Below are 52,831 nucleotides of genomic sequence, written 5' to 3'. Positions count from 1 at the left end.
ATCGACCTGGTCGACGAGGCCGCCAGCCGGCTGAAGATGGAGATCGACTCCCGGCCCGTCGAGATCGACGAGGTCGAGCGGTTGGTGCGCCGCCTCGAAATCGAGGAGATGGCACTGGCCAAGGAGGAGGATGAGGCGTCCAAGGAGCGGCTGGAAAAGCTGCGCTCGGAGCTGGCCGACAAGAAGGAGCAGCTCGCCGAGCTGACCACCCGGTGGCAGAACGAGAAGAACGCCATCGACGTGGTGCGTGAGCTCAAGGAGCAGCTGGAGATCTTGCGCGGGGAGTCTGAGCGCGCCGAGCGCGACGGTGACCTGGCCAAGGCGGCCGAGCTGCGCTACGGGCGCATCCCGGAGGTGGAGAAGAAGCTGGATGCCGCGCTGCCGCAGGCCCAAGCCCGCGAAAACGTGATGCTCAAAGAGGAGGTCGGACCCGACGACATCGCCGAGGTGGTGTCGGCGTGGACCGGCATCCCCGCCGGGCGGATGCTCGAGGGCGAGACCGCCAAGCTGCTGCGCATGGAAGAGGAGCTGGGCCGGCGCGTCATCGGTCAGCGCAGGGCCGTGCAGGCCGTGTCCGACGCCGTGCGGCGGTCCCGGGCCGGTGTTGCCGACCCGAACCGGCCGACCGGGTCGTTCATGTTCCTGGGCCCGACCGGCGTCGGCAAGACCGAGTTGGCCAAGGCGCTGGCGGAGTTCTTGTTCGACGACGAACGCGCCATGGTCCGCATCGACATGAGCGAGTACGGCGAGAAGCACTCGGTGGCGCGGCTGGTCGGTGCCCCCCCGGGCTACATCGGCTACGACCAGGGCGGTCAGCTGACCGAAGCGGTACGCCGGCGTCCGTACACGGTGATCCTGTTCGACGAGATCGAGAAGGCCCACCCGGACGTGTTCGACGTGCTGCTGCAGGTGCTCGACGAGGGGCGGTTGACGGACGGCCAGGGCCGTACGGTCGACTTCCGCAACACCATCCTCATCTTGACGTCCAACCTGGGGTCGGGCGGCGACGAGGAGATGGTGATGGCGGCGGTGCGCTCGGCGTTCAAGCCGGAGTTCATCAACCGGCTCGACGACGTCATCATCTTCGCCGGCCTCGAGCCGGGCGAGCTGGTGCAGATCGTCGACATCCAGCTGGCTCAGCTGCAGAAGCGGCTGTCTCAGCGGCGGCTCACCCTCGAGGTGTCGCTGCCGGCCAAACAGTGGCTGGCGCAGCGCGGCTTCGACCCGGTGTACGGCGCACGGCCGTTGCGCAGGCTGGTGCAGCAGGCGATCGGCGACCAGCTGGCCAAGATGTTGCTGGCCGGCGACGTGCACGACGGGGACATGGTTCCGGTCAACGTCAGCCCGGACGGCGACTCGCTGATCCTGGGCTAACCTTTGGCGCGTCGAGTGTGCGTCGATGGCTCTCACAGTGCGCTGGCGGCGGGATTTCGGGCATCCCGCCGCCCTGGGCGCACACCCGAAGCCGTCAGCGCACACTCGGCGCTTCGTCTAGGGCTGACCGCCGCCCTTTCCGCCGGTACCCGCGCTGCCGCCGCTGCCCCCGGTCGAGCCGCTGGGTAAAGTGCCGGGACCGCCAGGTCCGCCGACGGCGCCTGGCTTACCCGGTGCGCTGCCCCCATCGCCGCCGGTACCGCCACTTCCTCCGGCGCCGCCCAGACCGGTATCCGAGCTACCGCCATCGCCACCGGCACCGCCATTTCCGCCGTTGCCCGCCAGGGTGCCGGACCCGCCTACGGCGTTGGCTCCGTGGCCGCCGGTGCCGCCAGATCCTCCGGCTCCTCCGTTACCATCACCGATGCCGTGCCCGCCGGTACCCCCGTCGCCGCCCGTGCCGCCCGACGCGGTGCCGCCTAGCGCGGTTCCAGCGGCACCGCCGCCACCACCGGAACCACCGGCGCCGCCAATATCGCCGGCGCCCCCATCACCGCCGGTTCCGCCATGGCCACCAGGGCCGAGGCCGCTAGATCCGGCGGTGCCGCCGGTTCCGCCGTCGCCGCCCGCCCCGCCGCTGCTGTTACCGCCGTCCCCGCCGTCGCCTCCGGCACCGGCAGTGCCGGTAAAGGTGCCACCGCCGTGGCCGCCGTCGCCGCCGCGCCCAGCGTCACCGCCGTCACTATTGCCGCCGGTACCACCTGCGCCGCCGTCACCGGCGCTGGTCCGGCTGACGGCACCGTCGCCGCCATTGCCGCCTCGGCCGCCGTCTCCGGAGCGGCCGTCACCGCCGCCACCACCGGCTCCGCCTGTTCCGCCCTTGAAGACCGTGTCGTTTCCAGTGCCGTCGCCACCCGCTCCACCGGCTCCGCCGGTCACGCCGCTGCCACCCCTGCCGCCGGCTCCGCCGTTGCCGCCGAGGTCACTCTTGATACTCACTTCGCCGCCCTGGCCGCCGTCACCACCGCTTCCACCTGCGGCGACCGTGCCGCCATCACCGCCATTGCCGCCAGCGCCGCCTGCGCCGGCCGTTCCGCCGGTTATCGACCCATCACCACCATTGCCCCCGTGGCCACCTTGGCCAGCCGTATGCGAAATGCCGGCTGTGCCCTGTGTGCCGTCGGTGAAGCCTGTTCCGCCGGCTGCGCCCACGCCGCCCTTGCCGGAGTTGCCGCCGTCACCGCCGCGACCACCATCGCCGCCCGGCGCGCTGACGGTGCTGGCAGCACCGGTGGCCCCCCTGCCGCCATTTCCGGGCGTGCCCGCATTGCCGCCGTCGCCACCATCGCCGCCGACGCCGCGGGCAGCTTGACCGTTGATTCCAGTCCCTCCGGTGCCACCGTCGCCGCCGCGGCCGCCATCGCCACCATTGCCGGCGTTGCCGCCGTTAGTGCCGTTCGCACCGGCCGCAACTCCGTTGGTACCGGCGATGCCGTCTCCTCCGGCGCCACCGTCACCGCCCTGGCCGCCCGCCCCGCCAGCGCCCGCAGTGCCGCCCTTACTCCCACCATTTCCGCCGGTGCCGCCGGCTCCGCCAACGCCACCGTTGCCGCCGTCGGTACCGTTTCCGGTCACACCTGTGGTTCCGGCCAGGCCCGGTGCACCATTGCCGCCGATGCCGCCGACACCGCCGTTCCCGTACTGTCCGCCGTTACCGCCGGCGCCGCCGGCTGCGCCGTTGGCGCCGGGCGTGGTGCCGTCGGCTCCGGTTCCGCCGGCCCCGCCGTTGCCGCCGGCGGTCGGCGTCGTGCCCGTGGTGCCGTTCACCGCTTGGCTCGAACCGGCTCCGCCCCGGCCCCCCTGGCCCCCGACTCCTGGGTCACCGCCATGTCCGCCGATTCCGCCGACACCGTTGTGGACAGTCCAGGTTCCCGTGGCCCCAGCCCCGCCATTGCCGGGCGTGCCTCCATTGCCGCCATTGCCGCCGGCTCCGCCGGCTCCCTGGCTGGCCGCCTGGCCGAAGATATTCGTGCCGCCGGCGCCACCATTACCACCGGCGCCCCCATAGCCTCCGCCCCCGCCGTTACCGCCGTCACCACCGTCGGCGCCGCGCACCGCTCCGATAGCTCCGTCGTGACCGGCGCCGCCGGACCCGCCCGTGCCGCCGGCTCCACCCGCCCCACCGACTCCACCGGAGCCTGGCAGTAATCCGCCGGCACCGCCGGCACCGCCATTGCCGCCAGATCCGCCGGCACCACCCATACCGCCGGCCGGGCTTGCCGTGGTGCCTGCCGTGCCCTCGGCACCGGCGCCACCGATGCCGCCGGCGCCACCCATCCCCCCCGAACCGATGAGCCCGGCACGGCCACCCGCACCGCCGTCGCCGCCGGTTCCACTGGGCAAGGCGGCCGCTCCACCGGCACCGCCGCCACCGCCGTTGCCGTACAACCAGCCACCGGCCCCGCCGGTCCCGCCATTTGCGCCGGCACCTCCGGCGCCGCCCAACCCGCCGTGGCCGATAAGACCGGCAGCGCCCCCAGCGCCGCCCACCACCCCGGCGGTGGGCTGCGAATAACCGTTGCCGCCGTTGCCATACAGCAGTCCACCGGCCCCGCCATTGGGGTTGGTCGCGGTGCCGTTGGCGCCGTCGCCGATCAACGGGCGACCCAACAGCGTTTGAGTAGGTGCGTTGATCGCTCCGAGAACTTGGCGCTCAAGGACTTGTAGTGGAGAGGTGTTGGCCGCCTCGGCACTGGCGTAGGTAAAGCCGGCCGCGCTCAGATTCCGGGCGAATTGCTCGTGGAAGACGGCCGCCTGCCTGCTGAGAGCTTGGTACTCCCGGCCGTAGCTACCGAATAACGTCGCAATGGCAGCCGACACCTCATCCTCGGCGGCCGCGGCCAACTCGGTGATGGGCGCTGCGGCCGACGCGGCGGCGTCGACCAATGTCGAGTTAATTCTCGCGATTTCTCCGGCTACTCCGACCAGAGCATCAGGCACCGCCACAAATGACACGAGACCCTCCCAACCACAGCGCAACGGTCAGAAATTACCCAGGTCGCCCGCCCTTAGGTGCCGTTTTCCGCAACCCGGGCGGGATTTGCCAGCGGTCGTCCCTTCGAACTAGCTCGGTATTGGGTCCTGTAACTGGGTTGTGACCTGGTCGAATTCTTCCTTCGGTACCGACTACCGATACTCTGTTGGGGATGGTCCCGCTTTGGTTCACGCTCTCCGCACTGTGCTTCGTCGGTGCGGCGGTGTTGCTGTACATCGACATCGACAAGCGTCGTGGGCGTAGCCGGCGCCGCAAGTCGTGGGCGCGGTCGCACGGCTTCGACTACGAACGCGAATCGACCGAAATCCTGCACCGCTGGAAGCGTGGCGTGATGTCGACCGTCGGCGACGTGCCGGCCCGCAATGTCGTGCTGGGGCAGATCCGCGGCGAAGCGGTCTACATCTTCGACCTCGAGGAAGTCGCCACGGTCATCGCCCTGCACCGCAAAGTCGGCACGAACGTCGTGGTCGACCTGCGGCTCAAAGGGCTCAAGGAACCACGCGAAAGCGACATCTGGTTGCTGGGCGCGATCGGACCGCGCATGGTGTACTCCACCAACCTCGACGCCGCCCGGCGCGCCTGCGACCGGCGCATGGTCACCTTCGCCCACACCGCACCGGACAGCGCCGAGATCATGTGGAACGAGCAGAACTGGACGTTGGTCGCCATGCCGATTGCCAGCACCCGCGCGCAGTGGGACGAGGGCCTGCGCACCGTCCGCCAGTTCAACGACCTGTTGCGGGTGCTGCCGCCGCTGCCCGCCGAGACCTCGTCCGAACCGGCGGAGCTACCCGCGCCGCGTAAACCCGCGCCGACGCGCCCGCTGGCGCCGGCGGCCCGCGCCGAACTGCCACCCCGACGCGCCGAACCGGACGTGACCGGACTGCTGGGCGACGGCGGACGACGACAGCCCGAGCCGGTGCGCCGCGACGAGCCCCGCCCGGAAACCGGCCGTCGGCAGCCCCCCGGCCGTAACGGCAACCAGGCTCCCAACTTCCAGCGCTGACATCTCACTGGGGCGACGACCCCGACGGCCGCTTCGCTACGCTGTCCGACATGCCGCGCCCTGTCGCCCTGGTCACCGGGGCTACCTCCGGGATCGGCGCCGGGTACGCACGCCGGTATGCCCGCGACGGCTACGACCTGGTCCTGGTCGCCCGCGACGTCGCCCGGCTGGAACAACTAGCCGACGAACTGCGGGCCGCCGCGGGCAACATCGAAATCCTCCGGGCCGACCTCGCCGACGCCGCCGGCCGCGACCAGGTCGTCGACCGGTTGCACGCCGGGGTACGAGTCCTGGTCAACAACGCCGGCTTCGCCACGCCGGCCGAGTTCTGGAAGACCGATCCGGCTGCGCTGCAGGAGCAACTCGACGTCAACGTCACCGCGGTGATGCACCTGACCCGCGCCGCCCTGCCGCCCATGCTGACCGCCGGCTCGGGCACGGTCATCAACATCGCCAGCGTCGCCGGTCTGCTGCCCGGGCGCGGGTCGACGTACGCGGCGTCCAAGGCGTGGGTGGTCTCCTTCTCGGAGGGGCTCTTCGACGCGTTGCAAGGCACCGGAGTCGGGGTGCACGCCGTGTGCCCGGGGTACGTGCACACCGAGTTCCACAGTCGCGCCGGAATCGACGCGTCCACGGTGCCGTCGTTCCTGTGGCTCGAGGTGGACGACGTAGTGACCGAGAGCCTGGCCGACATAGCCCGCGGCAAGACGATCAGCATCCCGAGTGTCCGGTACAAAGCCCTCACGTCCACGGCACGGGTGTTACCGCGGCGGTTCGTCCGGACCGCCGGTGGACGGCTGGCGCCGCGCCGGGTGATCGGTGCGATCGGCAGACGGGTGGGTGGCCGTGACCGACTCTGAACGTAGTGAACTCGCCGAGCTGGTGCGCCGGCTCGCGGTCATCCACGGCCGTGTGACGTTGTCGTCGGGCAAGGAGGCCGACTACTACGTCGACCTGCGCCGCGCCACCCTGCAGCATCAGGCGTCGGCGCTGATCGGGCGGTTGATGCGCGAACTCACCGACGACTGGGATTACGCGGTGGTCGGTGGCCTGACGCTGGGCGCCGATCCGGTCGCCACCGCGATCATGCACGCCCCGGGCCGTCCGATCGACGCGTTCGTGGTCCGCAAGTCAGCCAAAACTCATGGCATGCAACGACTTATCGAAGGTGCGGAGGTGGCGCGTCAGCGGGCTCTGGTGGTCGAGGACACCAGCACGACGGGCAATTCCGCGTTGACGGCGGTACGGGCGGTACAGGAAGCCGGCGGCGAGGTGGTCGGCGTGGCGACCGTTGTGGACCGTGCCACCGGCGCCAAGGAGGCGATCGAAGCCGAGGGGCTGGCGTATCGCAGCCTGCTGGGCCTCGCCGATCTAGGGCTGTCCTAGGTCGCTGGCTGTGCGCGTTCTCCTGGTAATTGCCGCAGCACTGTGCTGTTTGGTGGGCTGCTCGAGTTCGAAGCCCGGACCGATCTACGGCGCGCACGCCGCCCGGGTCGGTGAATCGGCGGCGGTGCTGGGCTGGAACATGTCGGTGTCGAACCTGCGCTGGGACGGCGACTACGTATTGGTCGACGTCGATGCGGCTCCCACCGACCCGCACGCCCCGCATGCGAAGGTCGAGGACATCCGCTACGGCCTCTACGGCGCCCTGGCCCATCCGATGGAGGTCAACGGGCTGGGCAGCTGCACCGACGCGGTGGGCAAGATTCATCCGACCGGCGCGCCGCTGTCGGCGCCGCCCGACCGGCTCACCGGCACCGTCTGTCTGGGACCGCTGAAGGACCGCAGCGCGGTGCGCGGGGTGTACACCTACTCGCCGCGGGACCGGATTCACGACACCGCGGCGGCCTACCCGGCGGCATTCCCGGTCGGACTGCTGCCGACCAACCAGAACGACACCGGCCTGGTGGTGAAGACGACCAGCGTGTCGGCCTGGCGCGCCGACGGCACACCGGTGACTAAGGCCCAACTCGGTGACGCGGGGGCGTTCACCGGTAACGGCTACATGCTGCTGGGGCTGGAGGCCGACGCCCTCGCCGCCCGTTACCGCGACGACGCGGCCGCCCGCGGCGGCCCCCTGATGCTGCTCGCCGCGCCGACCCTGCCGGGGCGCGGGTTGAACCCGGCCTGTGCGGCCTACGGCTCGTCGGTGCTGATCCTGCCCGAGGCGTCACGCGATGCGGTGCAGGTGACCGCGTCGCTGTGCACGCAGGGCGAGATCAACGACGCCCTGCTGTACGCGACGGTGGCCGTCGTCGGCACCCACGCCGCGGTGTGGACCGCGAAGTGAGCGAACCGGGACCCACCGAGTGGGGCGCACCGGTCACCGGCGTCGGCCCGTGGGTCGGGGAGCCGCCCGGCGATCCCCGTTTCGACCCGATCCTGTTGCGCGACGGTGACACTCGCAACGTCGTCGACGCCTACCGGTACTGGACCCGCGAGGCGATCATCGCCGACATTGACGGACGCCGGCACGCGCTGCACGTGGCGATCGAGAACTTCGGCCACGACGCGAACATCGGCTCGGTGGTGCGCACCGCCAACGCGTTCGCCGTGGACACCGTGCACATCGTCGGGCGGCGGCGCTGGAATCGGCGCGGTGCCATGGTGACCGACCGCTACCAACGGCTGCGCCACCACGACAATGCCGCGGAATTGATGGCGTTCGCCGCCGACGCCGGGCTGACCGTGGTCGCCGTGGACAACGTTCCGGGCGCCACGCGGCTCGAGCAGACCACGCTGCCGCGGGACTGTCTGCTGGTGTTCGGTCAGGAAGGACCGGGCATCACCGACGACACCCGCGCGGGCGCGGCGCTGACCGTGTCGATCGCGCAGTTCGGCTCGACGCGCAGCATCAACGCCGGGGTGGCCGCCGGGATTGCGATGCACGCCTGGATCCGGGAGCACGCGGACCTGTCGCGCGCTTGGTGAGCGTGCATTCTGGGCGTCGAGTGGGCGCTGGCGGCGGCATTTCGGCGGTGTTTCCGACCTGAGTGCACACCGAAAGCCGTGACCGCACAGTCGGCGTGGCCTTACGTTGGGATGCGTGCGCGACGTCCTGGCCGATCTCATGTCGATCTGGCGCGCTGGTGAAACCGCGGGAGTCGGCACTGTGGTGCGCACGTTGCGCTCCGCACCCCGACCACCGGGCGCATCGATGGTGGTGGCGCCCGACGGTTCGGTCAGCGGGTCGGTGTCGGGTGGATGCGTCGAGGGCGCGGTGTACGACCTGGCCACCGAGGTAGTGCACAGCGGCTCGCCGCAACTGGAGCGCTACGGCGTCAGCGACGACGACGCTTTCGCCGTCGGCCTGACCTGCGGCGGCATCATCGATATCTTCGTCGAACCGGTGTCGCAGACGACGTTCCCGGAGCTGGGTGCGGTGGCCGACGACATCGCCGCCCATCGGCCGGTCGCCGTCGCCACCGTCATCTCGCATCCAGAGTGGGTCGGGCGCAGGCGGGTGATCTGGCCCCACACCGCCGCCGGATCACTGGGCTCGGCTCGCGCCGACGCCGCCGTTACCGACGACGCGCGTGGTCTGCTGGCGCTGGGCCGCAGCGACATCCTCGAATACGGGACCGACGGCCAGCGGCGTGGTGAAGGCATGGAGGTCTTTGTCGCCAGCTACGCGCCGCGCCCCCGGATGTTGGTGTTCGGCGCCATCGACTTCGCCGCCGCCCTGGCGCGGCAGGGATCGTTCCTGGGCTACCGCGTCACCGTCTGCGACGCCCGCGCCGTGTTCGCCACACCGGCGCGGTTCCCGACGGCCGACGAGGTGGTCGTCGAGTGGCCACACCGCTACCTGGCGGCCCGGGTCGCAGCAGGCGCGGTCGACGAGCGCACGGTGATCTGCGTGCTCACGCACGACCCGAAGTTCGACGTGCCGGTGCTGGAGGTGGCGCTGCGGTTGCCCGCGATCGGGTACGTGGGGGCGATGGGTTCGCGGCGCACCCATGACGACCGGATGGAGCGGCTGCGCGCGGCCGGGCTCACGGATGTGGAGCTGAGTCGCTTGTCGAGTCCGATCGGTTTGGACCTGGGCGCTCGCACACCGGAGGAAACCGCGGTTTCGATCGCCGCCGACATCATCGCCCGACGCTGGGGTGGCCAAGGCCGGCCGCTGGCCGAGCTCAGCGGCCGCATCCACCGAGACGTGTGATCCCGGGTTACGTCGGTGTGCCAGGCTGATTCGCGACGCAGTTGTCGAATCCGCCCGGACATGAGAGGACTTCAACGATGAAGATCGCCAACCAGTTCACCGTCAGCGCGCCGATCGAGCAGGCCTGGGACGTGCTGTGCGACCTGGAGCAGGTGATTCCGCTGATGCCCGGAGCCCAGCTGACCGGCCACGAAGGCGACAACTACCTCGGCAAGGTCAAGATCAAGGTGGGACCGGTCACCAGCGAGTTCAGCGGCAAAGTCCACTTCGTCGAACAAGACCGCGCCCAGCACCGCGCCGTCATCGACGCCAAGGGCAAGGAGTCGCGCGGCACCGGAAACGCGGCCGCCACAGTCACCGCGCAGCTGCACGAGGCGGGGGAGCACACCCAGGTCACCGTCGACACCGATCTCAAGATCGTCGGCAAACTAGCTCAATTCGGCAGCGGCATGTTGCAGCAGGTGTCGGAGAAGTTGCTGGGCCAGTTCGTCGAATCCCTGGAAGCCGAATTGAAGGCCCAGGGCGCCCAAGCGTCGCAGAGCCCGGTCAACAGCAACGGCGAGATACCGAAGAGCGCCGACGGTCCCGTCGACGCCGCGGCCACGGCGGCCTCCGCCGAGCCCGCACCCATCGACCTGTTGCAGCTCGCCGGGGGCGATCAGGTCAAGAAGTACGGCGCGGCCGGGATTGCGGTGCTCGCCGCCCTGCTGCTGATCCTGGTGGTGCGCCGACGGCGCTGAGCGCCGGCTAGTCCGGCATCGCGGCCACGAGCTGCTCTGCCGTCAACGGCAACGACCGCACCCGTACCCCAAGCGCATCGCACACCGCGTTGCCGATCGCGGCCGCCGTCGGTCCCTGCGCGCACTCACCCACGCCCAACGGCGAATTGCCCTGCCCGGCAATGAATTCCACATCCACAGCAGGCACTTCGGAGAATCGCAGGATGGGGTAGGTCTCCCAGGTGGTGCTGGTGACGTCATACCGGTCGAAGCGCACCCGCTCCTTGAGCGTCCAGCTGGTGGCCTGGATGGCACCGCCCTCGATCTGGTTGGCCGCGCCGTCGGGATTGATGACCAATCCGGCGTCCACTGCGATCGCCAGCCGCCGCACCCGCACCTCGTTGACCGCCTCCACCTCGGCCACCACCGCGCAGTACGCCGAGGAATTCTTGTAGCGGGCGTAGCCGATGCCATGGCCGACCGCTTCGTGCGCGGTCCGCTGCCTCCAGCCGGCCCGGTCGGCCGCCGCCTGCAACACCGCCCGTCCTCGCGGATCCGACAGGTGCGCCAGGCGGAACTCCACGGGGTCGCGACCTGCCGCTAGGGCCAATTCGTCCAGCATCGACTCGATGGCGAAGACGTTGAGATGGGCGCCCAGCGAACGCAGCGCCGACGTGCGCAACGGCATCTCGGTCAGCAGGTGGTTGGTCACCCGGTAAGCCGGAAAGTCGTAGCCGGGAATGCCGTTGCGGCTGGAGCCGCCGCCGAAGTCGACCGGCGGTTCGCCGCCGGCCCGGATCGGCTCGCCGCCGGCCCGGTGGCTGGCCGTCAGCAGCGCGTTGGTCGGCGTGGTTCCCGGACGGCCCATGTAGCTGCCGCTGTAGATCTCGTGTCGCCAGGCCAGCACGCTGCCGTCCTCGGCGCAGTCGGCCTCGATTTCGACGACACCCGCCGGGCCGAGCGGGCTCCACGCCAATTCCTCGGCGCGCGACCACACCACCTGGACGGGCCTTCCGGGCACCGCATGCGCCAGCAACGCGGCGTCCAGCGCGACGTCGTCGGCGCCGTTGTGGCCGTAACAGCCCGCTCCCTCGACGTGCCGCACCACCACCCGGTCGACCGCCAGGCCCAGCGCCGCGGCCAACTCGTGGCGCAGCTGGTACACCCCTTGGCTGTGCGACCACACCTCCATCCGCCCGTCAGAGTGGGCGAGTGCGGCCGCGGCCGACGGCCCGATGGCGCCATGCGCCAGATACGGCCGGTGGTAGCGCGCCGAGTGCGACCGGGCGGGTGGGGGTCCCGTCGAGCCGCCTTGGTCGGCGATCACCCGGGTCTCGGCGCGCGCGGACAACAGAAACGCGGGTAGATCGTTCTCGTCGGGCAGGGTTGGGCGCTCGTCCCAGCTGGCGTCGCCGCGCAACCGGTCGGCGGCGCGCAGCGCCACCTCCTCGCGCTCGGCCACCACCGCCAAGAACTCACCGTCGCGCACCACGGCCACCACGCCCGGCAGGGCCTCGGCGGGTCCGGTGTCGACCGTGCGCAGCCGGGCCCCGCGCGACGGCGGGCGCACCACCCGGCCGTACAGCAGGCCGTTCCAGCTCAGGTCGTGCAGGTAGCGGGGCCGCCCGGTGAGCTTGTCCGGTAGATCCAGGCGCGCCAGATCGGTCCCGACGACCGCGTACTCCGACTCCGCCTTGGGCGCCACTGCGCCGCTGGCCTCCCGATCCAGCAACGCGTCGTCGGCGAGCTCCCAATAGCTGGTGGCCACCTGCTCCGGACCGGTGATCTCCCCGTCACACACGTCCAGCTCGTCGGGTGCCACGGCGAGCTTGGCGGCGGCGACTTCGAGGTAGATGGCCCGGGCTTCGGCGCACACCTGGCGCAGCGCCGCCCCGGAATGCTGGATCGACCGGCTGCCCGCGGTGAAGCCCTCGTCGGGGCTGCGATCGGTGGCCGCCGCGATCATCCGGACCCGCGAAACGTCGACGTCGAGTTCTTCCGCGGCGATCTGGGCCAGCGCCGTCAACACGCCCTGGCCCAATTCCACCTTTCCTGAGCGCACCTCCACGATGCCGTCCGACCGGATCCCCAACCACTGACTCAGCACCGGGTTGGCGGCCAGCGACGGCGACACGTCGCTAGCGGTCATCGCCAAATCCGTTCAGCTGGGCCGCGGCGCTCAGCACCGCCCGCACCACCCGGTTGTGTGACCCACAACGACAAAGGTTGGGATCCAACGCTTTTCGCACCTCCGCCTCGGTCGGATCGGAATTCTCGGCCAGCAGGGCCGCCGCGGCCACCACGATGCCCGACATGCAGTACCCGCATTGCGCCGCTTGACCGGCGATCAGGGCACGCGCCACCGGATGCGGCTGCTCAGCGGTGCCCAACCCTTCGACGGTGCGGATCGACTTGTCGGCCACCGACCACAGAGGCGTGTCGCAGGAGTAGATGGGCCGGCCGTCGGCGAGCACGAAACAGGCGCCGCACAGGCCCACCCCACAGCCGAACCGCGTCCCCTTCAGGTTCAGGTGATTGCGCAGCACATAGAGCAGCGGTGTGTCGTCTTCGGTGTGGACCTGGTGGCGCTGGCCGTTGACGGTCAGCGACCACACCGCCGCGGTGTTGTCCTCGCCCATGGACTCCAGCATCCTCGCCAGAACCGCTTAGGGCAGGATCGGCAGGTATGGATCAGGTTTGGGCAAACCGGGCGGCGAGCTCCGAAGCCGCTGTCACACAACGGCACCTGCAACGGCTCTGGGCGCTGCCAGGCACGCAGCTAGGTGTGGTGGCCTGGCCCTCCGAGCGCAAAGACCGACTGTTCGGCACCTGGCACTACTGGTGGCAGGCGCACCTGCTGGACTGCCTGCTCGATGCCCAGCTACGCGACCCGCAACCCGACCGACACGCCCGCATCGCGCGGCAGATCCGCTCGCACCGGCTACGCAACAACCTGCGCTGGGTCAACAACTACTACGACGACATGGCGTGGCTGGCGCTGGCGCTGGAACGCGCCGCCCGGGTGGCCGGCATACAGCGCCGTCGGGCGCTGCAGAAACTCGCCGATGAGTTCGTCAACGCGTGGGCGCCCCAAGACGGCGGTGGCATCCCGTGGCGCAAGGGCGGCGAACGGTTCTTCAACGCCCCCGCCAACGGCCCGGCCGGCATCTTCCTGGCCCGCTATGAGGGCGGGGTGCGCCGGGCCGACCAAATGAGCGACTGGATCGATGGCGCGCTGATCGACCCAGAGACTCATCTGGTGTTCGACGGCATCAAGGACGGCTCACTGGTGCGCGCCCAGTACACCTATTGCCAGGGCGTGGTGCTCGGCCTGGAGACCGAATTAGCCGTGCGCACCGGCGCCGAGGCCCGCGACCGGCACCGCGCACGCGTGCACCGCCTGGTGGCGGCGGTCAACCAGGAGATGGCGCCCAACGGTGTGCTCAAGAGCGCCGGGGGCGGCGACGGGGGTCTGTTCGCCGGGATCACTGCGCGCTATCTGGCGCTGGTGGCGACCACGCTGCCCGGTGACTCCGCCGACGACGCCGTCGCCCGCGACACCGCCCGCAACATCGTGTTGGCCTCGGCCAAGTCGGCGTGGGACAACCGGCAGACCGTGGCCGGCCTGCCGGTGTTCGGGGCGTTCTGGGATCGTGACGCCGAACTGCCCATCGCCGGTGGCCAGGCGGCCCAGTCCGTCGACGGCGCGGTCAGCAGCTCTGCGATCCCCGAGCGCGACCTGTCGGTGCAGCTTTCCGGCTGGATGCTGATGGAGGCCGCGCACAGGGCCGCCGAAGGCGTCTCACTCGGGTAGGGCGGCCTCGTCGGTGGGGCTGTCCTTCTTTGCCTTCCGCGACTTGAACCCGCGCCAGGCCGCGATCATCGCCGGCAGCAGCGAGACGAACAGGATGCCCAGGATGATCTTTTCCAAGTTCTGGTGCACGAAGGGCACGGTGCCCAAGAAGTAGCCGGCCAGCGTCGCACCCGCCCCCCAGGCGATTCCGCCGACGATGTCGAACGCCAGATAGACCGGGTAGCGCATGTAGGACACGCCGGCGATCACCGGGACGAAGGTCCGGACGAACGGGGCGAACCGGGCCAGGATGATGGCCTTGGGGCCGTGTTTTTCGAAGAATGCGTGCGACTCGGTGACGTAGTGCTGCTTGAAGAAGCGGGAGTCTTCCTTCTTGAACAGCGCGGGCCCGATGCGCCGGCCGATGAAGTAGCCGGTCTGGTCGCCGAGGATCGCGACGATGGCGACCGCCGGCGCCAGTACCCAGATGCTTGCGGGCGGATTGGGGTGCGCGGCCAGCAACCCGCCGGTGAACAGCAGCGATTCGCCCGGCAGTAGCGGGAACAGCAGTCCGGTCTCGATGAAGACGATGATCAGGATGCCGGGCAGCACCGCTGACCCGAAGACGCCGTTAGCGCCCAGCCAGTACATCGGGTCGAGGATGTCGCCCAGGGCCACCACCGCGGTGCTCATGAGGCATCAACATACCGGCGTTGCAATACTGAATGGGCCCAGTCGTGGAGGAGGAACGTTCATGCCCATCGCAACGCCCGAGGTTTACGCCGAGATGCTCGGACGTGCCAAGGAAAATGCCTACGCCTTCCCGGCCATCAACTGCACCTCCTCAGAGACCGTCAACGCCGCGATCAAGGGCTTCGCCGACGCCGGCAGCGACGGCATCATCCAGTTCTCCACCGGCGGCGCGGAGTTCGGCTCCGGGCTCGGGGTCAAGGACATGGTGACCGGCGCCGTCGCCCTGGCCGAATTCGCGCACGTCATCGCCGCCAAGTACCCGATCAACGTCGCGCTGCACACCGACCACTGCCCCAAGGACAAGCTGGACAGCTACGTGCGCCCGCTGCTGGCCATCTCCGCCGAACGGGTGAGCAAGGGCGCCAACCCGCTATTCCAGTCACACATGTGGGACGGCTCGGCGGTGCCGATCGACGAGAACCTGGAAATCGCGCAGGAACTGCTGAAGCAGGCCGCGGCCGCCAAGATCATCCTGGAGATCGAGATCGGCGTGGTCGGCGGCGAAGAGGACGGCGTCGCCAACGAGATCAACGACAAGCTGTACACCACCCCGGAGGACTTCGAGAAGACCATCGAGGCGCTCGGGCACGGCGAGCACGGCCACTATCTGCTGGCCGCGACGTTCGGCAACGTGCACGGTGTCTACAAGCCGGGCAACGTCAAACTGCGCCCCGACATCCTGGCCCAGGGGCAGAAGGTGGCCGCCGCGAAACTCGGGCTGGCCGAGGACGCCAAGCCGTTCGACTTCGTCTTCCACGGCGGCTCGGGCTCGGAGAAGTCCGAGATCGAGGAGGCGCTGCGCTATGGCGTGGTGAAGATGAACGTCGACACCGACACCCAGTACGCCTTCACCCGCCCCATCGTCGCCCACATGTTCACCAACTACGACGGCGTGCTCAAAGTGGACGGCGACGTCGGCTCCAAGAAGGTCTACGACCCGCGCAGCTACTTGAAGAAGGCCGAAGCCGGCATGACCGAGCGGGTCATCGAGGCTTGCAACGACTTACATTGCGCGGGAAAGACCCTCGGCTAACCGTCCGGATTGCGCTCAGTGTGCGGCTGGCCGCACACCCGGCGCCCAGCGTGCGGCTGGCCGCACACTCGGCGAAACGTTGACCCGCCGGGCTAGCTCGCCGGTGACTGGCAGATCTTCCACTGGTCGTCGCGGAACTGCAGGTCCAGGCTGCGGGTGGAGCGCAGCTGCGGGTCGTAAGCCATGAACGTGGTCACGTTGGCCTCGGCGTGCTGGCCGTTGACGATCACCTGGTCGATGGTGGCGATCACCGGATACTGCTTGGCCGCCGAAACCCGTTGATACGTCTCAGTCCAGGAGTGTTCGTCGTAGTCGACGTAGCCGTCGCGGGTGGTGCCGCACGTGATGGTGCGCAGCGCGGTCAGGTCGCCGCGCTGCACGGCGCCGTCGAAGCTCTGGATGACCTGCCGCACCTGGTCCTCCTGTGAGGCCTTGTTGTGCTTGCTGCGGGTCAGCAGAACGGTGCCCAGGATGGCGATCGCCGTCAGGGCCAGCACGATCACGACGATCGCCAGCACCCAACCCCACTTGTTCGGTTTGAACGACGCGGCTCTGCCACCGGCGCGTCCGGGGATCGATTGCGGGCCCGAGGGTTTGGGGGCCATTGACGGGGGAGCAGGCGGAGCGGGCGGTGACGGCGGCGTGACGGCGGGCGCCTGCTGCGTCTGGATCACTTCGGTGGCGGCCTCCGGCGCGGTCGCCATCACTTGGGTTTCTTTGGCGTCGAAGCCCGGGGCGGTGAAGCGGCGCTCGGGTTGCGCTTCGGCGTTCGCGGCCTCCGGTGTCGGTTGCGGATCGCGCTTGGCGATCACCACGGTTTCGGTCTCGGCGTCGCTGGCGATCAGCGGCTTTTCCCCGGTGCCTTCCTGGCCGGCCGGTTCGCCCGCGGCTTCGGTGCCGTCGCGGTCAGGCTCGCGTTCGTCTGGCATCAGTACAGCTGTCCTCCGGCTATCGAGTGGGTAGTTGGAGCTTAGCGACCCAACCCTCGCACAATGGAACTCATGACACCGATGGGTGACCTTTTGGGACCTGATCCGATTCTGCTCCCCGGAGACAGTGAAGCCGAGGCTGAATTGGCCGCTGGGGAGAACCCGGCCATCGTCGCCGCCGCGCATCCGTCGGCGTCGGTGGCCTGGGCGACGCTGGCCGAGGAGGCGATGGCCGACGACAAGGCCGTCACGGCGTATGCCTACGCCCGCACCGGATACCACCGCGGCTTGGACCAGTTGCGCCGCAACGGGTGGAAGGGTTTCGGCCCGGTGCCCTACTCGCACGAACCCAACCGTGGCTTCCTGCGCTGTGTGGCGGCGCTGGCGCGCGCCGCGGACGCGATCGGTGAGACCGACGAACTGCTGCGCTGCCAAGATCTCCTCGACGACTGCGACCCGCAGGCCCGTCCCGCGCTCGGGCTCTAGAACGCCCCGTCGCAGTTGCCGGCGTCCTCCGGGCACTCGACCTGCACGGTGGCGTGGTCCAGCCCGCGAGCATGCAGCACCGCGCGCGCTTCGTTGAGCACCCGGGCGGAATCGGCGTTGGTGCTCAGGTGGGCGGTGACCATGTCCTTGCCCGGCGACAAGGTCCACACGTGCAGATCGTGCACCTCGGTCACTCCCTCGACCCCGGCCAGCGCCCCCCGCAACTCGTCGACGTCGATATGCGCCGGTGACGCCTCGGACAGGATCCGCAACGCCGCTCGCGCCAGCGCGATCGCCCGCGGCAGCACCCAAAGGGCGACCAGGACTGCGACGACGACGTCGGCGTACGGCCAGTGCGTGGTGATGGTGACGATCCCGGCGATCAACACCCCGATGCTGCCGACCGTGTCGGCCACCACCTCCATGTAGGCGCCCTTGACCGCCAGGCTGTCACCGGAGTGCGAGCGCAGCAGCAGCGCCACGGCGAAGTTGGCGGCCACGCCGGCCAGCGCGACTACCACCATCGGTACGCCGGGTATGACGGGCGCTTCCCGGAGCCGGTCGATCGCCTCGTAGAGGATGAACGCCGCGACTCCGATCAGCAGAACCGCGTTAGCCACCGCGGTGAACACCTCGGCGCGGTGCCAGCCGTAGGTGCGAGCCGGGGAGGTGCTGCCGCGTTGGGCCAACACCACCGCGCCCAGGCCCATGAATACCGCGACGACGTCGGTGAGCATGTGTCCGGCGTCGGCGAGCAGCGCGATGGAGTTGATCAGCAGCGAGGTGGTCAATTCGACCACGAAGAAGGTCGCCAGAATCCCCGCGGCGGTCACCATCTTCGGGATCATCCGCGAGGCGTCCGCCTCCGCGGGTGTGTGGCTGTGTCCGGCACCCATGCCGAGTAATATATGCGGATCCGCGCATGTATTGCAATGGGTGGCTAGAACCAGACGTTCCAGAAGCGGGTGAGCGTGCTGCCCGCACCGGCCAGCCAGCGCGGGATGCCGGACAAGTCGAACAACCCGTACACGACGGCGAAGAGCCACCCGTTGAGCGCCGGCGCCAGAAAAAGGAACACCAAGAACAGCGGGGCGAACTGCTTGGCCGGCGCCACCGCGCGTTGGGTTGCCGGACTGAGATGCGGTTCCAGGGCGTCGTAGCCATCCAGACCGGGTATCGGCAGCAGGTTCAGCACTACCGCGGTCAACTGCAGGAAGCCGAGAAACACCACGGCCGACCAGAGCACCCCGTGGGCGCGGTCATAGCCCAGTCGGGCGGCGGTCAGCAGCACCACCGCCAACGCCAGGTTGGCCGCGGGCCCGGCGAGGCTGACCAGGGTCCGGCGCCGGGCGCTCATGAACCAGGTCCGCAGGTACACCGCGCCGCCGGGCAAGCCGATTCCGCCCAGGGCGATGAACAGCATCGGCATGCCCAGCGACAGCATGGGGTGGGTGTAGCGACGCGGGTCCAGGGTCAGATAACCGCGCAGCGCGGCGTCGTGGTCACCGAAGCGCCACGCGGTAACGGCATGGCCGAACTCGTGCAGGCACAGCGACACCAACCAGCCGGCGATGACGAAAACGAAGACCGCGGCATAAGACAGTGGGCGCACGCTGGAACCGACCTGCCACGCCACAATTCCGCCCAGGGCAGTCAGCCCTACCAGGCCCACGAAGATCGGGCTGGGTCGCACCGGTCGAAACTACCGGACCAGCAGCCAGCCCTCGATGTGGCGGTAGAACGTCGATCGTCGCACCGCGCGCCCGCCCGCGACCCCTTCTCGTACGACGGTGGCGCCGGTGGTGCCGAGTTGCGCGGCGCGACCGGGCACCCAGCGGCGCCACATTCGGCCGTCGACGGACGCGCGCAGGCCCGGTACGGCCGCCGTCGGTTCGATGCGCACCCCGGTCACCTCGCCATCGAACAACGTCGTGTCGTCCACGACCGCCTCACCGCGGATCACCTGGTCGCCGCCGGCCGGCCGCCACTGTGCCCGCCCGACGATCACCGCTCCGGTGTCGTCGCGGATCAGCGGCACCCGGCTGGCGGGCCGGCCTCGGACGCGCCGCGCCGCGCGCCGTCCGGTGGGCAACCGGTACACGCCGGTGGCGGCGGTGCGCCGGCGCGGTACATATGCCACTTCGACGTCGAGCCGGTCGGCGCGCAGCAACCGCGTCAGCACGGTCGCCAGGTCGGCGTCGTCGCCACCGACCACCACCAGCCGTTGACAGGTGCCCACGGCCGCGTCGACGTCGGCGGTGGCGGCCACCCGGTGCAGGGGCAGGCCGGCCAGCGGGCGAGGAACGTCGGCGCCGGCGAACAGCAAAACCGCCACGCTGGAGGAGCTCTCCACCGCTTTCCCGGCGCTTTTCATCAGTTCCTCGCAACCTGCTCGGTAGGGTAGGTCACCGGCTGGACCACAATAAGCGGGCAGATAACCCGCCAGAGCAGGGAGCAAGGCATGCCGGCAATCGTCCTCATCGGCGCCCAGTGGGGCGACGAGGGCAAGGGTAAAGCCACTGATCTGCTGGGTGGGCGGGTGCAATGGGTGGTTCGCTACCAAGGCGGCAACAATGCCGGTCACACCGTCGTGTTGCCCACCGGGGAGAACTTCGCGCTGCACCTGATCCCGTCGGGTGTGCTGACGCCCGGGGTGACCAACGTCATCGGCAACGGTGTGGTGGTCGACCCCGGCGTCCTGCTCGGCGAACTAAAGAGCCTGGAAGAGCGCGGCGTGGACACCTCCAGGCTCTTGCTGTCTGCCGATGCGCACCTGTTGATGCCCTACCACGTCGCCATCGACAAGGTCACTGAGCGCTACATGGGCAGCAAGAAGATCGGCACCACGGGCCGCGGCATTGGGCCGTGCTATCAGGACAAGGTCGCTCGCATGGGGATCCGGGTCGCCGACGTGCTCGACGCGGACCGGCTGGCGCGCAAGGTGGAGGCCGCGCTCGAGTTCAAGAACCAGGTGCTGGTCAAGATCTACAACCGTAAGGCGCTGGAACCGGCGCAAGTGGTCGAGCAGGTGCTCGAACAGGCCGCCGGTTTTCGCCATCGCATCGCCGACACCCGGCGGCTGCTCAACGACGCGCTGGACGCCGGTGAAACGGTGTTGCTGGAAGGCTCGCAGGGCACCCTGCTCGACGTCGACCACGGCACGTATCCGTATGTGACGTCGTCGAATCCGACGGCGGGCGGGGCGGCGGTGGGATCGGGCATCGGTCCGACCCGGATCAACACGGTGCTGGGAATTCTCAAGGCCTACACCACCCGCGTCGGTTCGGGCCCGTTCCCCACCGAGCTGTTCGACGAATACGGCGAGTACCTGTCCAAGACCGGCGGCGAATTCGGGGTGACCACCGGCCGGCGCCGGCGCTGCGGCTGGTTCGACGCGGTCATCGCGCGCTACGCAACCCGGGTCAACGGCATCACCGACTTCTTCCTGACCAAGTTGGACGTGTTGTCCAGCCTGGAGACCGTGCCGGTGTGCGTCGGCTACCGCATCGACGGATCGATCACCCACGACATGCCGATGACCCAGAGCGATCTGTGCCGCGCCGAACCGGTGTACGAAGAGCTGCCCGGCTGGTGGGAAGACATCTCCACCGCGCGCGAGTTCGACGACCTGCCCGCCAAGGCGCGCGATTACGTGCTGCGCCTGGAAGAGCTTGCCGGAGCCCACGTTTCGTGCATCGGTGTGGGTCCGGGACGGGATCAGACCATCGTGCGTCGGGACGTGCTGCAGGCTCGCCCGTGACGCATTATTCGTCGATTCGTCCCGAAGAGGTAGACCCCGATTACGAACACCACGGCGGCTTCCCGGAGTACGGGCCGGCCAATCCCGGCGACGGATTTCGCAGGTTCGTGACGACGATGCGCCGCCTGCAGGACCTGGCGGTGTCCGCCGACCCGGGCGACGACGTGTGGGACGAGGCCGCCGAGCGGGCCGCCGCGTTGGTCGACTTGCTCGGCCCGTTCCAGGCCGCCGAAGGACAGTCACCGGCGGGGCGCACCCCGGACCTGCCCGGCATGGGCAGCCTGCTGCTGCCGCCGTGGACGCTAACCCGCTACGAACCCGAGGGCGTCGAGATGACCGGCTCGTTCAGCCGGTTCCACGTCGGGGGCAACTCGGCGGTGCACGGCGGTGTGCTGCCGCTGCTGTTCGACCACATGTTCGGCATGGTGTCGCACGCCGCCTCGCGGCCGATCAGCCGCACGGCGTTCCTGCACGTCGATTACCGCAAGATCACCCCGATCGAGGTGCCGCTGCTCATCCGCGGTCGGGTCAGCCGGATCGAGGGACGCAAGGCATTCGTGTCCGCGGAATTGGTCGACGGCGACGAGACGCTGCTGGCCGAGGGCAACGGCCTGATGGTGCAGCTGCTGCCGGGGCAACCGTAGCTATTGGTTCGGGTTCGGCGGCACCACGATGATCGTCGCCCCGGGAATCGCGGCGAGCGTCGCGGCCAGGTTCGCCACCACGCCGGGCGGCAGGCCCTGCGGCAGACCGGGGAAGTGCGCCGCAGTGGCCGCGGCCGGGACCGCCGGAGCGTTAGCGGGTCGGGTGGCCGCCGCTGCGCCTCCCGCCGAGCCGGCGGTCGTCGGGGCGGCCGCAGCGGGGGTGGGCGAGGAGCCGCCGCCTCGGGCGGCCAGACCGGCCAGGCTGGTGCCGGCCAACCCAGCTGCCGCCATCCCGGTGTAGCCGCCGTCGGAACCGCCGGTCATGAACATCGGTGTGGTACCGGGGAACATCGCGGCCACCTGCCGCACCGCCGGCGGCACGAACCAGTTCTGCGGCACGGACAGCCCGCCGATGCTGTTCGAGTAGCCGGACAGCGCCGTGATCGGTGGCCGTTGCGGCGGGGTGATGAATCGACCGGTTCCGGGGTTGGCGTCATCGGCTCGGGAACCACCGGGAATGGAGATGTTGCCGCCGCCAGCCGCTCCGCTGTCGTCGATGTCGGCGCACCGACCGGCGTCGCTCTCGGCGACCGCGTCGTGGCGGTAGACCTCGATGAGCTGCGCGCCCTGCACGGCCGTGCTGACCGTCGCAACGACGACGGCGGAGGCCACCAGAACATCCAGATCCCCGATGGGCGTGGGGATCCCGATCGGCTCGGCCGGGAGCACTCCCGCGGCGGCGGGTGCGGCGGCCGCCGCGGCCGCCGCCTCGACTCCGGGGTCCGTCCCGGTGGTGGTGCCGGGCGGGGGAGTGAACGGCGTGAGCTCCGCCGCGGCCGCCGAGGTGCCGGCATAACTGTCCATCACCACGATGTCCTGAGCCCACATATCGACGTAGTCGGCCTCGCTGGTGGCGATCGCCGGCGTGTTCTGTCCGAAGATGTTGGTCTGGACCAGCGCCATCATCGTGCTGCGGTTGACGGCGATCTCGGCCGGCGGGACGGTCGCCGCGTAGGCCGACTCATAGGCGTTGGCCGCGGCCACGGCTTGAGCGGCGGCCTGTTCGGCCTGCGCGGCGGTCGCCGACATCCACGTCACATAAGGGGCTGCCGCGGCTGCCATCGACAGCGCCGACGATCCAGTCCATTCGTCGGCGGTGAGCCTGGCGATCACTTCGGCGTACGAAGCCGCGGTCGCGTGCAGTTCTCTGGCCAACCGGTACCACGCCGCCGCAGCTTGAATCAGCGGAGCCGAGCCGGGACCCGAATACAGCCGTGCGGAATTGATTTCCGGCGGTAGTGACGCGAAATCCATCAACATGGGTTGGCTCGCGCCTCCTCACCGAGAACTACACAGCAAGCTGCCAGCAGACTGACACAAAAACTCAAGAAAAGAGCGCAGACGCGGCTATCTCATAAAGAGGCTTCGCTGCTTTCCAGTGCGCGGCCCTATCCTTGATCGGCATGCAGACGAGCGAGAGGCTGAGCTGGTGACTGAGGGCTTGACCGAAGGACAAGACGAGCCCACTGGCACGACGGAGCAGTCCGCCCCTGCCCAGGACGACCAGACGACGGTCCTCAACGTTGCGCCCGCGGTCGCACATGCGCCGTCGGACGAGCCGGTGCAGGAGCCGGCTGACGAGCCGGTCCAGCCCGAAGCCGACCTGAGGCCGCGGGTGCTGCTGCTCGGTGCCGGCGAGCTCGCCCGCGAGCTCACCGTCGCGTTGCAGCGCCTCGGTGCCGAGGTGATCGCCGTCGACGAGTCCGCCGACGCCCCCGCGCACCGCGTGGCCGACCAGGTGCTGGTCGTTCCCCTCACCGACGCCGACGAGCTGGCCGGCGTATTCGGGCGGCTGCAGCCCGATTTCGTGGTGACGCTGACCGATGCCGTCTCGGTAGCAGCGTTGGATGCGCTCACCGCCCAGGAGGCCCAACAGGCCGATTCGCCGAGCGGAATCACCGAGCTGGTCCCCAGCGCCCAGTGTGTGCGCTTGACCGCCAACCGTGAAGGCCTGCGCAAACTGGCCGCCGACCAACTCGGTCTGCCCACCGCCCCGTTCTGGTTCGTGGGGTCACTCGGCGAGCTGCAGGCCGTCGCCGCCCACGCCGGCTTCCCGTTGCTGGTCAAGCCGGCCAACGGGGCCGGGCCGGGGCACTCGGTGGTGACCGGCCCCGAGGCGGTGGAGCGCGCTTGGCAGGACGCGGTCGCCGGCTACGGCGGGCAGGCGCAACCGCGGGTGTGGGCCGAAACAGTGGTCGAGGTCGAGGTGCTGGTCACGTTGATCGTGGTGTGCACCGACGGGCCGTCCGGTCCCGTCATCGACTTCTGTTCGCCCATCGGACATGCCGGCGCGGACGGCGGCGAACTGGAAGCCTGGCAGCCGCAGCCGATCAGCACCGCCGCCCTGGATGCGGCCAAGTCGATCGCCGCGCGCATCGTCAAGGCGTTGGGCGGTCGTGGCGTTTTCAGCGTCGAGTTGATGATCAACGGCGACGAGGTGTATTTCGCCGACGTCACGGCGTGGCCGCAGGAGACGGCGTGGGCGACGCTGCGCAGTCAACGACTTTCGGTGTTCGAGCTGCAGGCCCGAGCCGTCATGGGGTTGGCGGTGGACACCATGATGGTGTCGCCGGGCGCCGCCCGCACGGTCGGGATCGGAACCCACGGGGCGGTGCCGACCGCCGACGCGCTGACCGCCGCCCTGGCCGTCCCGGAAAGCGACGTGCGAGTGTTCGGCGCGCGCAGTCCTGCCGCCGGAACCGCCCGCGGGCTGGGCGTGGCACTGGCCACCGCACCCGAGGTGGAGGCCGCCCGCGACCGCGCCCGCGACGTCGCGGTTCGGCTGAATATGCGAGACTCGGACGGATAGCTACGCACGAGCTTGCGTTGAAGTCGTTCTACGCCAACGACTTCTGTCCTCCTGCGCGACTACACCGTCGCTCACGAAATCGCGACTGAACGTATGCGGCCGTTCAATGGGCACCGGCTGGCGCGAGGCGGGACCGGGACAGATTCCAGCACAAGCCGGTCACCACGCGCGAAAGATGCCGTGGCTGCTCCAATCAAGCCGCGAGGATTGCTTTGGCCACTTCGTCGGGGTGGGTGAGCATTCCGCTGTGCGTCCCGGGAATGACGATGGGTTCGACACCGAGCCGGGCGGCAAATTCGGGCCCCGTATGCGGCATCGCCTGATCGCTGTCGCTGGTGACGTAGGCGGTAGGAATAGCGAGACTCGCGGCATCAATGTCAAGAGCGCCAAGGAAATAACCGCCGGGCTGTGAGGTCATTAGATCGGCCACCAACCGCTGCAACTCCGGGACAACACCTTGCATCAACAGCTGCTCGACGTATTCCAGGCTCGGGGCGATGGCGCCGAAAGGCGATCCGTCGATCAACCGCAGCATCAACTCGCGTGTGTCTGGTGGGGTCTCATCAACGAGGGACCTGCCGCGAACCGGCACGAATGCGTTGTAGTAAATGATCTTGGTGACCCGGTCGCCGAGGAGGTGACCGGCGCCAGTGGCGGGATAGCCGCCCCAGCTGTGCGCGACGAGGATCACGTTGTCGAGTTCACGCCGGCGCACCTCGTCGACGATGTAAGCGACCGCGTCCTTGAGCTTGTAACCAGACGGATCATCACCGTCGCCCAGACCGGGCAGGGTCAAGGTGATAGCCCGATGGCTCGCCGCGCGAAGCCGATTGGCAACCGGCCGCCAGCACCAGGCCCCATGCCAGCCGCCTGGAATCAGCACATACGTCAACGGTCGAACGTTCGGCCTTGTCCGGGTATGGCGTGACTTCACAGTCGTTACGATGGGCGCATTCTGAGCGTCCGAACGCATGACATCGCTTGTGTTCGTTCGCTCAACTTCAGGTGTCGAAACACCGCCGACCTCATGGCCCGCGCCCAGCAATAAACCCCGCATCGCTTTAGCGGGGGAAGACGCCCGTTGGTCCAATGACGTTGTCTCCGAAGTGTTCATCCACCCTCCTCATTCTGGTTGACAAGAAATGCGGACGCGCCCGCTGTCAGGACGTAGGCAGTCGTCGGGCCAGTATCGCTTCCCCCGAAATGACTGCCGTGTAGCCGAATTCAGGCACGCAAAGTTCTCCATCAGGTTCGATTTCGTCGCTAGCGATGGGTGAGGGTTACCAGACCATCGCGACGGCGGCTGCCACTAGCAAGACAGTCACGAGGCCATGGAGGACAAGTTGTCGCAGTACGGTGTTCGGGACAACCGGATCCGATCCGGTGGACTGCGAGTAATCCGGCACCACATACTGGTTACGGCTTGTGCCGACTTCTATTCTTGCGGATAGCTTTATGGTCATTCCTCGTTTACCGATCCAGTCGGTATAAAGTCGCGTCACCAAAAACTTTTCGGCAAAGGATTGACGCTCCCAGCGGCTTCACGCACATCTGCGGGTCAGAATCATCTCAGCGAGTAGCGGACCGGCAGGTGTTTAAGACCACCAACGAGTGTCGTCGCGGACAACTCGGGCTTGCCCGCGAGCTCAATCGATTCCAGCCTGGGCAGCAGTTCGCGGTAGAGACTGCTGATCTCCATCCGTGCTAATCCCGCACCTAGGCAGAAGTGCACGCCGTGCCCGAAGGCTAGGTGCTTGTTGGGATTACGGCGGATGTCGAAGTCAAACGGATCGTCGAAAACCTCCTCGTCGCGGTTTCCGGACACGTATGCCAGATAAACCGACTCTCCTTTAGCGATGTCGACCCCTCGAACCGTGGTGTCAGCGGTTGCGGTGCGCATAAATTCCTTAACCGGGGTGGTCCACCGGATCATCTCTTCGACCGCCGTGGGCATCAGCGTGAGGTCTTGCTTCAATCGCGCTAGCTCACCGGGGTTTTCGATGAGCGCGCGCAGTCCGCCGGAGATGGCGTCCTTGGTGGTGTCATGGCCGGCGCTTGCGATGATCACGTAGTAGGACGCGGTGTCCACGTCCGAGAGCGGCTCACCGTCGATGCGCCCGTTCGCGATGGCAGAGGCGATGTCGCCGGTGGGCTTTCGGCGGCGCGACCCGGTCAGTGTGGCGAAGTAGTTGAGGAAGTCCTGCATTACCGCGAGCACGGCCTGGGGTTCTTGACTTCGCTGGTATTCGGCGTCATCGCGGCCGAACATCTCCTGGGTCAGTGTCTGCATCCGAGGGAAGTCCGATTCGGGAAGGCCCAGCAAGGACAAGATGACGTACAGCGGAAAGTCGGCTGCGATGTCGGTGACGAAGTCGCACTCAGGTCCGATCTCGCGCATCTTGTCGACATAGCGCTTGGCCAGCCGGTCCACCTGCTCCTTTAGGTTGCGCATGGCCGTGGGACGGAACCAGTTCGCGCCGATCGCGCGCACCTTGCGGTGGTATAGGTCGTCCATCTGGACCAGGGTGCGCATGCCGGTCCCGGCGTCTTGCTGTGCCTTGCGCAAATCGTCGGCATCGGCGGGTGTGAGCACCGGGCGGGGCGCGCTGATGAACAGGTCGTTCTCACGCTCGATCGCCAGAATGTCTGCATGCTTGGTGATCGCCCAGAAGGGCCGATACGGCGGATGGTCCACCCACGCAACCGGATGGTGCGCCCGCAGCTGCCGAAGCCCTGTGTGCAACCGCTCGTCGTCGGCGTACGCCGATGGGTCGGCCAATACTTTAGTGGCATCATGCATTGCGGGTGCGTTCATATGAATTCCTCACTCTGGGTTGTCAACTCGATAGTTGAAGGCTGAATGGGCCGCCGGCGACGCGGCCTTCGTCGCTCCGACGCATCCTCAGAGCCCGATCGGCTCGAGGCGGCTAAGGATCTCTTCGCGCCGTGCCGCGAACTGCTCCGGCAGCTGGAATCGCTTGCCCAGCTCTTGCGGCGACTCGTCACAGTCCCAGCCGCCCTCGTTATGTGTTACGGCCAGTTCGAAGAGGGCGCCGCCGGGTGACCTGACGTAGACCGACTTGAAGTACTTGCGGTCCCGGAGTTCGGACAAATCTGTGTAGCCTGCACCTTCGATCTCTAATTTCAGCGCGCTCTGATTCTCGAGAGTGTCGGCGTTCCAGGCGAAGTGGTGGATGGTCCCGGCGCCATAGGTCCATGTGCCCGGCTCATCCGTGCGGTTGACAACAAGCTCGACCGCGCCACCGAGGCCGGCCTTGCCGGCCTTCAATGCAAACCGGTCACCTCCGGTCAAGCCCTCGTGAGCACCGAGGTGATTGGCGGCGAACTCGACGGCGGTGTCCGGCCCTGTCACGTGCACGCCCACGCCGTAAATCCCGTGAATGGCGTACTCCTCGGGCACACCGTTTCCGCTGTAACCACGACGAGGGTCGTCGACGACCTCGACCAGCTGGTACTCGATCCCGCACGGGTGCCGGAACAGCACGCGGCGGCGATCGAACACGGTCGCGTTCCGGACGTCCGCGGCGCGCTCCTGCAACCGGGAGGACCAGTAGTTCAGCGAACCCGCAGGAACGGCGAGCAATACCTCACGTGTCTGGTTGGTACCACGTCGCCCGCAGATCCCGGCCTGACCAAACGGGAACGTGGTGAGCACCGCGCTTGGGTCGCCGTGGGCGTTGCTGTAATACAGGTGATAGATCGGGATCGTCCCGTCAAACAACACCGTGCGTTTGATCAGCCGCAGCCCGAGCACCTTGACGTGAAAGTCAACGTCTTCCTGGGCTCCGTTCACCGACATGGTGATGTGGTGACTATCGATGATGTACGACATTCGATCTCTTCCTCTAACTGACGCTGGGAAGCGGAATGGCGGTGAACACCGCATCGGGGTCGTAGTGCTTCTTGGCGGCGATGAGTCGTGCCGCGAAGCCCCCATAGGCGTTTGCGATCTGCTCGTGGTCGTCAGGGCCGAGTAGATTGGCGTAGCCGCCGGGCAGCGCCTGCGGCGCAAGCGCGTCCGATAGGGTCTGTGCCCAAACACGGTGAGTGGCGCCGTCCCCGGCCTCCCAGCAGGCACCGATTTCGGCGACGAAATGTGGGCGGCGGTTCGCGAACGCGGTCTGGCCCGGGGCGACGCGAGTCGATGCACCGTGACAGTGGTGGATGGCGAAGAGGCTGCGTGGCGAGGTCAGCGTCCGCGCGGCCTCGACCAGCGCATCGATGACCTCGGGCGTGTACCCCGCGAGCGAGCGGGTGCGAAACGCCCAGCGCATTCCGCGAGCACACGCCGAGTCGAACAGACTCAGCACCTCGCGGTAGGCCATCGGCGCGACTTGTGTTGTCACTGGCGTGCCGAGCGTTGTGAGCAGATCGACGGCTGCGAGGCCGCAACCAAGATCGCCGCTCCAGGCCGGCTGAAGGTAAACCATTGGATTGCCGTCCGAGTCGGACATCAACCCGCTTTGCACGGTCAGCGCGTCAGGCGCTGTCGACAACAGCTCACCCAGCCCACGCCACACCGCCGCGGCCTGTGACGACGGAAACATGATCATCCCGCCGATCAACCAGTCCAGTGGATGCAACCGCACCCGCATCGAGGTGACCACGCCGAAGTTGCCACCGCCACCGCGCAGTGCCCAGAACAACTCGGGCTCGTTAGTCGCGTCGGTTGTCACGATTCGGCCATCCGCCAGGACAACCTCGGCGCCGAGCAGATTGTCCAAGGCAAGCCCGAACCGTCCGTTGAGCGGTCCGTAGCCCCCGCCGAGTGTCAGGCCGGTCATACCAACCCCGCCGCAGTTGCCGGTGGCGGCAACCAGGCCGTATGGAGCGACCGCGTCGATCAAGGCAGCCGCTGTGACGCCCCCACCGACTGTTGCGACCCGCGCCGTGGTATCCACTGTGACACTTCGCATTCCGGACATGTCGATCACCAGACCGCCGTCGCACACAGCGCGACCCGCCCAGTCGTGGCCGCCGCCGAGCACCGAGAGCCGCATCCCCCGGTCACGCGCCACACGGATGGCTACCTGTACATCGCGCGGTGATTCGGCCCGAATGATCAATGCGGGACGATGTTGCGCAGCCGCATTCCAGATCAATGGTGCACCGGTGGGCATACGCACCTGGCCGGCTTTAATCCGGCTCGCCAGATCGTTGGCGGCCGCGGTTATCACATCGGTTGTGCTCATCTGTCTCCTCCCGGTTGACGACGACCTCCAGCAAAAACAGCCGCACGACGCGACGCTTCGAGCGCGCCGCAAATGCCGCGCTCGGTCTTCAGCACTCGTTCACCCGTACCGCCATACGCTTCGACTTGTTTCAGATAGTCGGGCGCGGGTTGAATGACGTTGTCGACAAAGCCTTGTTCGCTGATCGCGGCGATATGTGGGTAGCGCTCCCGCTGCGGCGTGCTCAGGGCCATCGACGCGTTTTGAACCCCCAGTGATGTCGGAATCAAGGAAATCTGGGCACGACCGGTGTAGTAGCCTATTGCCGGTCTTACTGCCAAACATTCACGGCCACAACGGAAGTACCGTTGCTTCGTGCCACTGGCGCGCCACGTAAGCGCTTCCCATACCCGCGCCATCACGGGGATGGGCAACGTGAAAATGCACTCCGCCTGTTGGAATTCCAAGTGCGACAGCAATGCTTCCGCGCCATTCTTCGCAGAATTTGTGTCTGTCACGCCTATGACGTTAAGAAGCCGAGGGGCAAGCGGCCAATCTGTGCTCACTGAGTGGGTCTTCGTGCTGAGACCAAATCGCGGTGCGGTGGCGGCACAGGCGTTTTCAGTATCCAGGACAAGCGCACACGCCCGGGCACTTCGGTGATCCGATCAGACCCCGAACCGCTCGCACTGCTTCGAACGCAATGAAAGACGTTCAGATTTAACGGTATTCGATGCACACAGGCCAGCGCCGAATCGGCCAGCAGCCTCGGCGGACGAGATCCCTCGACCCCTGTGCAGGTGAAGTTCGACTGCACCGAAATCACGGCGCAGCGCCATCGCTTCGTCGCGCGGCCCACCCTCTACGGCGTCACGAGTCCCTTAGCTTCCAGAAGTAGGTCAGCCGCTCACTCACCGGTCATGATCGTGGGCGGGTTAGCGTCGCCGCTGGTAATCGCGGGCATGATCGAGGCGTCCGCGACCCGCAGACCCTCGATGCCACGCACGCGTAGGTCAGGCCCGCAACGGCATTCGGATCATAAAGAAGATGCGCGTGCTCAGGCTGGGCGTCGAAATGCACCAGGCCGTCGAGCAAGACCTGGCGGGTAGCGTCCCGAACGGCGCCCGACCGAGCAGTATCCCTTTGGCGAGATACATTGTGGTGCTTGAGATTTCAACTGCTCCGGCAGCACTTACTTCTGCGCCATTCTTCGTCGATTCGTTGGCTGCCACGCCGATGACGTTAAGAAGCCGCGGGGAGCGGCCAATCTGTGCCCACGGGGTGGGTCTTTCTCGCTGATCACCAATTCACGGCGCACGAAGGAGTCCAGAGATACGGGCACCGGTGGCCTTGGTTGCAGCGAGCAGTCCGATCGGCGGTCGCGGTCCCGCGACGATCGTCGACAAGGCTGCTACAGCGCCGTTGCCCAGCGGAATCGCTACCGCGACACAGCTCATTCCCGCTATTAGCTCGCCTGCGTCGACTATGGGTGCGGTATAGCCCCGTTCGGTTTGGGCCCTCGCAGCCGCGCATCTGGGTGGTACCGGGGACCCGGGTTGGGCGATCACTCCTAACGGAACGCGAGCGTCCACCGAATCCAGGTACACCACCTCGCCGCCGATCATTGCGGACAACTGCACTGCGGCACCGGTGGCGGAGGCCAGTTCGGCGATCGGCCGCCGGGCGGCCACCCGCAATCGACTCTCAGCGCTCACCCGCGACGCCAACCCCAACAGGCTCGCGCCGAGCCGATAGCGGGTACCTTCGCGACTGACCGCCCCGACTGCAATCAACTGCTGAAGTAGTCGACGGACCGTCTCCCGCGGGATCCCGCTCACCTTCGCCAAGTCAAGCAGTCGCACTGGTTCCAGCGCACCTACGAGATCTAGCAGCTCAAATGCGCTCTCGACGACCCCGCGACCGTCGTGGTGAAATGAGCCGCCCGCCGCGCGCGCGCGCTCACCGAGGTCCATACGATCGGTCCTGCGATCCGACTCAGACTGGCCCACCACCGACCCCTTTATGATTGCTGTCGTCCACACCAACATCACGGCGTCGCCAGCATTCAACACGCGAACACCCGCGATCTATGCCCAGCGCGAAGAAGAGATACTCCTGTTCAGGATGATGTCGACCAAACCGTCTCAGACGCAGACGGTCCGAAGGGCTGCAATGTGGCCCGGGGCGGCCCTGCGAGAGGCGCTTTGCCAGCATCCGTGATTTGGCTAGGTATCCCATTAGCGCCGGGCGGCTGAGCAGACCATGACAGTACAGGCCATCGGCGGCAGGTAATGGCGACAGCATGAGCGGCATGCCATCAGGTGCGAGCACGTCTAAGTGGCCGACCAACGGATGCATGCCCGGCCGATACGTTGGTCGTTTCCCGTTGCGTGGCTAGGTGCTCGCGGCGCTTCGTGTCAGACGGAAGCCGCTGTGTCGCATGACTTGCGACTCTGTTAAGCGGCGCGTTGGCAGCAGTCATTGTGGGAAAGGTAATACTTGCGCGCCAATCTTGGCCCGAACCTGCGCCCGTCACGCCTATGACGTTAGGAAGGCACGGGGCAAGCGGCGAACCTACGCCCACTGAGTGGGTTTTTATGCGTCCGAATTCAGGGGTGTCATGCCGCGACGACCGTCGAGGCTGACGACGAGTGACGGTGAAACGCGGTCATCGCATCGGTAGCTTGGCCGTTGTAGATTCGACTTGCTTCATGAGATGCCTTCGCCAAGGTCCGACTGGATGGCACGTCGACCTTACGCTCGTGGGTGGCTCGGATGACGAAGCGGCCGGCGCCAAGCGGTGACGACGAGAGCGACGCCCCGCGGGAAGGCCCCACCGTTCGGGAGTACTGCAATGCCTCTAGCGAATCGCCAAGCGCCTACGCACGGATATTCTGGCTCAGAACGTTGGGGAAGGACGAGGTAAATCGCGCATGAGCACAGGGCAGATACGCGCCTATGCAGGAGACATCACGCCTCTCGAGGCATGGAAGCTACTTAGCGACAACCCCCGCGCCGTGTTGGTCGACGTCCGAACGGACGCCGAATGGAGGTTTGTCGGCGTGCCCGACCTCTCCAGCCTGGGCCGCGACGTGGTGTACATCGAGTGGGTTACGACCGACGGCAGGCCCAACCAAAACTTCGCCGCCGAGCTGAAGGAGCGGGTCCCGCCGGCGCAGGCCGACGAGGAGCGGCCGGTGGTATTCCTGTGCCGGTCCGGAAACCGCTCGATCGGTGCCGCCGAAGCCGCCACCGAGGCCGGGCTGGCGCCGGCTTATAACGTGCTGGACGGGTTCGAAGGGCATCTCGACGACCACGGCCACCGCGGGGTGGTCGGCTGGCGCGCCATCGGATTGCCGTGGAAGCAGGGATGACACGGGGATGACCGACGACGGTTCTGTGCGCAGGCCCAAGGCACTGCCGGATGGCGTCAGTCAGGCCACCATCGGCGTGCGTGGCGGGCTGTTGCGGTCGGGGTTCGACGAGACCGCCGAGGCGATGTTCCTCACGTCGGGCTACGTCTACCCGTCGGCCGGAGTGGCGGAGCAGTCGTTCACCGGCGAAGTCGATCACTTCGTCTACTCCCGCTACGGCAATCCGACCGTCACGATGTTCGAGGAGCGGTTGCGGCTGATCGAGGGAGCACCAGCCGCGTTCGCGACCGCCAGCGGGATGGCGGCCGTCTTCACTTCCCTGGGCGCGCTGCTGGGCGCGGGCGATCGGTTGGTCGCCGCGCGCAGCCTGTTCGGGTCGTGCTTCGTGGTGTGTAACGAAATACTGCCGCGCTGGGGCGTGGAGACGGTGTTCGTCGACGGCGATGATCTTTCGCAGTGGGAGCAGGCGCTGTCGGTGCCCACCCAGGCGGTCTTCTTCGAAACGCCGTCCAACCCCATGCAGTCGCTGGTGGACATCGCCGCCGTGTCCGAATTGGCTCATGCCGCCGGCGCGAAAGTGGTGCTGGACAACGTCTTCGCCACCCCGCTGTTGCAGCAGGGCTTTCCGCTCGGCGTTGATGTAGTGGTGTACTCCGGCACCAAGCACATCGACGGCCAGGGCCGGGTGCTGGGCGGTGCCATTCTTGGTGACAAGGAGTACATCGACGGCCCGGTGCAAAAGCTGATGCGCCACACCGGCCCGGCGATGAGTGCGTTCAATGCCTGGATATTGCTCAAAGGCCTGGAGACGCTGGCCGTTCGCGTGGACTACAGCAACGCCTCGGCGCAGCGCATCGCCGAGTTCCTCGAAGGCCATCCCGCGGTGCGCTGGGTGCGATACCCGTTCCTGCCGTCGCACCCGCAGCACGATCTGGCCAAGCGCCAAATGACCGGCGGTGGAACGGTTCTCACCTTCGAGCTGGACGCTGACGAAGGCGTCGCCAAGCAACGGGCCTTCGAGCTGCTGGACAAGTTGCAGCTGATCGACATATCCAACAACCTCGGTGACGCCAAATCCCTTGTCACGCATCCGGCTACCACGACACACCGGGCGATGGGCCCGGAGGGCCGCGCCGCCATCGGCTTGGGCGACGGCGTGGTCCGTATCTCGGTCGGACTGGAAGGTACCGACGATCTGATCGCCGACATCGACCAAGCGTTGAGCTAGCCGGCCGCCTTCTGTTCGGCGTGCTCGGCCTCTTCGGCTGCGGCCAGCGCCCCTTGCCCCTGGGTCTGCTGCATCCAGTTCGTCACCACCCGGGCGTAAATCATCTGGCTGGTGATGGCCATCTGCCCGCGGCTGCGACCCAGGAAGGAAATCACCCAGCTGAACAACGCGGCGATGCGGTTGCGGTAACCGACCAGGTAGTACAGGTGCAGCACCAACCACGCCAACCAGGCGATGAACCCGCCGAACTCGAACTTCCCGATCTGTGCGACGGCGCTGTACCGGGAGACGGTCGCCATGCTGCCTTTGTTGAAATAGTCGAAGGGCTTGCGGTTGGCCGGGTCATCCTGGCCCTTGACCGCCCGCTTGATGGTCTTGGTGGCGTAGTGCGCGCCCTGAATCGCACCCTGCGCCATGCCGGGGACGTCGGGAACCAGGGCGAGGTCGCCGATGACGAAGACATACGGGTGGCCCTTCACGGTGAGATCCGGCTCGACGATCACCCGTCCGGCGCGGTCGGTCTCGGTGCCGTCGGACTGCTCGGCGATCATCTTGCCCAGCGTGCTGGCCTGCACACCGGCGGCCCACACCTTGCATGCGCATTCGATGCGCCGTTCGCTGCCGTCCTTCTCTTTCACGGTGATGCCCTTGTAGTCGACGGCCGAGACCATGCCGTTGAGCTGGATTTCCACCCCCATCTTCTCCAGCCGTCGTTGCGCCTTCTGGCCCATTTTCTCTCCCATCGACGGCAGCACCGCCGGGGCGGCGTCGAGCAGGATGACGCGGCACTCGCTGGGCTTGATGGTGCGAAACGCCCCGGCCAGCGTGCGTTCAGCCAGCTCGACGATCTGGCCGGCCAACTCCACGCCGGTGGGTCCCGCGCCGACCACCACAAAGGTCAGCCGGCGTTCCCGCTCGGCCGGGTCGGTGCTCACCTCGGCGGCTTCGAACGCGCCCAGGATGCGGCCGCGCAGCTCCAGCGCGTCGTCAATGCTTTTCATGCCGGGCGCGAAGGTGGCGAATTCGTCGTTGCCGAAGTAGGACTGCTGGGAACCGGCGGCCACGATCAGGCTGTCGTACGGGGTCACCGTGTTCATGTCCATCAACTTCGACGTCACCGTCTGGTTCTTGAGGTCGATGTCGTTGACCTCACCCAGCAGGACCCGGATGTTCTTCTGTTTGCGCAGGATTAGGCGGGTGGTGGGGGCGATGTCTCCTTCGGACAAGATGCCGGTGGCCACCTGGTAGAGCAGGGGTTGGAATAAGTGGGTGGTCGTCTTGGAGATCAGGGTGACGTCCACGTCGGTCCGCTTCAACGCCCGGGCGGCGTTCAGGCCACCGAATCCGCTACCGATGATGACGACGTGATGGCGCTTGTTGGTGGTCGACAGTTCGCTGGATGGGGCCGACATACTTCTTCCCTTTCTCCGGTCCGTCTGGTCTCACACTCTGCGCAGCGCATACCCACCCTATGACTCGGCTAGGCCAACGTCTTCAGCCGGCGGAATGTGTGGGGGACGGTCCGGGGCCTTGCGGGTGAAGCACGATCCCCGTCAACGGCTGACGGCGGTTGCGTCAGTGACCGCCGCCGCCAGTGCTGCCGCCGCCGCCCCCTCCGCCGGTGCTGCCGCCTCCGCCAGTGCTGCCGCCTCCGCCGGTGCTGCCGCCTCCGCCGGTGCTGCCGCCTCCGCCGGTGCTGCCGCCTCCGCCGGTGCTGCCGCCGCCGGTGCTGCCGCCGCCTCCGCCGATTGTGCCGCCACCGGGAGCACTACCGGGTCCACCAGGTGCGCCGCCACCGGGACCGCTGGGTGCGCCGCCGCCGGGTGCATCACCGGGTCCTCCTGGTGCGCCGCCGGGGCCGCTTCCCGGTCCACCGGGCGCGCCACCCGGTGCGCCGGGGCCGCTTCCTGGTCCGTTAGGTCCGCCGGGGTGGTAGGGGCCGCCGGGACCGCCAGACCCACCGGGATGCCCGGGATGCCCGGGGTGGTATCCCGGTATGCCGTTTCCCGGGAGGGGCTCATTGGGATAAGGAATGACGTCCGGATCGGGTAGCGGGGAGTCGTCGTGACAGCTGAACGGATTGAGGTTCGGTCCCCATGCGGGATCCCAGAAGTCGCCCGGACACCAGTGCGGTGGCGGGCCGGGATCGCCTTGCGCCTCGCCGGCGACGCCCACGCCAACTAACCCGAAGCCCGCGGCTATCACGGCTATTGAAGCTGCCCAGTGTATGTAGCGTCCCATAACCATCTTTTTACTTAGGCTAACTGTATGTGCGCCTATCGGCACCCGAAAGATTGCTGTGTGTTCAGCGTCGGCCGCGAGAAGTCGCGGCACGGGTGAGGGTTTGATCGTCGACGCAGCCGAACTTGTTCCTAGCGCCGCCAGGTCTGCCCGACCGGGCCTGACCTCATCCGATCGACAACACACTTCCCGAGCCTGACGGCAGCACTATTTCGCGGGCATTTCTTATCTCGGCACTGACGGTGTTTCGCGGGAGTTTGTGCGAGTCAAGTCGATTCGCTGACTTTGCCGCCAGCATCGATTAAGCTCACGCCGTACCGAAGAGACCGAGGGGCGAACCAGTTGGAAATACTTGTCACCGGGGGCGCAGGCTTCCAGGGAAGTCATCTATCCGAGTCGCTATTGGCCAACGGGCATTGGGTCACCGTCCTGAATACGTCATCGAAGAGCGCGACCCGGAACACGAATGACTTTCGTTCGCACGAACGAGCGGCCTTTATTTCCGGTTCGGTGACCGATGGAGAAACGGTCCATCGCGCGGTACGCGAGCACCACGTCGTTTTTCATCTGGCCGCGAATATCAATGTCGACCAATCTCTCGGTGATCCAGAAAGCTTCCTCGAAACCAACGTCATGGGTACCTACCGAGTGTTAGAGGCGGTCCGGCGCTACAAGAATCGGTTGATTTATGTGTCGACCTGCGAAGTGTACGGCGACGGCCACAATCTGCAGGAGGGCGAACGCCTCGACGAGACAGCGGAGCTGAGGCCGAACAGCCCTTACGGCGCCTCCAAGGCAGCGGCCGATCGGTTGTGTTACTCCTACTACCGCTCGTATGGTCTGGACGTCACAATTGTTCGGCCATTCAACATCTTCGGCGTCCGCCAGAAAACCGGCCGATTCGGTGCCCTGATTCCACGACTCGTCCGGCAGGCCATCAACGGCGAAAACCTCACGATCTTCGGCGACGGTTCGGCGACACGCGATTATCTGTACGTAAGCGATATCGTCAATGCCTACAACCTGGTGTTGCAAAACACCGCGCTGCGCGGACAAGCGATCAATTTCGCGAGCGGCACAGACACCCAGGTGAAAGATATCGTCGAGTACATCGCTGAAAAGTTCGACGCCAAGATCACCCGATGTGACGCACGCGCCGGCGAAGTCGCCCGTTTTCCCGCCAATATCGACCTCGCCAAGAGCATCGGGTTCAAACCGGAAGTCGATATCTGGGAGGGCATCGACCGCTATATCCAATGGGCGAAGGATCAGCCGCAGTACGCCTACGAACATGACGGATACAGCGGCGCGTTGTCTCCGCGGTGATCACCGCGATTGTGGCCTTCCGGGAAAACGTGCGTGGCGTGTCGAGGGAGCAAGGAACATCAAGTGAACAGTCCGGCTGAAACGTCAGCGTGCGGAGACTCGTTCGATGATGAATGTCTGACGTCGCTGCGCGCGCGGGTCGACGCGTGGACCGCGCATGACGCGCTGGCGCAGTTGGTTGCGATGTTCGGCGGGGCATTCCCGCGGCACGATGATCTCGCCGCCCGGCTGGCCTCCCTGGACGAGTTCAGTGAGGTGTGGGATTACCGGGGCCGGACGAGGGCACGTCCGAGCGGGGAGCAGGTGCAGTCCCAAGACGCCGGCGGCGGAGCACGCTGGATGATCCCACGTCTGGACCTGTCGGACTGGCAGCTGGACACCATCACGACGCTGGCCCAACAGCTGGGCCTCACCGATGAGTCTTCGCCCAGCGGAACAACATTCGACTACCTCTTGGTGATCGGCACCGGACGTTACTCCAACATGCTTCGGGCCCGATGGGCGCGGGAACTGGCTGCCCAGTACCGCATTGGTCATATCGTCCTGGCCGCCGCTTCTCGGCGGCTGTTGCCGTCGGAAGCGGACGCGGTCGCGTCTTGCGCCCCCGGCGCGCGTACCGAATTCGATCTGCTGGCGGCCGCCGCGGCCGACGCGTTCGGCGTGGATACCCGCGAAGTGGTGCAGCGTGGGCAGCAGCGAGTCAGCGACCCGCATCGGGGCGAAATGGTCTGGCGCTTCGGCGAAGACAGCAATGACCTCGGGCTGCCGATCACACTGCTCGAGGCTCCGTCGCCGGACCCTAACAACCGCCGCGCCACCTCCGCGGACACCTTTGCCTTCACCGCCCAGACACTGGACATGCGGCACTCGAGTTGTCTACTGGTGACCGGTCAGCCATTCGTGCCCTATCAGAACTTCGACGCGCTGCGCACTCTGACGCTGCCGTTCGGAATTCGCATCGAGACGGTGGGATTCGGCATCGACCGCTACGAAGGACTGCACGAGATGGACCTGCAGCACCCCGCCAAACTGCTGCAAGAAGTCCGCTCGACGATTCGGGCCGGCCGCAGTCTGCTGGAACGGGTCGAGGCCTACCAGCGGACAGCTCCGGCGTAGGTCGCCCACCATCAATCGGCTGCGGTGATCGTGCATGGTGTGGCGGGCGGATAACTGCCCGAGACGGCGCGCAACTGCCCGGGCGGCGGCCAGGGCCGCAGCCCCATGTTGCCCAGGTAGCGCAGCGGGTTGACGTGTGCGCGCCGCACCCGCGTCTCGAAATGCAGGTAACCGTCAGCTGATTGGTCCTCCCGGCCGAGGCTGCCGATCTGGGTTCCCGCGCATATCCGATCACCCACGGCGATGTGTCTGGCCTCGCCGGGCCGAAACACGTAGCGGACCTCGGTATCGCCGTCCGAGATGATCACCGAGTAAAGGTGATCGAGTTCGCCTGCGAAGCAGACGGTTCCGGATATGGCGGCGTAGATCGGGCTGCCGGGATCAGCGGCGAAGTCGACGCCGGGATGGAAACCGTCGGCACGCGGCCCGTATCCGCGGCCGATGGCGCGCGGCTCCGCCTCGATCGGCAGCCGTGGCGTTGGCTCGGTGCGGTCGAACTCGCCGCGTACCCGCCGGCGGTAATCCGCTTTGAGCAGATCGACCTCGTCGAGTGCGTAACCGAACAACAGGGACCGGTCATATGCCACACCGAAGTTGTGCCGAAAATCCGGATCGAGCCGCATGTAGTGCCCGACGCGCGAGATCCGTTCTTCCAGCGTCGACCAGCCGTTGTGCGTCAAGCGGATTCCGTCGAGTTGCCCTATCCGACCGTGATCGGTGATATTGGCCGGCCAATGCGAGTTGTGCATCAACTTGGGTCCCGCGTACAGACCCGGGTACCAACGCCAGAACGGCCCACGCATCGCCTCGGCGGTGCCCATCACCGGCACCATATCCGGGTATTCCGGATCGTCCCAGCGGGACACCATGGGACACATCAGCGCCGCCACGTCGTCCGGGGTGCGCGCGAGCACCTCGCGGATGTCGATGTCGATTTGGAAAATCCAGTCCGCGTCGACCATCACCATCCAGTCCGGGCGACAGAAATCCGCCATCCGGTACAGCAGGTCCAGCCCGGTGGACTCGGGTATCAACCACGGTGTCGGCGGGAGATCTTGCCGAGCGCGAACAACATTGGTGACCGCCGGGTGGTTTGCCAAGATCGCAGCGGTGTCGTCGGTGCTGCGGTCGTCGATCGCGTAGATCTCGTCGCAGAAGGTGGCCAGCGAGTCCAAGGTCGCAGCCAAGGTCTTCCCGGCATTGTGGGCGCGTGTTACCGCCAGTATCCGCATCGTGGTGCCCGCTAGGCCGGGTGCATCACGCGAGAACCGACGTGTAATAGCTGGGCTTGTCGGACGGCGCGACGTAATGACCAGGCATCGCGGCCACGCGGTGATCGGCCAGCAGCTGCGCGGACGTAGTCCCCACCGATCGCCACCCGTGGTTGGCGAGGTATTCGGGAGCTTCGCTGCGGGCCCCGGAATAGTTCAGCGACCAGATATCCAAATCGAATCCATGCTCGCGCCAGTTGCGTGTCGCACTGCGGATGATCTCTTCGACCCGCCCAGAGTCCGATGACCCGACGAACGTCTCCATGGCCATCCGGCTGGCCGGGGCACTGAGCTTGGTCACGTTGTCCAGCAGCCGATCCTGGGCTTCCGGAGGCAGATAACCGAACAGTCCTTCGGCAATCCAGGCGGTGGGCAGCGCCGGGTCGAATCCGCTACGCAGCAACGCGGCCGGCCAGTCGTGGCGCAGGTCGGCCGGCACCATCCTCAGGTGCGCCGTCGACTCAGCACCCAGCTGCGCCAACGTTTCGGCCTTGAACTGCAGCACATGGGGCTGGTCGATCTCATACACCGTGGTGCCCGGCGGCCACGGCAGTCGATAGCCGCGCGCGTCGAGACCCGAGGCCAGGATCACCGCCTGCCGAATCCCGGCGGCGGTCGCGTCGGCAAAGAATTGATCGAAGTAGCGAGTGCGAGCCACCAACTCGGTCGTCATTCGCTGCAGGCCCCAAGCCGCTTCGGGCTCGTCGACGTCGGACGCGCACAGGTCTCCGCTGGCCCACCTGATGAGGAACTCGATGCCCACCGCGCGGACCAACGGCTCGGCGAACCGGTCCTCGATCAACGGCTGGGCCGAATTGGTAGCCCTGGCACGGCCCGCCGCCACCAGCGTCGCGGTCGCGCCGACATGACTGGTCAGATCCCAGCTGTCGTCGTCTCTACGCATCACGATCCTCTCCGGGATCAAGAATCGCATACCACCAGCGTGCTCAGTGACACTTTTTTCTCGCTTTGAGTCAGGGCTGCGCCGCGCGGGTGCCGCCGCTGATGAAGACGGTGTCATCGTCTGCAGCGGGCACATCCAGGCCGCTGCGCCGGAACAATTCGGCCAGCGGCACGCCCTGCACCTGCCAACCTCTGGAGCCGAGGTAGTCGAGGACGTGGTGGCGCGGGCCGGTGTAGACCAACGAGGCCAAGTCGACGTCGACACCATGGTCGCGGAACGGGTCGGATATGGTCCGTGCTCGCTCCGCGCTGAAATCAACGACACTGGATACGAATTCGGTCGCTATCCTGCTCTCCGGCGCGCTGAGTGCGGTGATGTTGTCGAACAGCTGGTCCTGGTCTTGCGGCTTCAGATAAATCAGTAACCCCTCTGCCAGCCACGCCGTCGGTGCTGCCGAATCGAGGCCCGCGGCTTGCAAAGCCGTCGGCCAATCGGCGCGCAAGTCGACGGCTACGGCGCGTCGAGCAGCGGAGGGTTCGGCGCCCAGGTGGGCCAAGGTGGTCGTCTTGAATTCCAGGACTTGCGGTTGGTCGATCTCGTACACCACAGTCCCGGCCGGCCACGGCAGACGGTAGGCTCGGGCGTCCAACCCGGCGGCGAGGATCACCACTTGCCGAATCCCCGCGTCGGTGGCGTTGAGTACGTAGTCGTCGAAATACTTGGTGCGGACGGCGTTTCCGTCAACCATCGCGCGCGCCACGGTCGGTGAGACGTCTGCGATCGCCGACATGTCGAGTTCGCCGTCCATCATCTTGGTGAAGAAATCCAGCCCCACCGCGCGGACCAGAGGCTCGGCGAACGGGTCGTGGATCAATCCGCGCGGATCTTTGGTGGCCATCGCGCGCCCGGCCGCGACAATGGTCGCGGTGACGCCGACGCCAGAGGACAGGTCCCAGTTGTCGTCGTCGGTGCGGGGCATCAGGTCTCCTTATTGGCGTCGGAACAGGCGCCCATGCTGGCTACAGAACCACGCGAGGTCCCCGTCCGGTCCGCGGACGAAGTTGGATCGACTGCCGGTCGGCTTGTTGTCGGCTCCGAGGTCGAGTCCATAGTCGAGCCGGTAGAAGGCTAGTCCCAGTTTTTCGCTCTGCTGGCCATCCGGGTCGCCGACCCACATGCTGCCAGCGAGCTGCCCGTCCCGTGCCTGGAAGTCGATGACCGTTTGCTCGATGCGGCCATCCTGGGCGACTTGCTCGGCGATGTACCGGCCCTCGTATGGCGACAGCTCGGCGGCGGCAAGGTGTTGTGGCGTGGCGGGCAGGTTGGTGACTCCGGCGAACCTGTGCAACGCCCAGTCGCAGGCGAAAAGGTCGTTGATCAGATGGAAACCGCCGTCAGAGTTGGTCAGCACGGTCATGGCGAAGTCGCGCTGTGGCACCATGAAGAAGCCAGAGCGTTGCCCCTTCCAGGTGCCGCCGTGCTCGACAATGGTCACATTCTCCGCGGACGGCCGCAGCATCCAGGTCACGCCCATCCCGGTCAGCTCGACCCAGAGTGTTCCGCCCGCGCCGGGGTTCGAGCGCATTTCCTCCAACGATTGCCGGCTCAGCAGCTTCTCACCGTTCGGCGTTCTGCCGTCACCGAGGTGAAACCGCGCGTAGCGCAGCTGATCTCGCGCGGTGGACATCAACCCGCCGGTGGGGTTGCAGCTGCGTGGGAATGGCCAGAAGTCAGGTTCCACAATGGCTTTCCCGTCGACCACACTATGGGCTGCCGCCACCTTCATACCGATGATCCGTTCGGTGAAGTAGCGGGTGTGAGCCAGCCGCAGCGGGTCGATCACCAGCTCATGCACCACAGCCTCGTAGGTCGTTCCGGCGATAAGCTCGATGATGCGGCCTGCCACCACCAGACCCGCATTGTTGTACGCGAACGTGGTTCCCGGAGGAGTCAGCTGCGGTAACCGTGTCATCGCCCTGACGTAGCGTGCCACCGCGTCATCACCGCGGCCGAAGTCCTGCCCATTGCGGCCATCCCAGCCTGCGGTGTGGTTGAGCAGTTGGCGCACGGTCACCGTGGCGCTCGCTTCTTCGGAGGCTACCGCGAACTCGGGGAGGTAGCGGCGCACCGGTGCATCCAGGTCCACTTTGCCCTGCTCGACCAGCCGCATCATCACGGTCCCGGTGAATGTCTTTGTCGTCGAGCCGATTCGGAAGACGGTGTCACCGTCGACAGGCAACGGATGGTCGACGTTGGTGACCCCGAACCCCTTGACGTATTCGTGACCGCCCACCCAGACGGCGACCGCGACGCCCGGAATGGCATAGGCCTGCATTCCCGCGGTTATCTTGGCGTCGAGTTCGTCGAACGCTGCGCCAAGGTCTGCGCCGTGAGTGGTGTGCCCGGGCTGCGCCGGGCTATGTGGGCCAGCCGCTGGCATTCTCTTTGTACTTGCCGTTGAGCGCGACGCAGAAGTCAGACGCGGTGCCCGCGAGCATGATGTAGTAGGTCTCGCCGCCGCGGCTGTTGAACGACGTGGGGGTGTTCCACCCGCTGTTGCACATCGACGTTTCATTGCCTGCGTTGGCCCGGCGCCAGTTGGTCTTGGCGCAGGTGGTGAGGGCCTCGATATCTGGCTTGGCGGTTTTCCCCGCCACCAACATCGCGCCGCCCCACAGGCCATCGTTGCGTCGGAACGCCCGCGCCGCGAATCCGGCGTTGTTGTTCTGACAGTTCAGCGCCCGGCGCAACAGCGAAAACGGCGCGGAAAGCTGAGGATTCGCGGTCGACGCCGCGGCGTTGATGAAGGCGGCGGCATCGTTGCCGTCCACCTCTTGAACACTCGGATTGCCCAAGGTGGCCAGCTGCTGCGCGAGCTGCCCTCCGCCGCCGCCACCGATGACCGGACCAGCGTTGGTGGGCGTCATTGCCGGCAAGGTCACCGGGTCGGCGGCTGCGGTGGGCGCGGCCAAGCCGCTTAGCAGCACCGCGCAGGCGGCGACTCGAACTCTCAACCCAGTGGCCATAGCGGTTAAATGCCTAACTCCTTGGCGATGATCGTCTTCATGATCTCATTGGTCCCGCCGTAGATCGTCTGAATGCGCGCATCGACGAAGGCCCGCGACACTCGGTACTCCCGCATGTAGCCGTACCCGCCGTGCAGTTGCAGGCACCGGTCGGCGGTGCGCACCTGCAGGTCGGTGGTCCACCACTTCAGCTTCGCCGCGCGGCCGGCAGTCAGTTCACCCACCAGATGCTGCGCCAGGCAGTCGTCGAGATAGGTTCGGGCAACGTCTAATTCGGTCGCCAGCTCGGCAAGCACGAATTGGCTGTTTTGGAAGCTGCCGATCGGAGCGCCGAACGCTTTGCGCTCCCGCACATACTCGAGGGTCTCGGCCAGAATGCCCTCCGCTGCGGCCACCGCACCGATTCCCAGGGCCAGTCGCTCCTGCGGAAGATTGCGCACCAGCTGGTAGAAGCCGTCCCCTTCGGCGCCGAGCAGGTTGGACACCGGCACCCGCATGTCGGTGAAGCTCAGTTCGCTGGTGTCCTGGGCGTGCAGGCCGATCTTCTCCAACTTGCGGCCCCGCTCGAATCCCGGGGTGTCGGCTTCGACGACCAGAAGCGACAGGCCCTTGTGCCGGTCCGGTGAGGTCCGGGCGGCGATGACGAACAGGTCGCCGCTCTGCCCGTTGGAGATGAACGTCTTAGCACCGTTGACCACGTAATGGTCGCCGTCTCGCACCGCCGTCGTGCGGATCCCCGCCAGGTCGCTGCCCGCGCCGGGCTCAGTCATGCCGATCCCTAGGACGGTCTCGCCCGTCACCACACCGGGTAGCCAACGCTGTTGTTGTTCCGGCGTCGTCAGATCGGTCAGATAGGGCAGGACCACATCGTTTTGCAGGGTGAAGGCGATGGCCTCTGCGGCCGCCCCGCCTCGCTGCAGTTCGTCCATCACGATGGCGTTGTATCGGAAGTCGTCGACACCCGGGCCGCCGAACCGCTCGGGCACCGAGATACCCAGCAAGCCAAGCTTTCCTGCTTCGATGAACAATGAGCGGTCCCACTGGCCGTCCCGTTCCCACTTCTCGTGCGCCGGAAGCACGCTTCGCTGGACGAAGTCGCGCACCAGCTCCCGAAACTGGTGATGCTCGGCGGTGTAGGCGACGGCCATCAGCGGAAAGCGTTGCTACCGGTGAACGCCTGGCCCAGCACCAACTGGTGCATCTCCGGTGTGCCCTCGTACGTGAGCACCGACTCCAGGTTGACCATGTGCCGGATCACCGGATACTCCAGCGATATCCCGTTGCCACCCAATATGGTTCGCGCTGTCCGGCAGATCTTCAGGGCTTCGCGGGTGTTGTTGAGCTTGCCGAAGCTCACCTGCTCCGGACGCAGGCCGACGCTGTCTTTGAGCCGACCCAGGTGCAGCGACAGCAGCTGGCCTTTATGCAGTTCGACCGCCATGTCGACCAATTTCGCCTGGGTCAACTGGAATCCCGCGATCGGACGACCGAACTGGGTGCGCTGCGTCGCGTAGTCCAGCGCCGCCTGCCACGCCGACCGGGCCGCTCCCATCGAACCCCAGATGATCCCGTAGCGCGCCTCGGACAAGCAGGACAACGGTCCCCGCAAGCCCTTTCCCTCGGGCAGCATCGCGTCGGCCGGCAACCGCACATCGTCGAGCACCAATTCGCTGGTGATCGACGCCCGCAACGACAACTTGTGGTGAATGGTGTTCGCGGCGAATCCCGATGTGTCGGTCGGCACGACGAAACCGCGCACGCCGTCGTCGGTCGCGGCCCAGACCACCGCGACGTCGGCAATCGAGCCGTTGGTGATCCACATCTTGCGACCGTTGAGCACCCAGTCCGAGCCGTCTCGTCGCGCCCGCGTCTTCATCGCCGCGGGATCCGAGCCGGCGTCGGGTTCGGTCAACCCGAAGCAGCCCAGTAGGTCCCCGGCGGCCATGCCCGGCAGCCACTGCTGTTTTTGTTCCTCGGAGCCGAACTTCCAGATGGCGAACATGGCCAGCGAGCCCTGCACCGAGACCATCGAGCGCACGCCGGAATCGGCGGCCTCTAATTCGGTGCAGGCCAAGCCGTAGTGCACCGCCGAGGCTCCGCCGCACCCGTAACCCTCCAGATGCATGCCCAGCAGCCCCAACTCGCCGAATTGCTTCGCCAATTCCCGCGCGAACGGCAGGTCACCTTCTTCGAACCATTCCGCGACGTACGGGGTGACGTTTTCGGCGCAGAATTTTCTGACGGTGTCGCGGACCGCAATCTCGTCATCGGACAGCGATGCGTCCAGGCCCAGCGGGTCCTGCGCGTCGAACGCGGGCGGTGTGTTGGTGCTCATGCTCCCATCCTGCCCTGCCCCGGTAATCTCGCTGCATGCAACCACGGCGGGGGCAGACGTGGCCGGCCTGGCTGATGACCGACGTCGTCGCCGTCATGGTTTTCTGCGCGGCCGGGCGCCGCAGTCATGACGAAGGACTGAATGTCAGCGGCGTCGTGTCGACGGCTTGGCCGTTCCTGACCGGGACCGCTGTGGGCTGGCTGGCGGCGCGCGGCTGGCGACGGCCCACCGCCGTGGCGCCCACCGGAGTCATCGTGTGGGTCTGCACCGTGGTGGTCGGCATGGTGCTGCGCAGATTGACCTCCGCCGGGGTGGCGGCAAGTTTCATCGTGGTCGCGTCCTCGGTCACCGCGCTGCTGCTGCTCGGTTGGCGAGCGGCGCTCGGGTTGGCGCGACGGCGTCGTTGATGGTGCGGACGGACGGCGACACCTGGGGGCCGGCCACCGGCGTGGGCATGACCGCCACGTTCGGCGCGGCCGCTCGGGCGGTGGCGACGAACCAGGGGCTGCTCAACGATCCGTTCGCCGAGGCGCTGGTGCGGGCCGTCGGAGTGGAGTACTTCACTCGGGTGATCGACGAGGAACGCTATGCCGGCGATGGGGGTGACAACCCGCTGATCGCGGGGATACTCCGCGTTCTGGGATTGCATGCGCGGTTCGTGGACGAGTTCCTGGCCGACGCTTACCAAGCGGGCCTTCGTCAGGTCGTAGTCCTGGCCTCTGGCTTGGACACGCGACCGTATCGGCTCTGGTGGCCGCGAGGGACCACGGTCTATGAGATCGACCAGCCCAACGTCCTGGACTTCAAGACGCAGTTGCTGCGCAAGCTGGGTGCCAAGCTGAGCGTCAACCGTTGCGCGGTGGGCATCGATCTGCGTCAGGACTGGCTTTCCGGGCTGCGGCGGGTCGGCTTCGATGACGCCCAACCCACCGTCTGGGTCGCCGAGAACCTCTTCGTGGGCTACCTGCCGCCCGATGCCCAGGACCGGTTGCTGCATAACGTCACGGAGGTGAGTGCCCCCGGCAGCCGGCTGACCGCCGACCACATGCCCACCTGGACGGCGGCTCAGCTGCGCGAAGGGCAGGCCTTCGTCGACCACTGGCGCCGGCACGGCGTCGATATCGATCTGTCCAGGCTGACCTACGCCGCGGAGTTCAACTCCGTGCCGGAATTGCTGGCGGCCAACGGTTGGCAGACGTACGAGCAGACCGTCGTCGAGCTGCTCGAAACCATCGGGATGGCGGGCAATCCGCAAATCAGCCCTCGCCGAGCCGAGATCTCACCGCGCTATGTGACCGCCACCAGGATGGGCGGCCGGAATGCATCCCGGCCGTAGACGTTAGACATTGACGTGATGCCCGGATCCAGCCAATCCGCCCCGGCGGCCCAGCTGCGGTTCGTCCCCGCAGCGCTGGACGATCCACTGGCCCAGCCGTTGTTGGCTGAGTTGGCCGCGGAGTACGCCCAGCGATACGACAGCTCAGCGCCCACGGTGCTGGCCTGGTTGACCGACAACCCCGGCGACGAATTCGCGCCTCCGCACGGTGGCATGCTCATCGGCCTGCTGGACGGGCGCCCGGTCACCGGCGGCGGGTTCAAACGCTACGACGCCCACACCGCGGAATTGAAGCGCATCTGGACCGACAGCGGACACCGTCGCCGCGGCTTCGCGCGTGCGTTGCTCACCGAGTTGGAGGCCGAGATAACCGCCCGCGGTTACCGCAAGATCTATCTGATGACCGGCAATCGCCAACCCGAGGCCGAGGAGCTGTACGAGGCGACCGGATACACCCGCCTGCCCGAACCGCTGCCCAGCAACGGACCGGTGTTCCCGATCGCCTTCGTCAAGGACTTGCGATGACCCCCAACCTGCACCTAGCGGTCGCGCTCGACGGATTCGGCTGGGATCCGCACGCCTGGCGGCCGACCGTGGCTTCCGGCATCGATCCCACCGCGATGCTCACCGGCCGGTACTGGGCCGAGCTGGCGGTCACCGCCGAGCGGGGCCTGCTCGACTTCCTCACCATCGACGACTCGTTGATGCCGCAGGTGGGACGCAGCTCGCGGCTTCATCCGGATCGGCTGACCGGACGCGCCGATGCCGTATTGACCGCAGCGCGCATCGCACCGGTCACCCGACACATCGGCCTGGTCCCGGTCGCCACGGTCACCCACACCGAACCGTTCCACGTCTCCAAATCCATTGCCACGCTTGATTTCGTCTCGCACGGCCGAGCGGGTTGGCAGCCGCGGGTCAGCGCGACCCCGTATGAAGCGGCGCTGTTCGGGCGGCGTTCGATCGACCCGTCGGAGCTGTTCGACGAGGCACGCGACGTCGTCGAGGTGGTACGCAGGCTATGGGACAGCTGGGAAGACAACGCGGTGATCCGCGACGTGAGCACGGGGCGCTACATCGATCGGGACAAGTTGCACTACGTCGATTTCACCGGCAAGTATTTCTCGGTCAAGGGGCCGTCCATCACTCCGCGGCCGCCCCAAGGTCAGCCGGTGGTGGCCGCGCTCGCGCACGCGGGACCGATCTATGAGTTCGCCGCTGCCAGCGCCGACGTCGTCTTCATCACGCCCACCGACGACTCGCAGGTGCGCACCATCGTCGACGAAGTTCACACCGCCGGCGGTCGGCACTTAAAAATCTTCGCCGACGTGGTCGTTTCCTTCCGAGGCGACACCGACTTCCGTTCCGACGCATTGGTCTTCGGCGACAGTCCAGCGCAACTCGTGGAAATGCTGTTGTCCTGGCAGCGGCACGGCATCCACGGTGTCCGCCTGCGTCCGGCCGTCAACGTCGCCGACTTCCCGGTAATCGTCGACGAGGTGGTGCCATTGCTGCAGCGGGCGGGCTGCTTCCGGTCCGGCTACGTCGATGGAGAAACGCTGCGCCAGCGGCTGGGCCTGCCGGTCGCGGCGAATCGCTATGTGGGAGCGGACAAATGAGCCCTGTACCGCTGTCCATTCTGGACCTGTCGCCGATCAGCGCCGGCAGTGACGCGGCGGCCGCACTGCGCAACACCATCGACCTGGCCCAGCATGCCGAGCGGTGGGGTTTTCGCCGTTATTGGGTGGCCGAACATCACTTCGTCGGTGTCGCCAGCTCGGCGCCTGCGGTGCTGATCGGTCAGATAGCCGCCGCTACCAATAACATTCACGTGGGGGCGGCCGCGGTTCAGCTCGGGTACACCACCGCCGTCGCCGTCGTCGAGAGCTTCGGCATGCTGGATGCGTTCTACCCGGGCCGTATCGATCTAGGTGTCGGCCGCTCCGGACAGCGCCGCTCGGACGACAACAAACCGAAGAAGCCGAGAACCCCACGGCCGCCGCGGCAATGGCATGAGGTGGACGGCGTGGTGGTTCCCACCCCGTTCGATCTGCGCGGCCTGCTCGATCTCGACCGGCTGCAGGCCACCATGGCGATCTTGCAGCAGCCTGAGGCAGTGTCCCCGGACTTCGCCGAGCAGGTCGGGGACATCGTCGCGCTGCTGGACGGGCGCTACCGCGCCGGTGAATTCGACGTGCACGCCGTGCCCGGCGAGCACGCCCGGTTGGCCCCGTGGATCTTCGGCAGCACCCGCGGCCAGAGCGCGCAGGTCGCCGGGGCGATGGGGTTGCCGTTCGTCGCGAGCTACCACATCACCCCCGCCACCGCGCTCGAGGCGATCGAGGCGTACCGCAATGCCTTTACGCCGTCTCAGACGCTAGAGCGACCCTACGTCGTGGTGTCGGCGGACATCGTCGTCGCCGAGGACAGCGCCGCCGCCCGCCGGCTGGCCGGCAGTTACGGCCATTGGGTGTACTCCATTCGCACCGGCGTGGGCGCCATGCCCTACCCGGATCCCGCCGACTGCCCGCCGCTGACCGACGAACAGTATGCACTGGTAAAAGACCGGCTGGCAACGCAATTCGTCGGCAACCCGGACGAGGTCGCCGAGCGACTGCACGCCCTGCAACGGGTTGCCGGCGCCGACGAACTGGTCGTCACCTCGGTTACTCACCGGCACGAAGACCGGCTGCGTTCGCATGAATTGATCGCCCGGCGTTGGGGGTTGACCTGTTGAACCGCAAACCCATTCATCTGGCCGCCCACTTCCCGGGGGTGAACAACACGACCGTGTGGACTGACCCCAGCGCGGGCAGCCAGATCGAGTTCGACTCCTTCGTCCACCTCGCCCGCACCGCCGAACGCGGCCTGTTCGACTTCTTCTTCCTGGCCGAAGGGCTACGTCTCCGCGAACACCGCGGCAGGATTCACGACCTCGATGTCGTCGGGCGCCCGGACACCTTCACCGTGCTCGCCGCGCTGGCCGGTGTCACCGAGCGGCTCGGGCTCACCGGGACCATCAACACCACCTTCAACGAACCCTTCGAGGTGACAAGGCAATTCGCCACCCTGGACCACCTGTCCGGTGGCCGGGCCGGATGGAACATAGTGACCTCCTCGGACGCCTTCACCGGCGCGAACTTTCGGCGCGGCGGGTTCTTGTCCCACGCCGACCGCTACGTGCGAGCCGAGCAATTCCTCGCCGTGGCCCGTGAGTTCTGGGACAGTTGGGCACCCGACGCGGTGCTGGCCGACGTCGCCGGCGGTGTGTACGTCAACGCCGAAGGGATCCGCAGTGTCGAACACCGCGATGCGCAGTTCGACGTGCGCGGGTTCGCGACGCTCCCGGCCGGCCCGCAGGGTCACCCAGTGTTGTTGCAGGCCGGTGACTCCGACGAAGGCCGGGCGTTCGGCGCCCGGCACGCCGACGCCTTGTTCACCTTGCACGGGTCACTCGAAGACGGCCAGCGCTACTATGCCGACGTCAAGGGCCGTGCCAAGGCTTACGGCCGAGACCCCGACCAGCTCAAGGTGTTTCCTGCTGCGACATTCGTGCTCGGTGACAGCGACGCCGAAGCGCACGACAAGGCGCGCCACATACGTTATCAACAAGTCAGCGGCGCGACGGCGATCGCAATGCTCGAGCAGGTGTGGGGCCGGGAGCTTTCCGATTACGACCCCGACGGTCCGCTGCCCGACTTCGATCCGGTCGTCGACAGCACCATCACCCAAGGCCGGGTCCGCCACGGCGACCCGGTTGCGGTGGCCCGCCGCTATCGGGAACGCGCCGAGGCCGAAAACCTGTCGATCCGGGAGCTGGTAATCGCCGTCACCAGCAGGCACCAGTTCGTCGGCAGCGCCGCCCACATCGCCGACGAGATCGACCGCTACGTACAGGCCGACGCGTGTGACGGGTTCATCATGGTGCCGCACCTGACGCCGCACGGGCTCGACGAATTCGTCGACGACGTGGTCCCGCTGCTGCAGGAGCGCGGCGCCTTCCGCACCGAATACACCGGCGAGACGCTGCGCGATCACCTGGGGTTAACGCGCTAGGGCCAGCGCCGCCTCCGTGGCCTCGCGGATCGGTCCGCGCCACAGCTGGCCGTGACCGGGAACCAGCACGTCGCTGTCCACCTCAGCCAGCGCGGACAGAGTGTGGATGCAGTCCTGCTGGCTGTAACTGAAGATGGCCGGCAGCAATTGCGGTCCGCGGTGACGCAACAGCGGGTGGCCGGTGATCAGCGCATCGCCGCTGACTAGGACGCCGTCGACCAGATAGGAGCAGTGCCCGTTGGTGTGACCGGGGCTGAAGACGGCCTCGGGCCGCCCCGGCAGGCCGGCGGCCACCTCGGCGGTCAGCGGCTGAGTGCTGGGGATGCCGTCGCGGATCAGCCCGCCGCTGCGGACCACGTGCGCGGTCCATACCGCCCAGCGGGGACGCCAAATGCGAAGGGCCACATCGATTGTCGACACTTGTTCTAGATAGTCGCGTTTGGCGTGGCCCACTTCGCGGGGATGGCAGTACACCGGAGTGCCGTGCTCGCTGGCGAACCAGATGGCCGAGCCGAGGTGGTCGATGTGGGCGTGGGTCAACAGAATGGCGCGCACATCGCCGGGTTGATATCCCAGCCGGCGCAGCGACCCGAGCACTTCCTCGCGATCACCGGGATAGCCGGCGTCGATCAGCAGGACGCCGGTGTCGTCGGTGACCAAGGTCCAGTTGACCGCATGGCCTTGGACGAGGTGAACGGTGTCGGTGACTTGGACTAGCTCCGCCATGCCCGCGATTTTAGGAGCGATCGCCAGCGCGGCGAAGCCGGGCGCAGCGGGTCGCGACTTTTTGGGCGGAGCGATCGCCAGCGCGGCGAAGCCGGGCGCAGCGGGTCGCGACCGTGA

The 52,831-nt window shown here is 67.1% G+C and carries 49 protein-coding genes, 1 pseudogene and 1 riboswitch; of the genes and pseudogenes, 24 read left to right on the top strand and 26 right to left on the bottom strand.

Going from position 1 to position 52,831, the window contains the following annotated elements; genetic code table 11:
• The coding region (locus A9W95_RS17580; protein WP_156746257.1) for an AAA family ATPase at positions 1–1,374 on the top strand (1,374 nt) is incomplete at its 5' end.
• A 117-nt stretch (positions 1,375–1,491) separates the two neighbouring features.
• On the opposite strand, the gene A9W95_RS17575 is transcribed toward A9W95_RS17580, so the two are convergent.
• Positions 1,492–4,389 carry a PE family protein gene (locus A9W95_RS17575; RefSeq protein ID WP_082983148.1) on the bottom strand — a complete coding sequence of 966 codons (2,898 nt, stop codon included), beginning with the start codon at positions 4,387–4,389 and terminating at the stop codon, positions 1,492–1,494.
• 191 nt (positions 4,390–4,580) lie between these two features.
• On the opposite strand from A9W95_RS17575, the gene ttfA reads away from it, so the two are divergent.
• From ttfA to A9W95_RS17540, 7 genes are all read left to right on the top strand, one after another.
• On the top strand, positions 4,581–5,435 hold the full coding sequence (gene ttfA / locus A9W95_RS17570; RefSeq protein WP_067415419.1) for a trehalose monomycolate transport factor TtfA: 855 nt from the start codon (positions 4,581–4,583) through the stop codon (positions 5,433–5,435).
• A gap of 50 nt (positions 5,436–5,485) precedes the next feature.
• Positions 5,486–6,295 (top strand): SDR family oxidoreductase, encoded by an 810-nt coding sequence (locus A9W95_RS17565; RefSeq protein ID WP_067415416.1) that lies wholly within the window; start codon positions 5,486–5,488, stop codon positions 6,293–6,295.
• On the top strand, positions 6,282–6,821 hold the full coding sequence (gene pyrE / locus A9W95_RS17560; RefSeq protein WP_067415440.1) for an orotate phosphoribosyltransferase: 540 nt from the start codon (positions 6,282–6,284) through the stop codon (positions 6,819–6,821). The genes A9W95_RS17565 and pyrE overlap by 14 nt, the downstream gene beginning before the upstream one ends.
• A gap of 10 nt (positions 6,822–6,831) precedes the next feature.
• Positions 6,832–7,725: a hypothetical protein gene (locus tag A9W95_RS17555; RefSeq protein WP_067415413.1), complete on the top strand. Its 894-nt coding sequence runs from the start codon at positions 6,832–6,834 to the stop codon at positions 7,723–7,725.
• Entirely contained in the window at positions 7,722–8,366 is a 645-nt protein-coding gene (locus A9W95_RS17550; RefSeq protein WP_067415437.1) for an RNA methyltransferase, read from the top strand. Before A9W95_RS17555 ends, A9W95_RS17550 begins: the two co-directional genes overlap by 4 nt.
• Before the next feature lie 115 nt (positions 8,367–8,481).
• A complete protein-coding gene (locus A9W95_RS17545; RefSeq protein ID WP_172826643.1) occupies positions 8,482–9,597 on the top strand; it encodes an XdhC/CoxI family protein in 1,116 nt (371 codons plus the stop codon).
• Between the two features lie 77 nt (positions 9,598–9,674).
• A complete protein-coding gene (locus tag A9W95_RS17540; RefSeq protein WP_067415410.1) occupies positions 9,675–10,337 on the top strand; it encodes an SRPBCC family protein in 663 nt (220 codons plus the stop codon).
• Positions 10,338–10,344: 7 nt separating this feature from the next.
• Here A9W95_RS17540 and A9W95_RS17535 read toward each other — a convergent pair whose 3' ends face one another.
• Together A9W95_RS17535 and A9W95_RS17530 are read right to left on the bottom strand one after the other, a co-directional pair.
• Entirely contained in the window at positions 10,345–12,465 is a 2,121-nt protein-coding gene (locus A9W95_RS17535) for a molybdopterin cofactor-binding domain-containing protein (RefSeq protein WP_067415407.1), read from the bottom strand.
• A complete protein-coding gene (locus A9W95_RS17530; protein ID WP_216638180.1) occupies positions 12,455–12,967 on the bottom strand; it encodes a (2Fe-2S)-binding protein in 513 nt (170 codons plus the stop codon). The genes A9W95_RS17535 and A9W95_RS17530 overlap by 11 nt, the downstream gene beginning before the upstream one ends.
• Positions 12,968–13,002: 35 nt before the next feature.
• Between A9W95_RS17530 and A9W95_RS17525 the strand changes: the two genes are divergently transcribed.
• Positions 13,003–14,130, top strand: coding sequence for a glycoside hydrolase family 76 protein (locus A9W95_RS17525; protein ID WP_067415405.1), 1,128 nt, complete (start codon positions 13,003–13,005; stop codon positions 14,128–14,130).
• On the opposite strand, the gene A9W95_RS17520 is transcribed toward A9W95_RS17525, so the two are convergent.
• A complete protein-coding gene (locus tag A9W95_RS17520; protein ID WP_067415403.1) occupies positions 14,119–14,802 on the bottom strand; it encodes a VTT domain-containing protein in 684 nt (227 codons plus the stop codon). The genes A9W95_RS17525 and A9W95_RS17520 overlap by 12 nt on opposite strands.
• Before the next feature lie 61 nt (positions 14,803–14,863).
• On the opposite strand from A9W95_RS17520, the gene fbaA reads away from it, so the two are divergent.
• Positions 14,864–15,895, top strand: a complete 1,032-nt coding sequence (gene fbaA, locus A9W95_RS17515; protein WP_067415401.1) for a class II fructose-bisphosphate aldolase — start codon at positions 14,864–14,866, stop codon at positions 15,893–15,895.
• 92 nt (positions 15,896–15,987) lie between these two features.
• Here the strand turns inward: fbaA and A9W95_RS17510 are convergent, their stop codons facing one another.
• Positions 15,988–16,824 carry a hypothetical protein gene (locus tag A9W95_RS17510; protein WP_067415398.1) on the bottom strand — a complete coding sequence of 279 codons (837 nt, stop codon included), beginning with the start codon at positions 16,822–16,824 and terminating at the stop codon, positions 15,988–15,990.
• Positions 16,825–16,896: 72 nt separating this feature from the next.
• On the opposite strand from A9W95_RS17510, the gene A9W95_RS17505 reads away from it, so the two are divergent.
• Positions 16,897–17,310, top strand: coding sequence for a DUF3151 domain-containing protein (locus tag A9W95_RS17505; RefSeq protein WP_067415431.1), 414 nt, complete (start codon positions 16,897–16,899; stop codon positions 17,308–17,310).
• On the opposite strand, the gene A9W95_RS17500 is transcribed toward A9W95_RS17505, so the two are convergent.
• The 3 genes from A9W95_RS17500 to A9W95_RS17490 are packed head-to-tail and all read right to left on the bottom strand — an operon-like array spanning position 17,307 to position 19,684.
• Positions 17,307–18,206, bottom strand: coding sequence for a cation diffusion facilitator family transporter (locus A9W95_RS17500; protein ID WP_067415395.1), 900 nt, complete (start codon positions 18,204–18,206; stop codon positions 17,307–17,309). The two genes, A9W95_RS17505 and A9W95_RS17500, sit on opposite strands and share 4 nt — an antisense overlap.
• A 44-nt stretch (positions 18,207–18,250) precedes the next feature.
• A complete protein-coding gene (locus A9W95_RS17495; RefSeq protein ID WP_067415391.1) occupies positions 18,251–19,003 on the bottom strand; it encodes a site-2 protease family protein in 753 nt (250 codons plus the stop codon).
• Between the two features lie 9 nt (positions 19,004–19,012).
• Complete coding sequence (locus tag A9W95_RS17490) at positions 19,013–19,684, bottom strand: peptidase M50 (protein ID WP_067415389.1); 672 nt, start codon at positions 19,682–19,684, stop codon at positions 19,013–19,015.
• Positions 19,685–19,771: 87 nt separating this feature from the next.
• On the opposite strand from A9W95_RS17490, the gene A9W95_RS17485 reads away from it, so the two are divergent.
• Positions 19,772–21,070, top strand: coding sequence for an adenylosuccinate synthase (locus A9W95_RS17485; protein ID WP_067415387.1), 1,299 nt, complete (start codon positions 19,772–19,774; stop codon positions 21,068–21,070).
• On the top strand, positions 21,067–21,714 hold the full coding sequence (locus A9W95_RS17480) for a PaaI family thioesterase (protein ID WP_067415385.1): 648 nt from the start codon (positions 21,067–21,069) through the stop codon (positions 21,712–21,714). The genes A9W95_RS17485 and A9W95_RS17480 overlap by 4 nt, the downstream gene beginning before the upstream one ends.
• Here A9W95_RS17480 and A9W95_RS17475 read toward each other — a convergent pair whose 3' ends face one another.
• Positions 21,715–23,028 carry a PPE family protein gene (locus tag A9W95_RS17475; protein WP_067415429.1) on the bottom strand — a complete coding sequence of 438 codons (1,314 nt, stop codon included), beginning with the start codon at positions 23,026–23,028 and terminating at the stop codon, positions 21,715–21,717. It abuts the gene before it with no gap.
• A gap of 307 nt (positions 23,029–23,335) precedes the next feature.
• Here A9W95_RS17475 and purT point away from each other — a divergent pair, with 307 nt between their 5' ends.
• On the top strand, positions 23,336–24,583 hold the full coding sequence (gene purT / locus A9W95_RS17470; RefSeq protein ID WP_253851691.1) for a formate-dependent phosphoribosylglycinamide formyltransferase: 1,248 nt from the start codon (positions 23,336–23,338) through the stop codon (positions 24,581–24,583).
• Positions 24,584–24,776: 193 nt separating this feature from the next.
• Here the strand turns inward: purT and A9W95_RS17465 are convergent, their stop codons facing one another.
• From A9W95_RS17465 to A9W95_RS17440, 7 genes and pseudogenes are all read right to left on the bottom strand, one after another.
• The gene (locus A9W95_RS17465) at positions 24,777–25,697 is read right to left on the bottom strand and encodes an alpha/beta fold hydrolase (RefSeq protein WP_253851690.1); all 921 of its coding nucleotides are present in this window, start codon (positions 25,695–25,697) and stop codon (positions 24,777–24,779) included.
• A gap of 450 nt (positions 25,698–26,147) precedes the next feature.
• The gene (locus A9W95_RS17460; RefSeq protein ID WP_067415377.1) at positions 26,148–27,398 is read right to left on the bottom strand and encodes a cytochrome P450; all 1,251 of its coding nucleotides are present in this window, start codon (positions 27,396–27,398) and stop codon (positions 26,148–26,150) included.
• An 87-nt stretch (positions 27,399–27,485) separates the two neighbouring features.
• On the bottom strand, positions 27,486–28,436 hold the full coding sequence (locus A9W95_RS17455) for a VOC family protein (RefSeq protein ID WP_067415367.1): 951 nt from the start codon (positions 28,434–28,436) through the stop codon (positions 27,486–27,488).
• 13 nt (positions 28,437–28,449) lie between these two features.
• The gene (locus tag A9W95_RS17450; RefSeq protein ID WP_067415360.1) at positions 28,450–29,796 is read right to left on the bottom strand and encodes an FAD-binding oxidoreductase; all 1,347 of its coding nucleotides are present in this window, start codon (positions 29,794–29,796) and stop codon (positions 28,450–28,452) included.
• Positions 29,793–30,293: a hypothetical protein gene (locus A9W95_RS26940; protein WP_156746256.1), complete on the bottom strand. Its 501-nt coding sequence runs from the start codon at positions 30,291–30,293 to the stop codon at positions 29,793–29,795. Before A9W95_RS26940 ends, A9W95_RS17450 begins: the two co-directional genes overlap by 4 nt.
• Before the next feature lie 389 nt (positions 30,294–30,682).
• Positions 30,683–30,793: pseudogene (locus tag A9W95_RS26425) on the bottom strand (GMC oxidoreductase); the annotation flags it as partial.
• 289 nt (positions 30,794–31,082) lie between these two features.
• A complete protein-coding gene (locus tag A9W95_RS17440; RefSeq protein ID WP_067415347.1) occupies positions 31,083–31,748 on the bottom strand; it encodes a helix-turn-helix domain-containing protein in 666 nt (221 codons plus the stop codon).
• A gap of 734 nt (positions 31,749–32,482) precedes the next feature.
• Positions 32,483–32,594, top strand: a riboswitch (SAM riboswitch).
• Between the two features lie 114 nt (positions 32,595–32,708).
• On the opposite strand from A9W95_RS17440, the gene A9W95_RS17430 reads away from it, so the two are divergent.
• Positions 32,709–33,149 carry a rhodanese-like domain-containing protein gene (locus A9W95_RS17430; protein WP_067415338.1) on the top strand — a complete coding sequence of 147 codons (441 nt, stop codon included), beginning with the start codon at positions 32,709–32,711 and terminating at the stop codon, positions 33,147–33,149.
• 7 nt (positions 33,150–33,156) lie between these two features.
• Positions 33,157–34,377, top strand: a complete 1,221-nt coding sequence (locus A9W95_RS17425; RefSeq protein ID WP_067415334.1) for an O-succinylhomoserine sulfhydrylase — start codon at positions 33,157–33,159, stop codon at positions 34,375–34,377.
• Here A9W95_RS17425 and A9W95_RS17420 read toward each other — a convergent pair.
• Together A9W95_RS17420 and A9W95_RS27530 are read right to left on the bottom strand one after the other, a co-directional pair.
• Positions 34,374–35,789 (bottom strand): NAD(P)/FAD-dependent oxidoreductase, encoded by a 1,416-nt coding sequence (locus A9W95_RS17420; RefSeq protein ID WP_067415331.1) that lies wholly within the window; start codon positions 35,787–35,789, stop codon positions 34,374–34,376. The two genes, A9W95_RS17425 and A9W95_RS17420, sit on opposite strands and share 4 nt — an antisense overlap.
• 141 nt (positions 35,790–35,930) lie before the next feature.
• The gene (locus A9W95_RS27530; protein ID WP_067415328.1) at positions 35,931–36,398 is read right to left on the bottom strand and encodes a hypothetical protein; all 468 of its coding nucleotides are present in this window, start codon (positions 36,396–36,398) and stop codon (positions 35,931–35,933) included.
• Between the two features lie 562 nt (positions 36,399–36,960).
• On the opposite strand from A9W95_RS27530, the gene A9W95_RS17410 reads away from it, so the two are divergent.
• Both A9W95_RS17410 and A9W95_RS17405 read left to right on the top strand, forming a co-directional pair.
• On the top strand, positions 36,961–37,944 hold the full coding sequence (locus A9W95_RS17410) for an NAD-dependent epimerase/dehydratase family protein (RefSeq protein ID WP_067415327.1): 984 nt from the start codon (positions 36,961–36,963) through the stop codon (positions 37,942–37,944).
• A gap of 63 nt (positions 37,945–38,007) precedes the next feature.
• Positions 38,008–39,060: a hypothetical protein gene (locus tag A9W95_RS17405; RefSeq protein ID WP_067415325.1), complete on the top strand. Its 1,053-nt coding sequence runs from the start codon at positions 38,008–38,010 to the stop codon at positions 39,058–39,060.
• Between the two features lie 11 nt (positions 39,061–39,071).
• On the opposite strand, the gene A9W95_RS17400 is transcribed toward A9W95_RS17405, so the two are convergent.
• From A9W95_RS17400 to A9W95_RS17370, 7 genes are all read right to left on the bottom strand, one after another.
• Positions 39,072–40,292 (bottom strand): peptidoglycan DD-metalloendopeptidase family protein, encoded by a 1,221-nt coding sequence (locus A9W95_RS17400; RefSeq protein WP_067415323.1) that lies wholly within the window; start codon positions 40,290–40,292, stop codon positions 39,072–39,074.
• Between the two features lie 25 nt (positions 40,293–40,317).
• Positions 40,318–41,238 carry a class I SAM-dependent methyltransferase gene (locus tag A9W95_RS17395; protein ID WP_067415426.1) on the bottom strand — a complete coding sequence of 307 codons (921 nt, stop codon included), beginning with the start codon at positions 41,236–41,238 and terminating at the stop codon, positions 40,318–40,320.
• Positions 41,239–41,305: 67 nt separating this feature from the next.
• Positions 41,306–42,214: a class I SAM-dependent methyltransferase gene (locus A9W95_RS17390; RefSeq protein WP_067415319.1), complete on the bottom strand. Its 909-nt coding sequence runs from the start codon at positions 42,212–42,214 to the stop codon at positions 41,306–41,308.
• Between the two features lie 9 nt (positions 42,215–42,223).
• Positions 42,224–43,675, bottom strand: coding sequence for a serine hydrolase (locus tag A9W95_RS17385; RefSeq protein WP_067415316.1), 1,452 nt, complete (start codon positions 43,673–43,675; stop codon positions 42,224–42,226).
• Positions 43,653–44,261 carry a hypothetical protein gene (locus tag A9W95_RS17380; protein ID WP_067415314.1) on the bottom strand — a complete coding sequence of 203 codons (609 nt, stop codon included), beginning with the start codon at positions 44,259–44,261 and terminating at the stop codon, positions 43,653–43,655. Before A9W95_RS17380 ends, A9W95_RS17385 begins: the two co-directional genes overlap by 23 nt.
• A 5-nt stretch (positions 44,262–44,266) precedes the next feature.
• A complete protein-coding gene (locus A9W95_RS17375; RefSeq protein WP_067415312.1) occupies positions 44,267–45,409 on the bottom strand; it encodes an acyl-CoA dehydrogenase family protein in 1,143 nt (380 codons plus the stop codon).
• The gene (locus A9W95_RS17370; protein WP_067415309.1) at positions 45,409–46,596 is read right to left on the bottom strand and encodes an acyl-CoA dehydrogenase; all 1,188 of its coding nucleotides are present in this window, start codon (positions 46,594–46,596) and stop codon (positions 45,409–45,411) included. The genes A9W95_RS17375 and A9W95_RS17370 overlap by 1 nt, the downstream gene beginning before the upstream one ends.
• Before the next feature lie 35 nt (positions 46,597–46,631).
• On the opposite strand from A9W95_RS17370, the gene A9W95_RS17365 reads away from it, so the two are divergent.
• Genes A9W95_RS17365 through A9W95_RS17340 form a run of 6 tightly spaced genes read left to right on the top strand, consistent with a single transcriptional unit; the run spans position 46,632 to position 51,988 of the window.
• The gene (locus A9W95_RS17365) at positions 46,632–47,003 is read left to right on the top strand and encodes a DUF3054 domain-containing protein (protein ID WP_067415306.1); all 372 of its coding nucleotides are present in this window, start codon (positions 46,632–46,634) and stop codon (positions 47,001–47,003) included.
• Positions 47,003–47,932, top strand: a complete 930-nt coding sequence (locus A9W95_RS26935) for a class I SAM-dependent methyltransferase (protein ID WP_067415304.1) — start codon at positions 47,003–47,005, stop codon at positions 47,930–47,932. The genes A9W95_RS17365 and A9W95_RS26935 overlap by 1 nt, the downstream gene beginning before the upstream one ends.
• A gap of 18 nt (positions 47,933–47,950) precedes the next feature.
• Positions 47,951–48,457: a GNAT family N-acetyltransferase gene (locus A9W95_RS26930; RefSeq protein WP_067415302.1), complete on the top strand. Its 507-nt coding sequence runs from the start codon at positions 47,951–47,953 to the stop codon at positions 48,455–48,457.
• The gene (locus tag A9W95_RS17350) at positions 48,454–49,551 is read left to right on the top strand and encodes an LLM class flavin-dependent oxidoreductase (RefSeq protein ID WP_067415300.1); all 1,098 of its coding nucleotides are present in this window, start codon (positions 48,454–48,456) and stop codon (positions 49,549–49,551) included. The genes A9W95_RS26930 and A9W95_RS17350 overlap by 4 nt, the downstream gene beginning before the upstream one ends.
• Positions 49,548–50,669, top strand: a complete 1,122-nt coding sequence (locus A9W95_RS17345) for an LLM class flavin-dependent oxidoreductase (protein ID WP_067415297.1) — start codon at positions 49,548–49,550, stop codon at positions 50,667–50,669. The genes A9W95_RS17350 and A9W95_RS17345 overlap by 4 nt, the downstream gene beginning before the upstream one ends.
• On the top strand, positions 50,666–51,988 hold the full coding sequence (locus A9W95_RS17340) for an NtaA/DmoA family FMN-dependent monooxygenase (RefSeq protein ID WP_067415294.1): 1,323 nt from the start codon (positions 50,666–50,668) through the stop codon (positions 51,986–51,988). The genes A9W95_RS17345 and A9W95_RS17340 overlap by 4 nt, the downstream gene beginning before the upstream one ends.
• Here A9W95_RS17340 and A9W95_RS17335 read toward each other — a convergent pair.
• Positions 51,977–52,714: an MBL fold metallo-hydrolase gene (locus A9W95_RS17335; protein WP_067415425.1), complete on the bottom strand. Its 738-nt coding sequence runs from the start codon at positions 52,712–52,714 to the stop codon at positions 51,977–51,979. The genes A9W95_RS17340 and A9W95_RS17335 overlap by 12 nt on opposite strands.
• Positions 52,715–52,831 lie beyond the last annotated feature (117 nt).

The sequence above is a fragment of the Mycobacterium sp. 1423905.2 genome (assembly GCF_001673155.1).
Classification (GTDB): domain Bacteria; phylum Actinomycetota; class Actinomycetes; order Mycobacteriales; family Mycobacteriaceae; genus Mycobacterium.
Note: the sequence above shows the minus strand (reverse complement) of the source record. Positions and strands in the feature narration are given on the sequence as shown.

What these genes read in the sequence shown, in the direction of transcription:
- ttfA (WP_067415419.1), top strand. Translation starts at nt 4,581, where the DNA reads ATGGTCCCGCTTTGGTTCACGCTCTCCGCACTGTGCTTCGTCGGTGCG.
- A9W95_RS17565 (WP_067415416.1), top strand. Translation starts at nt 5,486, where the DNA reads ATGCCGCGCCCTGTCGCCCTGGTCACCGGGGCTACCTCCGGGATCGGC.
- A9W95_RS17540 (WP_067415410.1), top strand. Translation starts at nt 9,675, where the DNA reads ATGAAGATCGCCAACCAGTTCACCGTCAGCGCGCCGATCGAGCAGGCC.
- A9W95_RS17535 (WP_067415407.1), bottom strand. Translation starts at nt 12,465, where the DNA reads ATGACCGCTAGCGACGTGTCGCCGTCGCTGGCCGCCAACCCGGTGCTG.
- A9W95_RS17530 (WP_216638180.1), bottom strand. Translation starts at nt 12,967, where the DNA reads ATGCTGGAGTCCATGGGCGAGGACAACACCGCGGCGGTGTGGTCGCTG.
- A9W95_RS17525 (WP_067415405.1), top strand. Translation starts at nt 13,003, where the DNA reads ATGGATCAGGTTTGGGCAAACCGGGCGGCGAGCTCCGAAGCCGCTGTC.
- A9W95_RS17520 (WP_067415403.1), bottom strand. Translation starts at nt 14,802, where the DNA reads ATGAGCACCGCGGTGGTGGCCCTGGGCGACATCCTCGACCCGATGTAC.
- fbaA (WP_067415401.1), top strand. Translation starts at nt 14,864, where the DNA reads ATGCCCATCGCAACGCCCGAGGTTTACGCCGAGATGCTCGGACGTGCC.
- A9W95_RS17510 (WP_067415398.1), bottom strand. Translation starts at nt 16,824, where the DNA reads ATGCCAGACGAACGCGAGCCTGACCGCGACGGCACCGAAGCCGCGGGC.
- A9W95_RS17505 (WP_067415431.1), top strand. Translation starts at nt 16,897, where the DNA reads ATGACACCGATGGGTGACCTTTTGGGACCTGATCCGATTCTGCTCCCC.
- A9W95_RS17500 (WP_067415395.1), bottom strand. Translation starts at nt 18,206, where the DNA reads ATGGGTGCCGGACACAGCCACACACCCGCGGAGGCGGACGCCTCGCGG.
- A9W95_RS17490 (WP_067415389.1), bottom strand. Translation starts at nt 19,684, where the DNA reads ATGAAAAGCGCCGGGAAAGCGGTGGAGAGCTCCTCCAGCGTGGCGGTT.
- A9W95_RS17485 (WP_067415387.1), top strand. Translation starts at nt 19,772, where the DNA reads ATGCCGGCAATCGTCCTCATCGGCGCCCAGTGGGGCGACGAGGGCAAG.
- A9W95_RS17475 (WP_067415429.1), bottom strand. Translation starts at nt 23,028, where the DNA reads ATGGATTTCGCGTCACTACCGCCGGAAATCAATTCCGCACGGCTGTAT.
- A9W95_RS17465 (WP_253851690.1), bottom strand. Translation starts at nt 25,697, where the DNA reads ATGAACACTTCGGAGACAACGTCATTGGACCAACGGGCGTCTTCCCCC.
- A9W95_RS17460 (WP_067415377.1), bottom strand. Translation starts at nt 27,398, where the DNA reads ATGAACGCACCCGCAATGCATGATGCCACTAAAGTATTGGCCGACCCA.
- A9W95_RS17455 (WP_067415367.1), bottom strand. Translation starts at nt 28,436, where the DNA reads ATGTCGTACATCATCGATAGTCACCACATCACCATGTCGGTGAACGGA.
- A9W95_RS17450 (WP_067415360.1), bottom strand. Translation starts at nt 29,796, where the DNA reads ATGAGCACAACCGATGTGATAACCGCGGCCGCCAACGATCTGGCGAGC.
- A9W95_RS17440 (WP_067415347.1), bottom strand. Translation starts at nt 31,748, where the DNA reads ATGGACCTCGGTGAGCGCGCGCGCGCGGCGGGCGGCTCATTTCACCAC.
- A9W95_RS17430 (WP_067415338.1), top strand. Translation starts at nt 32,709, where the DNA reads ATGAGCACAGGGCAGATACGCGCCTATGCAGGAGACATCACGCCTCTC.
- A9W95_RS17425 (WP_067415334.1), top strand. Translation starts at nt 33,157, where the DNA reads ATGACCGACGACGGTTCTGTGCGCAGGCCCAAGGCACTGCCGGATGGC.
- A9W95_RS17420 (WP_067415331.1), bottom strand. Translation starts at nt 35,789, where the DNA reads ATGTCGGCCCCATCCAGCGAACTGTCGACCACCAACAAGCGCCATCAC.
- A9W95_RS27530 (WP_067415328.1), bottom strand. Translation starts at nt 36,398, where the DNA reads ATGAGCCCCTCCCGGGAAACGGCATACCGGGATACCACCCCGGGCATC.
- A9W95_RS17400 (WP_067415323.1), bottom strand. Translation starts at nt 40,292, where the DNA reads ATGCGGATACTGGCGGTAACACGCGCCCACAATGCCGGGAAGACCTTG.
- A9W95_RS17390 (WP_067415319.1), bottom strand. Translation starts at nt 42,214, where the DNA reads ATGCCCCGCACCGACGACGACAACTGGGACCTGTCCTCTGGCGTCGGC.
- A9W95_RS17385 (WP_067415316.1), bottom strand. Translation starts at nt 43,675, where the DNA reads ATGCCAGCGGCTGGCCCACATAGCCCGGCGCAGCCCGGGCACACCACT.
- A9W95_RS17380 (WP_067415314.1), bottom strand. Translation starts at nt 44,261, where the DNA reads ATGGCCACTGGGTTGAGAGTTCGAGTCGCCGCCTGCGCGGTGCTGCTA.
- A9W95_RS17375 (WP_067415312.1), bottom strand. Translation starts at nt 45,409, where the DNA reads ATGGCCGTCGCCTACACCGCCGAGCATCACCAGTTTCGGGAGCTGGTG.
- A9W95_RS17370 (WP_067415309.1), bottom strand. Translation starts at nt 46,596, where the DNA reads ATGAGCACCAACACACCGCCCGCGTTCGACGCGCAGGACCCGCTGGGC.
- A9W95_RS17365 (WP_067415306.1), top strand. Translation starts at nt 46,632, where the DNA reads ATGCAACCACGGCGGGGGCAGACGTGGCCGGCCTGGCTGATGACCGAC.
- A9W95_RS26935 (WP_067415304.1), top strand. Translation starts at nt 47,003, where the DNA reads ATGGTGCGGACGGACGGCGACACCTGGGGGCCGGCCACCGGCGTGGGC.
- A9W95_RS26930 (WP_067415302.1), top strand. Translation starts at nt 47,951, where the DNA reads ATGCCCGGATCCAGCCAATCCGCCCCGGCGGCCCAGCTGCGGTTCGTC.
- A9W95_RS17350 (WP_067415300.1), top strand. Translation starts at nt 48,454, where the DNA reads ATGACCCCCAACCTGCACCTAGCGGTCGCGCTCGACGGATTCGGCTGG.
- A9W95_RS17345 (WP_067415297.1), top strand. Translation starts at nt 49,548, where the DNA reads ATGAGCCCTGTACCGCTGTCCATTCTGGACCTGTCGCCGATCAGCGCC.
- A9W95_RS17335 (WP_067415425.1), bottom strand. Translation starts at nt 52,714, where the DNA reads ATGGCGGAGCTAGTCCAAGTCACCGACACCGTTCACCTCGTCCAAGGC.